Source organism: Bifidobacterium moraviense, assembly GCF_012932365.1.
In the GTDB taxonomy this organism is placed as follows: domain Bacteria; phylum Actinomycetota; class Actinomycetes; order Actinomycetales; family Bifidobacteriaceae; genus Bifidobacterium; species Bifidobacterium moraviense.
In genome coordinates, this window is the sequence record NZ_JAAIIH010000006.1 from 57,672 (window position 1) to 115,342 (window position 57,671).

The following is a 57,671-nucleotide window of genomic DNA, read 5'->3' on the forward strand; positions in this document are numbered from 1 at the left end:
CCGTCATGTCCGACTTCGAGGAGCTCTCCATGCCCGCCGGCACGCGCGCCGGCCGAGTCCGAGGCCGCGGAGGCAGCGGCTCCGGCGACGGCGCCGCCGCGCTCGCCGCCCGGCCCGGCGGCAGGCGCCACGTGGGTCTCATCGTCACGCTGTGCGTGTTCGCGGCCCTGCTGGTGGCGATGGTCGGCGGCTTCTTCGGCGCCCGCGCCTACTTCACCGACCGCGTCGCCCCCGGCGTCACCTTCGCCGGCCAGAGCCTGACCGGCAGCACCGCGGACCAGGTCCGCGCCGTGGTGGAGTCCAAGGTGGCCGATTCCAAGGTGGCCGTCACCACCACGTCCGGCGCCTCCGTGACCGCGTCGCTCAAGGACCTCGGCGTCACCGCCGACGTGGACGCCACGGTGAACGAGCTGCTCGCGGCCAAGCCCGCGGACGGGTTCGCCGGCACGATCGCCCGCATCAACCCGTGGAGCGCGCAGGACGTGACGCTCACGCTCTCCACCGACAAGTCCACGCTCGCCACCTACCTCACCGGCGAGCTCGTGCACTCCGACCAGCAGGCCGTCGCCTCCTCCGTGGCCTACGACGAGGCGAGCAAGCAGTACGTGGCCACCACCGGCAAGGAGGGCCAGACCCCGGATCCCAAGCCGGTGGAGCAGGCCATCGCCTCCCTCGCCGCCGCGCCCGGCACCACGGTGAACGCCAGCGTGGACTACGAGTCCGTGGCCATGCCCATCACCGGCGAGACCGCGCAGCAGGCCGCCGCGGAGGGCAACAAGCGCCTTGCCTCCAAGCTCGTGGTGAACAACGGCGCCAAGCAGAGCTTCACGGTCCCGGCCGAGGAGATCGCCAAGTGGATCTCCTTCGACGCCGACCCCGAGGCCGGCACCATCGCCGTGAAGTACGACGATCAGGCCGTCAGGACGTACCTCGCCTCCCAGCTGCCGGACGCCCTCAAGCAGGACATGGTCAAGGCCTCCGTGGTGACCGACAAGAACGGCAAGGTGCTCATGAACACCGTGCAGGGCGTGGACGGCGTGAACGTGACCGACACCGCCGACGCCGCCGCGCAGGTGATCGACGCGCTGCACAACGGCGCCGACGTCACCGCCACCGCCAAGACCGAGGTCACCAAGTACGAGACCGAGACGCGCGTGGTGGACTACACCAGCCCCAACGGCGACCCGCACATGGTGGTCAACCTCAGCGAGCAGAAGGCCTACGGCTACCGCGGCTCCACGCTCGTGGCCACGTTCAACATCTCCTCCGGCAAGCCGTCCACCCCGTCCGACAACGGCACGTTCTTCGTGTACGTCAAGTACGAGTCCAAGACCATGCGCGGCGCCGACTACGTGAGCCCCAACGTCCCGTACGCCACGTTCTACAACGGCGGCGAGGCGTTCCACGCGGCCAAGTGGAACCCGGACGGCATCGCGTCCGGCCAGCCGCGCTCGCACGGCTGCATCAACATGAACCTGGCCGACGCCAAGTGGGTGTACGACAACATGCCCGTGGGCGCGATGGTCGAGGTGGTCGGCAGCACGCCGGCGTCCGTGAACCCGGCCGATCCGAACGCCTACGGCACCCCCGTGCGCAGCTGAGCGCGGCGGGTCGCGGGAGGCGCGGCCGGATGGCGGCGTCTTCACGCAATCATCACGCCGTGTTATGGTGTCGGTATGAGCGATGAAGACAACAAGCCGCTGAACCTCGACATCCCCGACCACCTGTCGTACTCCGAGGACCACGTGTGGGTGGACCAGTCGGCCGAGCCGTCGGTCGTGGGCGTGACCGACTACGCCGTGAGCCAGCTGGGCGATCTGGTGTTCATCGATCTGCCCGAGCCCGGCACGCAGGTGCAGGCCGGCGACGAGATGCTCGAGCTGGAATCCGCCAAGGCCGTGGAGCCGGTGATCGCGCCGGTGGCCGGCACCATCCGCTACGTCAACCAGGGCGCCGCCGACGATCCGAGCGTGGTCAACAACGACCCGTACGGCGAAGGCTGGCTGGTGAAGATCGAACTGGACGACGACGAGCCCGAACTGCTCGACGCCGAGGGCTACGCCAAGCTCATCCGATAGGCGGTCCGGCAGACGAATAGGCACGACATGAGCGATCCGAAGCACATGCGCGGCGAACGTCACGAACGCCACGAGCAGCGTCCCATCCGCGCGCGGCGCACCACCACCATCGTGGACGCCGCGTCGTGGCGCGAGCGCATCGAGAACCAGCCCATCATGGTGCGCGCCGGGCGGCGGCTCATCACCCGCGGGTTCGGCCTGTGGACCATGCTCTCCTCCCTGTTCACCACCCAGCTGGGGTGGTACCCGCGCGTGGAACCCTACGTGGGCTACGGCACCGAGGACTACTCGCGCCTGATCTGCCGCACCGTGCGCGCCCCGGAGAAGGGCGAGGCCGGCACCCTGATGCGCGGCATCCGCGGCATGCTCACCGTGCCCGCGCCGCACACGCAGGTGCGCATCCGCGTGGACGAGCGCCCGCTGGAGACCGTGCAGCTGGGCGCCTCCGAGGTGTACGACCGCGTGGACCCCGCGCGCTCGCAGCCCAGCCGCTTCGCCGTGTCCGACGACGCCGGCTACCTCGATCTGGTGGCGGACCACCATCTGGCCCCCGGCAAGCATCAGGTGGCGTACAGCGTGGAACGCCGGCACGACGTGACCGCCCCGCTGTTCACCATCCCGTCCACCGCGCAGGTGGGCATCATCTCCGACGTGGACGATACGATCATGGTCACGCAGGCCCCCACGCTGTGGAAGGCCGCGTACAACCTGCTGTTCCTCAACCCGCGCAAGCGCGCCGTGGTGCCGGGCATGAACGTGCTGTTCGCCAAGATCGCGGACATCTTCCCGGACGCGCCGTTCTTCTACCTGTCCACCTCGCCGTGGAACGTGGAGACCTCCATCCGGCACTTCATCCGGTACCAGGGCTACCCGGAGGGTCCGCTGCTGCTGCGCGACCTGGACCCCCGCCCCAAGACGTTCATCCCCTCCGGCGTGCAGCACAAGCTCGAGTTCGCCGAACAGCTCATGGCGGACTTCCCGCACATGCGCTTCATTCTCATCGGCGACGACGGCCAGAAGGACCCCACCACGTACGCCACCATCGCCAAGCGCTACCCGGGGCGCGTGATCTGCATCGGCATCCGCCAGCTCACGCCCAAGGAATCGCCGATGGTTCCGCAGTTCGCCGGCGTCACCGCCACGCAGCCGATCCCCGTCACCGACGTGCCCGTGTTCACCGGCACCACCGGATCGAACCTCATGAAGACGATGCTGCCGTATCTGCGGCACAACGCATAGGGCGAACGCATAGGGCGCCGGTGTAGCATGAGGGCACTATGACCGATATGCCTTCGTACCCCAGCGCCGCGGTGGAGCCGCACGAGCGCGTCTTCCACGGCGACACGTTCGTCGACCCCTACGAGTGGATGCGCAACAAGGACGATCCGCGCACGCAGGCGTACGTGCGCGAGCAGAACGCCTTCACCGACGCGCGCATGGCGCCGCTCGCCGGACTGCGCACGCGGCTGTTCGAGGAGCTCAAGTCGCGCGTGGAGCAGACCGACATGTCCGTGCCCACGCGCATCAACGACTACTGGTACTTCGCGCGCACGCAGGAGGGCAAGCAGTACGCCGCGCAGTGCCGCATCCCCATCGCCGGACCGGACGACTGGACGCCGCCCGAGGTGGACCCCAAGGCCGAGCCCGGCTCGCTGCCCGGCGAGCAGGTGATCTTCGACGCCAACCGCGAGGCCGAAGGCCACGACTTCTTCCGCCTCGGCGGGCTCGACCTGAGCCGTGACGGGCGCTGGATGCTCTACGGCGTGGACTTCACCGGAGACGAGCGCTACGACCTCAGGATCCGGGACCTGAGCACCGGCGAGGACCTGCCGGAGACCATCGAGCAGGTGTCCGCGGGCGGCTGCCTCACCCCGGACGGCCGGTGGGCGTTCTACGTGAAGGTGGACGACGCGTGGCGCCCGTACGCGATCTGGCGCCACCGCGTGGGCACGCCCGCGTCCGAGGACGTGGAGGCGTGGCGCGAGGACGACGAGCGGTTCTGGGCCGGCGTGGGGCTGAGCTTCGACGAGCGCAACATCGTGATCGGCACCGGGTCCAAGACCACCACCGAGGTGCTCACCCTGCCCGTGGACGACCCCACCGGCACGTTCACGCCGTTCATCCCGCGCCGCGAGGGCGTGGAGTACGACGTGAGCTTCGCGCGGTTCGAGGGCGCGGGCGACGCCGGCGAGGACGTGCCGGTGGCCGTGGTGTACCACAACGTGAGCAACCCGAACTTCCAGATCAACGTGATCGACATGCGCCGGCACGAGCCGCCGTACGACTTGGACGAGGGCACCGTGGTGGCGTCCGGCTCGCCGTACGGCTGCGAGACCGGCGGGCAGTACGCCGGCATGCCGGTGGGACGCCCGTGGCATCATCCGGGCAATCCGACGGTTCTCGACGGGGCGCGCGGCCTCGGCATCGAGGGCATCGCCATCCACCGGCACTTCGTGCTGCTCTCCTACCGCGCGGACGGCCTGCCGCATCTGGCGGTGATGACCAAGGACCGCGCCGTGGAGGACTGGAAGGCCGACCGTCCCTGGCGCTTCGAGGAGGTGCGACCGCATCCCGCGCCGGAATCCACCGCCAAGCCGTGGGCCGAGCGCCTGTATTCGATCGGCGCGAGCGGCAACCCGTCGTACGAGGCGCCGCGCCTGCGCTACTCGTTCGGCAGCTACACGCTGCCCGGCGAGCTGCACGAGCTCGATCCGGCCACCGGCGCCGACGTGCTGCTCAAGCGCGCGCAGGTCCTGGGCGACTTCAGCGCCGACGACTACGTGGAGCACCGGCTGTGGATCACCGCGCGCGACGGCGAGAAGATCCCCGTCTCGCTGGTGTGGAAGCCGTCCGTCTGCCATCCGCAGATCGAGGGGCGGCCGGCGCCGACGTTCATCACCGGCTACGGCGCGTACGAGATCAGCTCCGACCCGCACTTCGCGGTCTCGCGCCTGAGCCTCATGGACCGCGGCGTGCTGTACGCGGTGGTGCACGTGCGCGGCGGCGGCGAGATGGGCCGCGCGTGGTACGAGCAGGGGCGCAGGCTCAAGAAGCGCCACAGCTTCGAGGACTTCGTGGACGCCACGCGCGTGCTGCAGGACCAGGGGTGGGCCGATCGCACCCGCACCGTGGCCAACGGCGGCTCCGCGGGCGGTCTGCTCATGGGCGCGGTGGCCAACATGGCGCCGGACCTGTACGCGGGCATCGAGGCGGACGTGCCGTTCGTGGACGCGCTGACGTCGATCCTCGACCCGGACCTGCCGCTGACCGTGACCGAATGGGACGAGTGGGGCGACCCGTTGCACGAAGCGCAGGTGTACGACTACATGAAGTCGTACACGCCGTACGAGAACGTGCCCACGGCCGCCGAGCGCCGCGAACGGTTCGGCACCGACCACTTCCCGAAGATCTTCGTCACCACGTCGATGAACGACACGCGCGTGCTGTACGTGGAGCCGCTCAAGTGGATCGCGCGCCTGCAGGAGCCCGAGGTGGGCGCGGACGCGATCGTGAAGATCGAGGTGGAAGCCGGGCACGGCGGCATCACCGGGCGCTACAAGCAGTGGGAGGAGGTCTCCTACGAGAACGCGTGGTGCCTGGCCGCGATGGGCATCCGCGAGTAGCGTCGCCCGGCGGCGCGCTGCCGCGTTGTGCTGCCGCGTGGTGCTGTGCATATCTGCCTATCCTTGGCTCGAATATCGCAAGGATCTGCAGATATGCATGCTGAGCGGCCGATTCGGGGCTGGTACGACGCAGATCTGCCGATTCCTTGAATTTCGATGCCAAGGATTGGCAGATATGCGGTGCGGGGCCGCGCAGGCCGATGGGTCTCCGGCCGGCAGCCCGCCACGGATGCGCGTGTCCACAGGCTGAGCGCGTCCCGTTCGACCAATGGATGCGCGAGTAGTCTCGCGTGCTATGAGCAAGACATACACCATCGCGGTCATCCCCGGCGACGGCATCGGCAAGGAAGTCACTCCCTGGGCCCAGGCCGCGCTCGAGAAGGCCGCCGAAGGCGAAGCGGCCTTCACGTACGAACACTTCGATCTCGGCGCCGAGCGCTACCTGCGCGACGGCGCGATCCTTCCCGAGGAGGAAGAGGAGCGCATCAAGGCCACCGACGCCATCCTGCTGGGCGCCGTGGGCGACCCGCGCATCAAGGCCGGCATCCTGGAGCGCGGCCTGCTGCTGAAGCTCCGCTTCGATCTGGACCAGTACGTCAACCTGCGCCCGTCCAAGCTGTACAAGGGCGTCACGTCGCCGCTGGCCAACCCGGGCGACATCGACTTCGTCGTCGTGCGCGAAGGCACCGAAGGCCTGTACTGCGGCGCCGGCGGCGCGGTCCGTCGCGATACGCCCGCCGAGGTCGCCACCGAGGTGTCGATCAACACTGCGTACGGCGTGGAGCGCGTGGTGCGTTACGCGTTCCAGCTGGCCATGAAGCGCCGCAAGCACATCACGCTCGTGCACAAGAAGAACGTGCTCGTCAACGCCGGCGACATGTGGCAGCGCATCGTCGACCGCGTCGGCAAGGAGTATCCCGAGGTTACGCACGACTACTCGCACATCGACGCCGCGACCATCTACCTCGTGTCCGATCCGTCGCGCTTCGATGTGATCCTCACCGACAACCTCTTCGGCGACATTCTCACCGACGAGGCCGGCGCCGTGGTGGGCGGCGTGGGCTACTCCGCGTCCGGCTGCATCAACGCGTCCAACGAGTACCCGTCCATGTTCGAGCCGATCCACGGTTCCGCGCCGGACATCGCCGGCAAGGGCATCGCCAATCCGACCGCCGCGATCCTGTCCGCCGCGATGCTGCTGCGCCACCTCGGCTTCGACGAGGCCGCTGCGAAGATCGACGCCGCCGTGGAGGCGGACATCGAGGAGCTCGGCTCCACGCAGCGCTCCACCGAACAGGTCGGCAAGGACATCCTCGCGCGCATCTGACCGGCGCCGACCCGGCGACGTGATACGACAACGGACATCTGCCTCGTGCAGGTGTCCGTTTCTGTACGGGTTCGTACGATTTGCGCCGCTGAGGGGTGGTGAGCGTCCGTTTGTGTATCGTCTCGTACGGTTTGCGCCGCTGGGGAACGATTGGCGTCCGTTGTTGTATCGGCCCGTACGATTTCCGCCGCGGAGGTCTTCCGGCGTCCGGTTGCGTATGCGCGTATACGCAGATGCAGGTTGAGACGGGCGGCCGGTCGGGTGCGGCGGCAGAAGGCGGCCGACGCCGACAGTACATACACGCCGTCGTTCGCATAGGCAGCCCATATATAAGGTGCGGCCGCAGACGCGCGGCGGTGCGTCAGATGGACATCGGACGATGTCAACCAGACGGATGGACCGTCGCGGATGCGGAAGCTACGGGATGACGGCGGTCCAGGCGGGGGAGGAGAAGCGGTCCGCGGCGAGTTCGCGGGCCCGACGCAGCACCGATTCGGGGATCGCGTCGGCGGCCGTGCGCACGACGGGGAACGACGAGCCGACCTCGTGCGACGATGCGTCGGCGGCGTTGCCGTGACCATCGCCGCCGCCGACGAGCGTGGCGATCATGCGGGCGATGACGTCCTCGCGCGCCAGACCGGTCTGCGAACGCAGCGGATCGACGCGCTTGGCGGCGGACCGGACGGCCTTGTCGCTCATCTTCTCGCGCGAGACGTTGAGGATGCGCAGCATCTTGGCGGCATCCATGTCGTACGACATCATCGTGTGGTGCAGCACGGCGCCGGGGCCGTGCGAACCGTGCGGCGCGGGGAATCGTCGCTGCGCCGCGCCGCCGATCTTGCCGTGCGCCGAGGCGATGTCGTTGATGGGCTGGTAGCGCGCTTCGACGCCCATCGAACGCAGCGCGTCGAGCACCCAGCCGTCGCATGCGCGATACGAGTCCTCCACGTCGACGCCCTCCACGAAGTCCAGCGGCGCGACGAGCGAGTACGTGATGACCGCGTCAGGCTCGGCGAACATGGCGCCGCCGCCCGTGATGCGCCGCACCACCGTGACGCCCTCCGCCTCGGCGCGGTCGACGTGCACCTCGCTGCCGAGCGACTGGAAGCGCCCGATCACCACCGCCGCGCGGTCCCATCGCCAGAACCGGAGCAGCGGCGGCATCGCGCCGGCCGCCACCGCCTCGGCGCAGGCCTGGTCGAGCGCCAGCTGCATCGCCGGTTCGCGCGGATCGTCCAGCACCACCGCAAGTCCTGCGATGCGCCGTACGTCGGGCAGGGAACGACGGGCGTCCGGGGCGTCGTCGCGTGTGGTCGGCGTCGGACGTCGCGCCGGCGTCGGTCGCGGCGCATCCGCGATGCCCAGCGCGCGCGCCGCGGCCGTGGCGATCGTCCGCTCGTCCGCGCCGGCCAGCGTGGTGGCGGGATGCGCATCCATCGCCTTGCGCAGGCGCGCGGCCATCGCGGCGATCCATGCGTCGGCGCGACCGGAAGGAGCGGTACGGTCGATGCCGGCGCGATCGTCGCCGTGCGGCGTCGTTTCACGGGAAACATCGGCATTCGCGTCGCCGGCCGAAACCTGCCCGATTGTCCGCTGCAGCGCGTCGAGCAGCGTCCGCGCCCCGTCCGCGTCGCCCTCGACGAAGAAGTCGCCATCGATGCGCGCGACGTCGCCCGGCCGTACGCTCACCGCCACCAGCTTGCCGCCGGGCATCTTGCACTCACCGCGTCGCCATGCCGTCGTGTTCATCGGCGCCTCCCTGATTCCGTGATTCGTTCCGTGACTCGTTCGGTGGTTCATTCCGCGGTTCGCTCTGCGGCCCGTCTCGCGATCCGTTCGACGGGCGGTTCCGCGGTTCGCCTCCCACTGTATTGGGCGGTGCGGTCGGGCGGTGTGGTCGTGCGGTGCGGTCGGGCGGTGTGGTCGTGCGGTGCGGTCGGGCGGTGTGGTCGTGCGGTGCGGTCGGGCGGCGGCAATGCGTCCGGTCGCACCCGGTCGCATCCGGGCCGCCGTCGCCGCGCGGGGCTACAATGACATGCCATATGCCGGCCGGGAGGCCGAACGGTCGAAGACGCCAACTGGGAGGTTCGAGGACGTGGGGATGAGCGCCGACAAGCCCAACGGGATCGTTGACGAGGACAATGCGCTGCTGCACACCGCGCTGTTCAAGCAGGTCTCGCCCGAGGAGGCGGATCAGCTGCTGCCCCATCTCAAGCGCTGGACGCTCAACAAGGGCGGCTTCATCTTCCGCGAGGGCGACGTGGACCATCGCATGTACATCCTGGAGGACGGGCGCGTCAAGCTGACCCGTCAGGCCGACGACCGCCGCGTGCAGCTGCTCTCCATCCACGGCCGAGGCGAGATCCTGGGCGAGATCCCGGTGTTCGATCCGACCGGCGGCCCGCGCACGGCGTCCGCGGTGGCGATGACCAACGGCACCACCGTGGTCTCGCTGGAGCACGACGACCTGTTCGCGTGGCTGGATGAGCATCCGCGCGTGGCCGTGGACATGCTGCAGGTGCTGGCCGGACGCATGCGCGCCAACAACGAGCGTATCTGCGATCTGGTGTTCATGGACGTGCCGGCGCGACTGGCCAAGACGCTCATCGACCTGGCGCACCGCTTCGGCGAGCCGATCGAGGCGGGCCTCATGGTGCCGCACGACCTGACGCAGGAGGAACTCGCGCAACTGGTGGGCGCCTCGCGCGAGACCGTGAACAAGGCGCTCATGGACTTCGACAACCGCGGGTGGATCGCGCGCAAGGGCCGCGCGATCATCATCTTCCAACCGGGCATGCTCATCCGCCGCTCTCGCCGATAGCCGCCGCTGGCCTCCGTCGGCCTCCGGCAACCTCCGTCGGCCGGCCGCGACCGCCGCGGCTGCCGGCCGATCGCAGCCGCATTCAGGCGATTTTCCGCGGATTTCCAGCAAGTGAAGTTCTCGTGCATATGGGTGCGCGCCCTGCGCGAAGACCGGGCCCGCGGTAGACCCGCCCCCCTAGAATGGGCACCATGCCTGAAAAGAAATCGATGACCGCGAAGCGGCTCTTCACCCTGTTGCTGGCCTACGCCATGTTCTGCGTGGCCGGCGGCGTGGTGGCGAGCGGATTCCTGCTGCCCGGCGTGTTCGCCGCCAACTCCCTGATCCGCACGCTCAGCCCCAACCTCAAGGCCGAGGGCATCGACTTCTCCATCGCCGATCTGCCGCAGGCCTCCAACCTGTACGCGGCGGACGGCTCCAAGATCGCCACGTTCTACACGCAGAACCGCACCGTGGTGCCGCTGGACCAGATCTCCGAGGTCATGCAGAAGGCCGTGGTGGCGCGCGAGGACCGTCGTTTCTGGGACCACTCCGGCGTGGACGTGCAGGGCGTGCTGCGCGCGTTCGTACAGACCTACGTCAAAGGCGACGAGCAGCAGGGCGGCTCCACGCTCACCCAGCAGTACGTGAAGAACGTGCTCGCCGCGCAGGCGGAGGAGGACAACGACCCGATCGCCGCATACCACGCCAAGGAGGACACCATCGCCCGCAAGCTGCGCGAGATGCTCATCTCCGTGCAGCTGGAGCGCGAGTACTCCAAGGGCGAGATCCTGCAGGGCTACCTCAACATCGCGCAGTTCGGCAACCGCAGCATCTACGGCGTGGAGGCCGCCGCGCACCGCTACTTCGACAAGTCCGCCAAGGACCTCAACGTCGTGGAGTCGGCCACCATCGCCGCCATCACCAAGAACCCCGCGAACTACGACCCGTCCATCGAGGCGAACCAGGAGGAGTCGCAGAACCAGCGCAACATCGTGCTCAAGCTCATGCTGCAGCAGGGGTTCATCAGCCAGCAGGAGTACGACGACGCCGTCAACACCCCGCTCAAGGACACGCTGCACATCACGTCCGTGGCGCAGGGCTGCATGGCCGCCGGCGACGCCGCGTTCTTCTGCTCGTACGTGGTCAAGCAGATCGAGAACTCGCCCGAGTTCGGCGCCACCAAGGAGGAACGCCAGAAGCTGCTCAACTCCGGTGGTCTGGAGATCCACACCACGATGGACGTGAACGCCAACAACGCGGCGATGAATGCGGCCAAGACCGCCATCCCCGTGGACGACCCGAGCCACTTCGAGGTGATGATCGCGGCCATCCGCCCGGGCACCGGCGAGGTGCTGGGCTTCGGCATCAACCGCATCTACGACGCGACGAGCGCCGCCGAGGGCGACGAGACGCGCACGGCCGTGAACTACGCGGTGGACGAGCGCGACGGCGGCGGCTCCGGCTTCCCGATCGGCTCCACGTGGAAGCCGATCAACCTGGTGGCGTGGATGCGCGAGGGCCACGCGATCACCGAGGAGCTGCCCGCGGTGTACGCCCTGAACGAGGAGCACGACGTGCCCGACTACTACGCCAAGGGCATCACGTGGAACGTGCAGAACTCCGGCGGCGTGCGCGTGAGCTCCGAGTCGCCGCTCAACGGCCTCATCAACTCGCACAACACCACGCAGGCCGCCATGCTCAAGGAGATCGGCCTCACCCCGATCCTCAACGCGGCGTCCGACATGGGCTACCACAGCGCCGCGCTCGCGGACGAGGACAAGAGCCTGTTCGACCAGAAGACGCTCTACAACCCGCCGGTGGTGATCGGCTCCGGCGTGTCCGCGTCGGCGCTGACGATGGCGAACGTGTACGCCACGATCGCCGCCAACGGCGTGCAGTGCACCCCGATCGCCATCACCAAGGTGGTGGACAGCACCGGCAAGGACATCCCCGTGCCGAGCGCCAACTGCCATCAGGCCATCGACCCGGAGATCGCGCAGACCGCCGCGTACGCGATGAACCAGGGCGTGGTACAGCCCAAGGGCCAGGCGCACGACGCCCAGCTGGACAACAACCGCAAGACGTTCGCGAAGACCGGCACCAACGAGAACACGTACATGCTCACCGGCGGCTTCACGCCGGAGGTGGCCGCGTACACGATGGTGGGCAACGCGGAGGGCTACACCTACCAGGAGGACAAGAAGACCGGCATCTGGCACGCCACCAACGCGTTCTCCAACCGCACGATCAACGGCGTCTACCACGACACCTGGTACGGCGCGGACATCGCCACCCCGGCGTGGAAGAACTTCATGAACACGTATCTGGCGGCGGCGAACATCCCGATCAACAACGACTACGGCAACCCGTCGAGCAAGTACGTCACGGCCACGACGTCGAGCACGTCCAGGTCCAAGAGCTCCGCGGCGGACGAGTCGCAGTCCGATGCCGCGGGACAGAACGCGAGCCCGTCGCCCACGGCCACCGCCACGGCCAGCGCCGAGCCGCAGGCCACGCAGTCCGAGGCGCCGGCCGAGACGCAGCAGCCGCAGGCCACGGAGCAGTCCACCGAGTCCGCCCAGTAGCCGGGCCGGGTCCGGGGACGCCGCGGCGTTTCCCTCACAGGTCGCTCACAGGCCGCGCGGAGATTCCGCGCGGCCTTCGTCATACAATGGCTCACATGGCGGCCGCGACGCATGGTCGCAATGCATGGTCGCAAACGCAAAGGGGGACGAAACAATGACGCAAGAGGACAACGCCGCGAACGATCTGCCGGGATTCGACATGCGCGGATTCACCGTGGCGGACAAGACGTCGGCATACGACAGCGACGAGGACGAGACGCCCACGGGCGGGGATCCGGCTCCGGACGCCGCCGCGGACGATGTCACGGACGATGCCGCGCTCGCCGACGCCGATGACGACGACACGGACGCCGACGACACGGACGAAGCCGCGGACGACGACGCGCTCGACGACGATGACGCGGAGTCCCTCGCGGATCCGTCCGCGGATCCGCCCGCGAACGTCTCCGCCAAGCGCCGCAAGGGCAAGAAGGCGCTGTTCAAGTCGGCCAAGAACGCCGTGAAGGCGCAGTCGCAGGCGCTGTTCAGCCCCATCAAGCTGCGCGGGCTCACCGTGCGCAACCGCGTCTGGCTGCCGCCGATGGACACGTATTCGGCGTTCGCCCGCGACGGCAAGCCCACGCCGTTCCACTACCAGCACTACGTTTCGCGCGCCGTGGGCGGATTCGGACTGGTGTGCTTCGAAGCCACCGCCGTGGCGCCCGAAGGCCGCATCTCGCCGTGCGATCTGGGTCTGTGGGACGACGACCAGATCGCCGCATACCAGTGGATCGTCCGCGGCATCAAGGAGGCCGGCGCGGCCGCGGCCATCCAGCTCAACCACGCCGGGCGCAAGGGATCCACCGGCTGCTTCGCGGTGGGCGTGAACGGCGAGACCGTGCCGGAGTCCGAAGGCGGCTGGCGCACCGTGGCGCCGAGCCCCATCGCGTTCGGGCGCCAGGCCGAGCCGCGCGAGCTGAGCGTGGACGAGATCCACGGCATCGTGGCGCAGTTCCGCGCCGCCGCCATCCGCGCGGTGGCCGCCGGGTTCGACGTGGTGGAGATCCACGCCGCGCACGGGTACCTGCTCAGCGAGTTCCTCGACCCGCTCACCAACACGCGCGTCGACGAATACGGCGGCAGCCTGGAGAACCGCATGCGTCTGCTCGTGGAGGTGACCGACGCGATCCGCGGCGCCATCCCGAGCGCCATGCCGCTGTTCGTGCGCATCTCCGCCACCGACTGGGCGGCCGGCGGCTGGGACCTCAACCAGACCATCGAGACCGCGCGCGTGCTGCGCGACCACGGCGTGGATCTGGTGGACGTGTCCACCGGCGGCATCCTGCCGGGCGTGGCCGTGCCGGTCAAGCCGAACTATCAGGTGCCGTTCTCCGCGAACGTGCGTTCCAAGGCGCTCGTGCCCACCACCGCGGTGGGGCTCATCACCAAGCCGAAGCAGGCCGACCGCATCGTGCGCAAGGGCGAGGCGGACGCGGTGCAGATCGGCCGCGCCGCGCTGCGCGACCCGTACTGGCCGCTGCGCGCCGCCGCGAAGCTCGGCGTCGGGACGGCGAAGGCGCCGTATCAGCCGCAGTACGTGCGCGGCGCGTTCTGACGCACGCCGAAGACGGCAACGGCGCGGCTCCCGCATCATGCAGGGGCCGCGCCGTTCGTCGTTCGCGGGTCCGTGGGGTCCGATCGCGCCGGATCGTCTGACCCGTCGCCGCCGCGCGGACGTCAGTCCACGTCGACGCCCACGGCCTCGGCCACGGAATCGAATCCGTCGCGGCGCAGCAGGCGCGCCAGACCGCGCTTGAGCACGGTGATCTGCTGCGGGCCGCGGTACATAAGCGAGCTGATGAACATCACCAGGCTCGCGCCCGAGCGGATCTTCGCGTACGCCTGCTCCGGGGTGAACACGCCGCCGACGCCCGCGATGGCGAAGCGGTCGCCGAACTCGCGGTACGTGTTGGCCACCATCGCGTTGCTCGCGCGGTACGTAGGGCCGCCGGAGAGACCGCCCTCCCACTCGCGCGGGATCTCCAGGCCGGTGCGGTCCTTCTGCAGGTTCGCGATCGACACGCCCTGCACGTTGTGCTCGGCCAGCACCTGCAGCAGCTCGCGGAACTCGGGCCACGGCTTGTTGAGCGGCATCTTGACCAGCGTGGGCTGCGGGCGCTCCACCGTGTCCAGCGCGGTGAACAGGCGGTCCAGCGCCTCGGGGGTCTGCGTGAACGGCTCGCCGGCGTGCGTGTTGGGGCACGAGACGTTGACCTCGATCATCGCGGTGCGTCCCGCCGCGCGCTCCATGGAGATGCGATAGTCCTCGATGCCCTCGTCCAGATCGCCGCACTGCGCGTCGTTGGTGCGCGCGATCGACACGGACACCTGCATCGCCTTGGCGCGGCGCCACGCCTCCTCGGCGCGGGGGATCACCGTCTCCGAACCGTCGTTCGCCAGACCCACGTGCACCATCATCGAATCGTATTCGGGCAGACGATGGAACCACGGCTTGGGGTTGCCGGCGCAGGGGCGCGACGTGGTGGAGCCGACCGTCTCGAAGCCGAATCCGGCGTGGTCGAGCAGCACGGGCATGTCGCAGTTCTTGTCGAGACCGGCGGACAGGCCGAACGGGTTGGCGAAGCGCACGCCCATCGTCTCGGTCTCCAGGATCGGGTCGGTGTAGTCGAGCATCTCGCGCAGCAGCCACATCAGCGGCGGGATGTTCTTGGTGACGCGGCAGAACTCGATCATCTGGTCGTGCGCCACGTCGGGCGTGTGGTTGAACACGAAATGCGGCTTGACGACGTGCTTGTAGCCGAAGGTGAAGAGGTCGCACGTGGCCTTGTTGACGGCGTCGTGCCAGAAGGATTCGGAAACGTAGCTCATGCCTCCATTGTGGCACCGCGTGCTGCGGCGTGCCAGCGTGCGCCGATCCGTCCGTCCGCCCGTTCCTCCCGTGCGTCCGGCAGCGTCCGGCCGCATCCGTGCATATCTGCCGATCCTTGGCATCGATATCGCAGGAATCGGCAGATCTGCGTGCATTCGGGCCGTTTGGCGTCTCCTACGACGTATATCTGCCGATCCTTGCGTTCGGCGTGCCAAGGATCGGCAGATGTGCGGGGTGCGCGCGGGCGGATCGTCGCTACGGCGCGCGCGTACCGGTTGGCGCGAACGCACGGTAGAGTATGGTGCAGCGAAAGGGGGAGCGGATGCCTGAGTCGACCCGCACGGTGATCGTCATGCCCACCTACAACGAGGTGGCGAATCTCAAGACCACGCTGTCCGGGGTGTTCGCGCATACGCCGGAGGTGGACGTGCTCATCGTGGACGACGGTTCGCCGGACGGCACCGGGCGTCTCGCGGACTTCATGGCGCAGGGGGACCGCCGCATCCACGTGATGCACCGCGAGGAGAAGAACGGTCTGGGACCGGCGTATCTGGCGGGGTTCCGCTGGGCGCTGGACCGCGGCTACGACCTGATCTGCGAGATGGACATGGACGGCTCGCACCGTCCGGAGGACTTCCGCCGCATGCTCGACGTGGCCGTGATGAACCCGGACGTGGATCTGGTGATCGGTTCGCGGCGCGTGCCGGGCGGGCGCACGGTGAACTGGCCGTGGACGCGCGACATGATCTCGCGCGGCGGATCGTGGTACGCGCGCACGATGCTGGGGCTGCCGGTGCATGACATGACCGCGGGCTTCCGCATCTACCGCGCGCCGATGCTCGAGAAGCTGGGGCTGGAGGGCGTGCAGGCCAACGGCTACGTGTTCCAGGTGGACATGACGCGGCGCGTGGCGGCCGCCGGCGGTGTGATCCGCGAGGTGCCGATCGCGTTCGTGGAGCGCATCCGCGGGCAGTCGAAGATGAGCTCCGCGATCGTGGCGGAGGCCATGTGGCGCGTCACGCAGTGGGGCTTCGATCGTCTGCTGCGCCGCTGACCGTCGTTCGTCGCCCGTCGTTCGTCGCCCGTCGTTCGTTGCCCGGCACCCGTCGCAACGTTGCCGCAGAGGGCCGTGCATATGTGTCGTCGATCGCAATGTTGTGACGGGTGACCATCGAAGGTGCCGGTTGTGCCTCGCAAGGTGGTCGTTTGTGGCAACGTTGCGGTGAAGGACCATCGGATGGTGGCGGATGTGGTCGTTCGATGGTCGTTGATCGCAAAGTTGCGATGGGAGGCCATGTTGATGACGGTCGGAGGCGTTCTCGATGGTCGGTCGTGGCAAAGTTGCGGTGGGCGGCTGCGGGACGCGCGGTCGGCATGTTCCGTATGTCCGGGACGACGACACGAAACGCTCATAACGGTTTTGTTCAATGAGCGTATGTGTGCGATAATGTTCGAATGATATCGTCACAACGCCAACATCTGATCCTGAGCCGGCTGCGCACGCGCGGCGCGGTGCGCATCACCGCACTGTCCAAGGAACTCGGCGTTTCGGCGATGACCATCCGCAGGGACATCGCCGACCTTGCGGACAAGGGTCTGCTGAAACGCGTGCACGGAGGCGCGGTCACCACGTCGACGCTGCTGGCCGAGCCGCTGTTCTCCGTGAAGTCCCAGATGGACATCGGGCTCAAGGACGCCATCGCGCAGGAGGCCGTCAAGTACGTGGCCCCCGGCGACGTGATCGCCATCGGCGGCGGCACCACGGCGTACGTGTTCGCCCAGCATCTGCTCGAGTCGCAGCAGGCGGCCGGCATCACGATCCTCACCAACTCGATCCCCGTGGCCGAACTCGTGCAGGCCCTCGAATCCAAGGACGTGGAGGTGATCGTCACCGGCGGCGTCATCACGCGCTCCAACTCGCTCGTGGGCCCCATCGCGGACAAGGTCATCGGCTCCCTGCGCGTCAACACCGTGTTCCTCGGCACCCACTCCGTGTCCATCCCGCGCGGCTTCCTCATGCCCAACTCGCTGGAGGCCGCCACGGACATGGCGCTCATGGACATCGCCGACCGCACGATCATCCTCACCGACCACACCAAGTGGGCGTGCACGTCGCTGTCGCTGTTCGCACGCTTCGAGCAGGTGGACACCGTCATCACCGACGACGGGCTCGACCCCGTCGTGGCCAAGCAGACCAAGGATTTGGTGAAAACGCTCGTTCTGGCCAAGCAGATCGAGCAACCGTCACAAGAAAGTGAGCACAACCAATGAGTGATTTCGCACACTACGCCCCGGGGGAGTACGCGTCCGAGCACATCCGCATCACGCCGACCACGCTGGCCGACGGTCGCGAGTTCTTCTACCTCGACGACGACCCGGAGTACGTGTCCGGCGCCAAGACGCGCGAGCTCAAGGATCCGCGCAACCTGGCCTACCGCTTCGCCAACCAGCTCAACGCCGCCGGCGAGGAGGTGCCGTACGCGGCCCCGGAGATGCGCCGCGACCCGCTGACCGGCGACTGGATCCCCATGGCCACCGCGCGCATGAACCGCCCGATCACCGCCGGCCCCGGCGCCACCGCCAAGGGCAACCCGCTGGCCGCCCGCAAGCCCGGCGACCCGTACCAGGACGGCGAGGTGCCGGACACCGACTACAACGTGGTGGTGTTCGAGAACCGCTTCCCCTCGATGGTGCGCGTGCCCGGCCGCTCCGAGGACGTGACCTACGTGGACGGCAACCCGCTGTGGGAGAAGAAGATGGCCGCCGGCCGCTGCGAAGTCATCTGCTTCGACCCGAACGAGCACGGCCTGCCCGCCGACCTGCCCGTCTCCCGCCTGCGCACCGTCGTCGAGGCGTGGGCGTTCCGCACCGCCGAGATCTCCGCCATGGAGGGCATCGAGCAGATCTTCCCGTTCGAGAACCACGGCGCCGAGATCGGCGTCTCGCTGGCCCACCCGCACGGTCAGGTCTACTGCTACCCGTTCATCGCGCCGAAGCTCGAAGCCGAGCTCAAGCACACCGAGGCCTACCACGAGAAGACCGGCGGCAACCTGCTCAAGGACCTCATGAACGCCGAGCTGGAGGCCAAGGAGCGCGTGATCATGCGCAACCACAGCTGGGTGGCCTACGTGCCGGCCGCCGCCCGCTGGCCCCTCGAGGTGCACGTGGCCCCGGTGCGCGACGTGCTCACGCTCGACCAGCTCAACGACCAGGAGCGCTGGGACCTCGCCCAGATGTACTCCACGCTGCTCAAGCGCGGCAACGCGTTCTTCGACAAGGGCGACGGCAAGGGCATGGACCTGCCGTACATCGCCGCCTGGCACCAGGCCCCGATCCACGACCCGCGCCGCGCGAACTACCGCCTGAACCTCCAGTTCTTCAGCTTCCGCCGCGCCGCCAACAAGATCAAGTACCTCGCCGGCTCCGAGTCCGGCATGGCCGCCTGGATCTCCGACACCACGCCCGAGCTCATCGCCAAGCGCTTCCACGAGCTCGGCGACGTGGACATCGCCGACTGAACCGCGATCCCGCGATCGGACTCGATCAGACCGAAAGGAACCAACACCAATGACCGCTGTTGAATTCATCGAACCCATCAGCCACGAGGACGGCGTCGCCCGCGCCACCGAGCTGTTCGCCAAGACGTACGGCACCGAACCCGCCGGCGTGTGGGCCGCCCCCGGCCGCGTGAACCTCATCGGCGAGCACACCGACTACAACGCCGGCCTGTGCCTGCCCATCGCGCTGCCGCACCGCACGTTCATCGCCCTCAAGCCGCGCGAAGACACCGCCGTGCGTCTCGTCTCCGACGTGGCGCCGGACAAGGTGGCCTCCGCGGACCTCGAAGGCCTGCAGGCCGGCGGCGTGGACGGCTGGGCCGCCTACCCGACCGGCGTGGCGTGGGCGCTGCGCGAGGCCGGATACAGCCAGGTGCAGGGCTTCGACGCCGCGTTCGTCTCCTGCGTGCCGCTCGGCTCGGGCCTGAGCTCCTCCGCCGCCATGACCTGCTCCACCGCGCTGGCGCTGGACGACGTGTACGGCCTGGGCTACGGCTCCACCGACGCCGGCCGCGTCACGCTCATCGACGCCGCCATCAAGTCGGAGAACGACATGGCCGGCGCCTCCACCGGCGGCCTTGACCAGAACGCCTCCATGCGCTGCACCGCCGGCCACGCGATCCTGCTCGACTGCCGTCCGGGCCTCACCCCGCTCGAATCCGTCTCCCAGCAGGCGTTCGACCTCGACAAGTACGGTCTGGAGCTGCTCGTGGTGGACACGCAGGCCCCGCACCAGCTCAACGACGGCCAGTACGCCGAGCGCCGCGCCACCTGCGAGAAGGCCGCCAAGCGCCTCGGCGTGGACAACCTGCGCGTCATCGCCGACCAGGTGAACGCCGCCGACGATCCGGCCGCCGCGCTCACCGCCGTGCTCGACCAGCTCAAGGACGATCCGATGATGGTGCGCCGCGTGCGCCACGTCATCACCGAGATCGGCCGCGTCACCGAGTTCGTGGACGCGTTCGCCAAGGGCGACGTGGACAAGGCCGGCGACCTGTTCAACGCCTCGCACAACTCGCTGCGCGACGACTATCAGGTGACCGTGCCCGAGCTGGACACCGCCGTGAACGTGGCGCGCGCGCACGGCGCGTACGGCGCCCGCATGACCGGCGGCGGCTTCGGCGGCTCGATCATCGCGCTCGTGGACAAGGGCCGTGGCCAGGAGATCGCGCAGCTCATCGCCGACGAGTTCGAGGCCCAGGGCTTCAACGCGCCGCGCGCCCTGCCCGCCGTGGCCGCCGACTCCGCGTCCCGCGAGGCGTGACCCTTCCGGTCAGCCGGCGGCGGGTCGGCCTTCCCGGTCGTCCTGAGTGGAGGCAACGGGTTTCCTCCCGTCATCCTGAGCGGATGTGACGGGTTTCCTCCCGTCATCCTGAGCGGAGGCGGAGCCGGAGTCGAAGGATCCTTGACGTTCGGTTGTATGTCAAAGATCCTTCGACTCCGCTGCGCTCCGCTCAGGATGACCGGGGAAGGAACGCCCTGCTCAGGATGACCGGGGAAGGGGCGTGCTGCTCAGGAGGGCCGGGGAAGGGGCGTGCTGCTCAGGAGGGCCGGGAGAAGGAGCGTGCTGCTCAGGAGGACGGGGGACTCCGCGTCGTGCGAGGCATGACGCCGCCTTCGCGGGCAAACGCGCGACACGCCCGGCCTGACTTACGAAGACCCGCGAAACGTGTTACCTTGCGGAGCTGATCAAAACCGCATGGCCCCGCGCCGAAATACCATCGAGTATTCGGTGCGGGGCCATGCGGTTTTCTGCGTCAAGAGAGAGGTAACCTTGCATCAGTCATCTTCGCGCCAGTCGTCCGCGAACCAGTCGTCAGCACCCATGCCGTCCGCGCATCAGTCCTTCGCCCATCCGCACCGGATCATGTCCGGCCTGTACGCCGGCGTCTTCCTGGGCATGCTGTCCGAGACGTCCATGAACATCGCGATCCCGGACCTCATGGACGACTTCGGCGTCTCCGCCGGCACCGCCCAGTGGATGGTCGTCGGCTACATGCTGGCCATCGGCATCGTCCTGCCGTGCGTCGGCTTCCTGCTCAAGTGGGTGAGGACCAGGACGCTCGCCCTGGTCGCGCTCGCGTGTTTCCTGATCGGCGCCGTCGTGTGCGTCGCGGCCCCGAACTTCCCGATCCTGCTCGCCGGACGCATGGTGCAGGGCGTGAGCACCGGCATCATGCTGCCCACCATGTACGCGGCGATCATGCGCGTCTTCCCGCCGCAGAAGATCGGCGCCGCCAACGGCGTGGCGGGACTCACCATCATGTTCGCGCCGGTCATCGGCCCCACCCTGGCGGGCGTGCTCATCGGCGCGTTCTCGTGGCGCGCGATCTTCGCCCTGCTCGCCGTGGTGGCCGTGGCGGCGATCGCGCTCACCGCCGCGTTCTTCGTCACGCCGATCGACCTCACCCGCCCGGCCGTGGACGTTCCGTCCGTCATCGCCTCGGCGCTCGGCTTCGGCTGTCTGGTGGCCGGCGTGAGCCTGATCAGCGACATGGGCTTCTCCGCCGTGGTGGTGGCGCTGCTTGTGGCGGGCGTGCTCGTGCTCGCGTTCTACGCGCACCGTCAGCTCACCATCGCCGACCCGCTGCTGGACCTCAAGGCGCTGGGCATCCGCGCGTTCGCCGTGCCGGCCGTCATGGTGAGCTGCTCGTTCGCCTGCACGCTCGCGTTCATGTATCTGGTGCCGCAGGAGCTGCAGCGCGGCCTCGGCCTGAGTTCCGCGGTGGCGGGCATGCTCATGCTGCCCGCGGGCGTGGTCAACGCGCTGTGCACGCTGCTGGCCGGCCGCATGTACGACCGGTACGGCGCGAAGCGTCTGGTGTGGATCGGCGTGGCGATGGCCGCGATCGGCGGCGTGCTGTTCCTCGCGATCGGCGTCGGCTCTCCGGTGGCGCTGTTCCTCGCCGCGCACGTGATCATCATGGTGGGCATCCCGTTCATCCAGCAGTCCACGCAGTCCGCCGCGCTGCACGCCCTGCCGCGTGAGATGGCGGCCGACGGCAGCACGATCCTCAACACCATGCAGCAGGTCGTGGGTGCGATCGGCACCGCCATCGCCACCTGTCTGCTGGGGCTCGCGGACACGTCCACGCAGGCGGGCTTCGTGACCGGCTCGCGCTACGGCTACGTGTTCGGTCTGGTGCTGGTGGCGCTGGTGCTCGCCGGTTCGTTCATGCTGCGCGAGGATCGTCGCGCGGCTGCGGATGGCGTGGGCTTCGCCGACGCCGAGCGTTCCGCCGATGTCGAGGCCGAGCTCGTGGCCGATGGCGTGGCCGTCGTTGTGGCCGCGGACTGAGCGCGTGAAGGATTGAGCGGATACGGTCCGTGTGGGTGACCGGGCGTGGTCCGTGTGACGTCGTCGGGCCGGATCCGCTCGGTCCGGTTGGATGCAGGACTGGATTCGCTCGGTGTGATGCGGGCTCGGGACTGGATCCGCTCAATCCGTGACGGCTCCGGGAAGGATTGAGCGAATCCAGTCCGCAGGAGGGCTTGTTGGGCGTCTCCGGGACTGGATCTGCTCAATGTGATGTTCCGTCGGACTGGATCCGCTCAATCTGCGGCGTCGTTGGGGAGATTGAGCAGATTCAGTCCGATGCGATGTCGGCATGGGCGGGTCGATGGCAGTGCGATCGACCGCGGCTGACGTGCAACGTTGCGGCGGACAGTGCGATCGTCACACCTAGTGCAAAGCGCCGGCGGATGCGCGTCGCACGGCCGGATCGGGATCGCAGGCGCGCATGTTCGCCGATTCTCGCAATATCCATGCCAATTGTGGGTGAATCCGCACGTCGCGCGGGCACGTCGCGCGGACATACACGGCGCGGGCACGCGGCGCGGACGTACGGCAACGGAACGTCGCGCGGACATACACGGCGCGGGCACGCGGCGCGGACGTACGGCAACGGAACGTCGCGCGGGCGTCGTCGGCTCCGCACTCCACACGTCGCACTCCGTACGCGAAACGCAGTTGGCCCCGTACGGAACGGATCCGTACGGGGCCAACGCTCGATGTCGATCATGCGTCACATGCCGCGCATCACGCGGTACGTACCATGCGACGCACGATACGCGTCACGCGATCACTTGGCGTAGTCGGCGTTCTTGCCTTCCTTGATGAGGAACAGCGCCACGAGCGCGATCACGGCCATGATGGCCATGTACCAGCCCACGGAGGCCACGGTGCCGGTGGCCTGCACCAGCGCGGTGGCGATGGTCGGGGCGAACGCGCCGCCGAAGATCGCGGCCAGGTTGTAGGCGAGGCCGGCGCCGGAGTAGCGCACGTGGGTCGGGAACAGCTCGGGCAGGTAGGCGCCGCAGGGGCCGAACAGGCCGCCCATGAGCGCGAAGCCCACGCACAGGAACAGCATCACGGTGACGGGGTTGTGCTGCAGCGACTGCATGGCGAAGAGGCTGAACACCAGCGTGGCGAGCGTGGTGGAGATCAGCACGGTCTTGCGGCCCAGCTTGTCGGAGTAGACGCAGGTCACGAGGATGAAGATCGCGAAGAACACCACGGAGACCATCTGCATGGCCAGGTACTCGTTCTGCGTGAACGCCGGCTTCATCACCTTGACGCCGTAGCTCAGCGACCAGGTGCCCAGCACGTAGAACAGGGTGTAGGTGATGCCCATGGCGGCGGTGCCCAGAAGGACTTCCTTCCAGTACGGCACGAGGTCGCGCAGCGGGTGCTTGGAGACGCGGTCCTCGGCCTCGGCCTGACGGAAGATCGGGGTCTCGCTCATGTGCAGACGCACATAGAGGCCGATGATCACGAGCACGGCGGAGCACAGGAACGGGATGCGCCAGCCCCAGGCCTGCATCTGATCGGGGCCGAGCGTGGTGTCGAGCAGCAGGTTCAGGCCGTAGGCGCAGAAGAAGCCGATCGGGGCGCCGAGGTTCGGGAAGGAGCCGTACAGGGCGCGCTTGTGCGCCGGAGCGTTCTCCGTGGCCACGAGGGCGGCGCCGGACCATTCGCCGGCGAGGCCCACGCCCTGGCAGGCGCGGCAGATGCACAGGATGATGATGGACAGCATGCCGAGCTGCTCATAGCCGGGCAGGCAGCCGACCAGGAACGTGGAGATGCCCATGGTCATGAGGGCCACGACCAGCGTGGTCTTGCGGCCGACCTTGTCGCCGAAGTGGCCGAACAGCATGGAGCCGAACGGGCGGGCGAGGAAGGAGACGGCGAAGGTCAGGAACGCCAGCATGGTGCCGATCGCCGGGTTGGCCTTGGTGGCCGCCGGGAAGAAGATCGCGCCGAAGTAGCTGGCGGATGCGATGGAATAGCAGTAGTTGTCGTAGAACTCGATTGCGGTGCCGACCATCGACGCGGCGATGATCTCCGGCACGGAATCCTTCTTGACGGCCTTGGTCGCCGTGGAGGCGGTTGCCGTTGCGGACATGAGAAATCCCCTCTAATTCATTCTCAACTTCATCTGCGGGGCACGTCCGCGGCACGATGCGGTTGCGCGCGCCGATGGCCATGCCCCTGCCGCACGTCTCGCCTCCGCCCGGTCGTGCCAAACGGAAGCGCGCCGGTGCGGTTCATGTCGTTCCGGCGGTTGGCCGGAAAACTGGGTCACACCATACGGGGGACGCATCGGCCGTGCATAGGGCGGGATCACTATTTGGACGCTTCGGGGCGCGGTGTCGCGTTTGCCCCTTGCGACGCGGGCCGGGCGTCCCACGTCACGCGGCGCGTGGGACGGCGCGGGCGCGGCGCGGCGTCGGACAATATACTGGAACGGTCTGCTGTTTTTCTTCGATCGGGGGAACCCCATGAACAAGGCCATCATCACCGTCGTCGGCCAGGACACCGTCGGCATCATCGCCCGCGTCTGCACGTATCTGTCCGACCACAGGGTCAACGTGCTCGACATCTCGCAGACCATCATCGACGGGTTCTTCAACATGATGATGATCGTCGACTACGCCAAGGCCGACGAGGAGTTCGGCACCATCGTGGACGACCTCGACGCCCTCGGCGAGGACATCGGCGTGCGCATCCGCTGCCAGCGCGAGGAGATCTTCACCAAGATGCACCGCGTCTGACGCGCATCCGTGAAGCATCCAGACGGAAGGACAGGGGAACAGTCATGCTGAATATCATGGAGGTCCACGAGACCAACCAGATGATCGAGCAGGAGAAGCTCGACGTGCGCACCATCACCATGGGCATCTCGCTGCTCGACTGCGCGGCGGGCACCGTGGACGAGACGTGCGCCAACGTGTACGACAAGATCACGCGCTACGCCAAGGACCTCGTGCCCACGGGCGAGGCCATCGAACGCGACTACGGCATCCCGATCGTCAACAAGCGCATCACCGTCACGCCCATCTCGCTGGTGGGCGCCAGCTCGTGCAGGTCCACCAAGGACTTCGTGAAGATCGCGCACGCGATGGACCGCGCCGCCAAGGAATGCGGCGTCGACCTCATCGGCGGCTACTCGGCGCTCGTCTCCAAGTCCATGACGCCCGCCGAGGAGCTGCTCATCCGCTCCCTGCCGCAGGCGCTGTCCGAGACGGACATCGTCTGCTCGTCCGTGAACGTGGGCTCCACGAAGACCGGCATCGACATGAACGCGGTGGAGCTGCTCGGTCACGTCATCAAGGACATCGCCGCCGCCACCGCGGACAACGACTCCTACGGCTGCGTGAAGTTCGTGGCGTTCTGCAACGTCCCGGACGACAACCCGTTCATGGCGGGCGGCTTCCACGGCGTCACGGAGGGCGATGCCGTGATCAACGTGGGCGTCTCCGGCCCCGGCGTGGTGTCCCGCGCGCTGGATGCCGCCAAGGGCAAGGACTTCGAGTTCCTGTGCGAGACCATCAAGCGCACGGCGTTCAAGATCACGCGCGTGGGTCAGCTGGTCGCGCAGGAGGCGTCGCGTCGTCTGGGCATTCCGTTCGGCATCATCGACCTCTCGCTCGCGCCGACGCCGGCCGTGGGCGACTCCGTGGGCGAGGTGCTGGAGAAGATCGGCCTCGAACAGGTGGGCGCGCCCGGCACCACGGCGGCCCTGGCCATGCTCAACGACCAGGTCAAGAAGGGCGGCATCATGGCGTCGTCCTACGTGGGCGGCCTGTCCGGCGCGTTCATTCCCGTCTCCGAAGACAAGAACATGATCGACGCCGCTGGCTCCGGATGCCTGACGATCGAGAAGCTCGAGGCCATGACCTGCGTGTGCTCGGTCGGCCTCGACATGATCGCCATCCCCGGCGACACCACGGCCGCGACGATCTCCGGCCTCATCGCGGACGAGGCGGCCATCGGCATGGTGAACCAGAAGACCACCGCCGTGCGCGTGATCCCCGTGGTGGGCAAGGGCGTGGGCGAGCAGGCCAACTTCGGCGGGCTCATGGGCTACGCGCCGATCATGCCGGTGAACAAGGCGTCGTGCGCGGCGTTCGTGACGCGCGGCGGGCGCATTCCGGCGCCGATCCACTCGTTCAAGAACTGAGCCGAGCGTACGGGCCGGGGCTGCCGGGACGCCGGGCCTGGTACCGGTCGCATGTACGCCGGTCGCATGTACGGAAACACCGCGGAGCACGCCGTTCCGCGGTGTTTTCGTATGTGTTTGTACGGTTGCTGTCTCGGAGCGGACGCCTCGTGACAGTTGTCGTACGAGCTCATACGGAAACACCGTGGAGCACGTCGTTCGGCGGTGTTTTCGTATGTGTTCGTACGGAAACACCGTGATCGACCGGGGCCGCGCCTGGGTTCCCCTATCCGGCTCCGTCGTACTGGGGTCCTTTGCCCCGCGCGCGGCGTAACGGATGCGGCGTACACTCGAAGGGGAGAAGCATAGAGAGTGCGCGGCCCGCCGCGTTCACGTCAAAGGGGACAAATCATGAAGGGTTCTCCGGATAGTCGTCATCGCGTCCATGATCTCGATCTTCGCGCATACGGCGCGGACGATGTCGGCGGCGATCGTCGCGCCCATCGGCCCGATCGTCGACGCACCGCGCCGCGCACCGTGATCCGTCACGTGGCGCGCCGCATCGCCGCCGCGTTCGTCGCGCTGATGATGGCCGCGGTCGCCCTGATCGTCGCGCCCACCGCCGCATGGGCCGCGGGCGCCCCGCCGGTGCCGCAGCAGCGCGGCAACGTGAACCTCAAGAACTACGAGGACGTCGCCGTCAACGGCATCTCCGACGACGGCTCGGTGGCGGTGATCTACGCCAGCAACGTCGCGTCCGGCTCATCCACGTACTTCATGGTGACGCTCAACGACGTCTCGATCACCGAGCTCGCCGGCGCCGGCGTGATCTCCACGGACGGCAAGCAGGTGTATTTCGTGGACACCGATAGCGGCAAGCTCAAGGCGGCGGACGTCGCGTCCAAGCAGATCACCACGCTCAACGGCAGCGTGGGCGGCAGCGAGTACGTGGTCGGCGCCACCGCGGACCGCGTGCTGATCAGCGACTACTCCGGCAGCGGAGTGACGCTGAACACCTACGACGTCAAGCAGCAGCGCGTGACGGCAACCACGAAGATCAGCAGTTCGAGCGCGATGCTCGGCGTCGCGCCGGATTACAGCCACGTATTCGCGGTCGAGCCGTCGTCGAGCGGCTCCTCCGCCACGCTGCAGGCCTACGACCTGACCACCGGTCAGTCCTCGCCAGCGCAGCAGATCACCGGCCCGTCCGGCATCGACTATTCGAACCTCAGCGTGCTGTCCACCCTCGTCGACGGCAAGGCGCTGCTGGTGAGCTCGTATTCGTCGTCCGCCTCCGCGGCGCTGTACTACCGACTTGACGTGACCAACGGCAGACTGACGTATCTCTCCGATCACCCCTACACGCTGACGACGAACCGCAGCTACACGGAGGCGCGATACGTGCTCGGCTTCGACGGTCCGGCGGGCGATCCGGCCAACGGCGTCAACCTGTCCAAGGTGAGCGACGCGTCGTCGATGAGCGTGTACGACATCGCCGCGGGTCGCGCGGCATGGACCACCAGCATTCCCGCCGGCATCGACGCCAAATTCGAGTCCGGCAACTACCTTGGCTTGACCAACGACGGCAAGCACATGCTCGTGGCATCCCAGACCGGAACGTCCGGCGGTTCCCTGATCTCCATGGACACCAAGACCGGCGCGACGTCCGAGGTGCGCATCCCCGATGAGATCTCCGGCGGCTACGGCGGCGCGGCGATGCTGAGCGGCGACGGGGCCACCGTGGTGGTGGCGACGACCAAGGGCGACGATTCCCAGCTGCTGATCTTCTCCACCGGCGTGGGCGGCAGCCCGTGGACCAAGGTGGAGACGTGGCTCATGGTGGCCGCGGGGTCTCTGGCGGTGATCGTGCTGATCGTGGTGGCGATCATCCTGCTGCGGAAGCACGGCGCGAGGAAGGCGGTCGCGGGTGCGCCGATCGCGCCTCGGACGTCGGCCGGATACGCGCAGCCTCAGTCCGCGCAGCCTGCGCCGTCCGCACAGTCGTATGCGGCGGCTTCCGCGCCTGCTCAGGCTGTGTCCGTCCCCGCGCAGTCCGCGCCGCGTCACGCCGCTTCCGCGGCTCCGACTCCGGCATCCCCGTCTGCGCCGACGGTTCCCGCCACGCCTGCCGTGCCGACCGTCGCGCCGGCATCCGTCGCACCTGCGCCTACGTCGGCCGTTGCGCCTGCGCCCGACCAGTCCGCTTCTGACCAGTCCGCGCCGGCGGTGCGCTTCTGCACCGAGTGCGGCACGCGCGTGACCCGTCCGACCGCGAAGTTCTGCCCCGGCTGCGGTCATCCGCTGGGCAGCTGATCGCTCGCGGACCCGCCGGCCGATATGCGACGCGGGACGCCCGTCCCATGTCACGCGTGGTGCGCAATCGTTGCAATTGCAACGGTCTTGTGCGGTGTGTGACATGGGGTGGGCGTCCCGCGTCGCGTTATGGGATCGATGAGGTCACGGGCGCGCTCGGGCCGCGGTCATGCGGCCGCAGCTACGTGCGCTTCAGATCACTTGCCGCCGGCGAAGCCCAGCTGGCGCCACGCTTCGTAGATGGCGATGGACGCGCAGTTGGTGAGGTTGAGGGAGCGCAGCGAAGGACGCATGGGCAGGCGCACCTGCTCGGCCACGTGCGGCCCGGCCATGATGTCCATCGGATCGGGGATGTCGCCCGGTTCGGGGCCGAACAGCAGGATGTCGGTGGGACGATACTCCACTTCGGTGTACAGCTTCGTGGCGTGCGCGGTGAACGCGATGATGCGCGAGTTCGGCATCGACTCCACGAGGTTCTCGAAGTTCGGGTGCAGCACCACGTGCGCCATGTCGTGATAGTCCAGGCCGGCGCGGCGCAGCTTGGTGTCGCGCAGGTTGAAGCCCAGCGGCTCCACGAGATGCAGGATCGTGCCCGTCACCGCGCACAGGCGGATCGCCGAACCCGTATTGCCGGGAATACGCGGCGAGTAGTAGCACAGGTGCGGCGTCACGGTCTCCGTGGCCGCGGCCTTCTCCGCCGAGAGCATCGCGTCCACCACGGAGATCGGGTTGCCGTGCGCGTCGGTCACCAGTTCGTCCGGTCCGTAGTTCGACTTGCGGTAGCCATACTCGAACATCTTCTCGACCTTGGCTTCCGCGGATTCCTGTTCGCTCGTCTGCGATTCCTGCTCGTTCGTCATAAATGCTAAGAATATGGACGATGAACGACACCAGGGAACGCTCGACGGGCAACGGCCCGGGGAATCGCGTCGACGCCGTGCGCGCCGATCGGACGCACGTCGCGTCTCATGATCCGTCGGTCTCCGACGCGGTGCATGCCGGCGTCGTCGAGCATGAAGACGTCGAACGCGGCGCCGTCGAATCCCATGCCGCGGCCGTGGCCGAATCCCTGGGCGCATGGTGGCGCGCCAACGCGCGCGACCTGCCATGGCGCTTCGGACGCGCCACCTCGTGGGGCGTGCTCGTCTCCGAGGTCATGAGCCAGCAGACGCAGATGAGCCGCGTGGTGCCGTACTGGACCGCGTGGATGGACCGCTGGCCGGATGCGCGTGCGCTCGCCGCGGCGCCGAAGGCCGACGTGATCACCGCGTGGGGGCGACTCGGCTATCCGCGTCGTGCGCTGCGCCTGCAGGAGTGCGCGCGCGTGGTGGCGGAGTCGTGCGGCGACGTGCTGCCGCGCACCTACGAGGAGCTCACGGCGCTGCCCGGCATCGGCGACTATACGGCGTCCGCGGTGATGAGCTTCGCGTACGGCGAGCGGATCGCGGTGATCGACACCAACATCCGGCGCGTGCTGAGCCGCGTGCTGACCGGCGTGGAGTCGCGCGGCGGCGCGGCGTCCCCGGCGGAGCGCGCGTTGGCGGCTCGCGCGTTGCCGCGCGACGCGGCCTCCTCGGTGCTGTGGAACCAGTCGGTCATGGAGCTGGGCGCGCTGGTGTGCACGGCCAAGGCGCCGGCGTGCGACGCGTGCCCGGTCGCCGACTGTTGCGCGTTTCTGGCCGCGGGACGCCCCGGACTGGGGGAGCGCCGCACCCGCCCGCGGCAGCGGTTCGCAGGCACCGACCGCCAGGTGCGCGGCATTGTGCTCGACGCGCTGCGGCATCTGCCGCCGGAGGCGACCACGCTCGACCGTGCCGCGGCGCGTGCGCTGTGGAAGGATCGCGCGCAGCTCGACGCGTGCATCGCCAGTCTGGACGACGACGGTCTCATCGAGATGCTGCCGGACGGGTCGCTGCGTCTGCCGCGGTGAGCGGGGCATGGAAGGTGCGGCCGGCGTGCCGGTGATGCGAGCTGGCGTATCCGGACGCGGGTCGGCGTGCCGGTGATGCGCACGCGGCGGCGGCCGCATGCGGCGGTGACGCGGACGGTCCGGCCGTCGGCGGCGCGCGTGCCGCATGTGCGTGGCGTCGTGGGATGCGCCGCGTGACATGCCGCGTGAGGTGACGCGCGGCGTGCGTGGTGTGGCGCGTGATGTGCACAACCGGTGGGAGTGCCGCCATGCGCGGCGCGGCAGGACGGCGTGGCCGTAGACTGGAGTGGTTATGGCCACGGGTAAGAAGAAACGCAGGATGTCCCCCGCGAAGCGACGCATGTACAGGCGCCGCCGCATCGTCGCGGGCATTGCGCTCGTGGTGGTCCTGTGCCTGTGCGGCGCGCTGATCTGGGGCGTCGGCAAGGGCGTGACGTCGTTCTACACGTGGCTGCATCGCGCGGACATCAACGCCGTGAGCCGTTCCGCCGTGCCCACCGCGCGCAAGACGTCCGGCGTGCCGAACTGCTCGTCGTCCGACGTGACGCTCTCGCTCTCGTCCTCCGCCGCAACGCTGCCCGTGGGCGGGTCGATCGACTTCACCGCCACCGTCACCTACACCGGCTCGAACCAGTGCCTCATCAACGTGTCCAGCGCCAACCGCGTGCTCACCGTCACCAGCAGCGACCAGACGGTCTACCACTCCGACGTGTGCCCCGCCAACGCCCGCATGCTGCTGCTCGGGCGCGCCGCGGAACTCAAGGAGAACAGCCAGAAGATCACGTGGGGCGCCAACTCCAACGCCTCCGACACCGAATGCCGGCAGGATTCCGAGCTGCCCAAGGTGGCGCGCGGCACCTACGTGGCCCGTCTGAGCCTCAAGAACGCGCCGGACGTGCGGTCCGAACCCGTCACCATCGAGGTGCAGTAGCGGGGCGGACGCGTCGCATGCATGCGACGCGCTGGAGCCGGCGTGTCCTTGACGCGACACGCCGACGCTGCTAGAATATTGACTTCGCGTGAAGTGTGTCATATGGCGGGCATGCGTCATGGGGGAAGCGCCCGCCGAAGCATATGGTGGCTCGCGGGCGTGTTCCGGGGAAAAGCACCACAATCGATTAGCGAGCGAAGGACCAAACTTTTGGCTACCACCACTTACGCACGCGCCGACGAGCATGACATCAAGCTCCACAAGGCGCCGAACCGCGTGAACTTCGGCTCCATCAAGGAGCCCATCGACGTCCCCTACCTGCTGGGCGTCCAGACCGACAGCTTCGATTGGCTCATCGGCAACGAGCGCTGGAAGGCGCGCGTGGAGGAGGACCTCAAGAACGGCACCAACACCGTGCCGCACACCTCCGGCCTCGACGAGGTCTTCGAGGAGATCTCTCCGATCGAGAACTTCGCCCAGACCATGTCCCTGACCTTCTCCGACCCGTACTTCGAGGAGCCGCGCCACACGGTCCAGGAGTGCAAGGAGAAGGACTACACCTATTCCGCGCCGCTGTACGTGAACGCCGAGTTCGAGAACGGCGACACCGGCGAGATCAAGTCCCAGACCGTGTTCATGGGCGACTTCCCGCTGCAGACCCCGCACGGCACGTTCATCATCGGCGGCACCGAGCGAGTCATCGTCTCCCAGCTCGTGCGCTCCCCGGGCGTGTACTTCGACCGTCAGCAGGACCGCACGTCCGACAAGGAAGTCTTCGGCGCGAAGATCATCCCGTCCCGCGGCGCCTGGCTCGAGTTCGAGATCGACAAGCGCGACGTGCTCGGCGTGCGCGTGGACCGCAAGCGCAAGCAGTCCGCGATCGTCTTCCTCATGGCCATCGGCATGACCAAGCCGCAGATCGCCGAGGCGTTCGAGGGCTACCCGCTGGTGCTCGACGCCCTGGAGAAGGAGACCATCGCCACGCAGGACGAGGCCCTGACGGACCTGTACCGCAAGATCCGCCCGTCCGACACCGCCACCCCGGAGGCCGGCCGCAACCTGCTCGACTCCTTCTACTTCAACACCAAGCGCTACGACCTGGCGCGCGTCGGCCGCTACAAGATCAACCGCAAGCTCGGTCTCGAGGCGGACTACAACGAGCGCTCCCTGCAGCGCGAGGACATCATCGCCACCATCAAGTACCTCGTCACCCTGCACGCCGGCGACAAGACGTTCCCGGGCAGGCGCAACGGCGAGGACGTCGAGCTGCGCGTGGACGTGGACGACATCGACCACTTCGGCAACCGCCGCATCCGTCAGGTCGGCGAGCTGATCCAGAACCAGCTGCGCACCGGCCTGAGCCGCATGGAGCGCGTGGTGCGCGAGCGCATGACCACGCAGGACGCCGAGGCCATCACCCCGCAGTCCCTGATCAACATCCGCCCGGTGAACGCCACCATCAAGGAGTTCTTCGGCACCTCGCAGCTCTCCCAGTTCATGGACCAGAACAACCCGCTGGCCGGCGTGACCAACAAGCGCCGTCTGTCCGCTCTGGGCCCCGGCGGTCTGTCCCGCGACCGCGCCTCCATGGAGGTGCGCGACGTGCACCCGTCCCACTTCGGCCGCATGTGCCCGATCGAGTCCCCCGAAGGCCCGAACATCGGTCTGATCGGCTCGCTCGCGACGTTCGGCCGCGTCAACCCGTTCGGCTTCATCGAGACCCCGTACCGCAAGGTCGTGGACGGCCACGTGACCGACGACGTCGAGTACATGACCGCCGACCGCGATCTGGACCACGTGATCGCCCAGGCGAACCAGAAGCTCGACAAGGACGGCAACTTCGTGGAGACCACCGCCCTTGCCCGAGTGGGCGAGGACGAGGCGGTCGATGTGTCCGTCGACTCCGTCGACTACATGGACGTCTCCCCGCGCCAGATGGTCTCCATCGGCGCGTCCCTGATCCCGTTCCTGGAGCACGACGAGGGCCACCGAGCGCTGATGGGCACCAACATGCAGCGTCAGGCCGTGCCGCTGATCGAGTCCGAGCGCCCGCTCGTGGGCACCGGCTCCGAGTGGCGCGTGGCGTACGACTCCGGCGACGTCGTGATCGCGGAGAAGGACGGCGTCGTGACCTACGTGTCCGGCGACATGATCCGCGTCATGAACGACGACGGCACCACGTCCAGCTACAAGCTGTACAAGTTCCAGCGCTCCAACCAGACCACCTGCTACAACCAGCGTCCGCTGGTCAAGGACGGCGAGCGCGTGGAGAAGGGCTCCGTCCTGGCGGACGGCCCGGCCATCGACAACGGCGACATCGCCCTGGGCAAGAACCTGCTCATCGCGTTCATGCCGTGGAACGGCTACAACTACGAGGACGCCGTGATCATCTCGCAGCGTCTCGTGCAGGACGACACCCTGTCCTCCATCCACATCGAGGAGTACGAGATCGACGCCCGCGAGACCAAGCTGGGCGCCGAGGAGATCACCCGCGACCTGCCGAACGTCGGCGAGGACGCCGTGGCCAACCTCGACGAGCGCGGCATCATCCGCATCGGCGCCGAGGTGGAGGCCGGCGACATCCTGGTCGGCAAGGTCACCCCGAAGGGCGAGACCGAGCTGACCCCGGAGGAGCGCCTGCTGCGCGCCATCTTCGGCGAGAAGTCCCGCGAGGTGCGCGACACCTCCCTGCGCGTGCCGCACGGCGAGACCGGCACCGTCATCTCCGTCAAGGAGATCACCCGCGAAGACGCCGAGGAGGACGGCGACGAGCTGCCCAACGGCGTCAACCAGGTCATCCGCGTGTACATCGCGCAGCACCGCAAGATCACCGTGGGCGACAAGCTCTCCGGCCGTCACGGCAACAAGGGCTGCATCTCTCGCATCCTGCCCGAGGAGGACATGCCGTTCCTGGCGGACGGCACCCCCGTCGACATCATGCTCAACCCGCTGGGCGTGCCTTCGCGAATGAACCTCGGCCAGGTGCTCGAACTGCACCTCGGCTGGATCGCGCACGCCGGCTGGGACATCAGCCTCGACCCGGATCTGGAAGCCGAGTGGAAGAAGTACGTGCCGGCCGGCGCCGAGAAGGGCGAGCCGGGCACCCCGGTGGCCACCCCGGTGTTCGACGGCGTGCGCCCCGAGGTGATCCAGGGTCTGCTCAAGAGCACCCTGCCGGATCGCGACGGCAACAAGCTCGTGGGCGAGGACGGCAAGACCGTGCTGTTCGACGGCCGCACCGGCGAGCCGTTCGGCAAGCCGATCTCCGTGGGCTACATGTACATGCTGAAGCTCCACCACCTCGTGGACGACAAGATCCACGCCCGCTCCACCGGCCCGTACTCGATGATCACCCAGCAGCCGCTGGGCGGCAAGGCGCAGTTCGGCGGCCAGCGCTTCGGCGAGATGGAGGTGTGGGCCCTCGAGGCCTACGGCGCCGCGTACACGCTGCACGAGATGATGACCACCAAGTCCGACGACGTGGACGGCCGCGTGCGCGTCTACGGCGCGATCGTCAAGGGCGACAACCTGCCGCCCGCAGGCATCCCCGAGTCGTTCAAGGTGCTCCTCAAGGAAATGCAGTCCCTGTCCCTGAACGTCGAGGTGCTCAACGCGGAAGGCGAGGCCATCGACATGAAGGACGAGGACGACGATCCCGCCTCCTCCGCCAGCGATCTCGGCTTCAACATCGGCGCCCGCCCGGACGCCGCCGCGAAGGCCGATCAGGCGGCCCCCGAACCCGAATACCGCTGAACCTCCACGGTACGACCCCGCGGAACCGCATGATGCGTGCGGTTCCGCGGCATCCGCGCAACATAGCAAGATTTTCGAAAGACAGGACAAACAGTGCTGGACGTCAACGCATTTGACAAACTGAGGATCGGCCTGGCCACCGCCGACGACATCCGCGGCTGGAGCCACGGCGAGGTCAAGAAGCCCGAGACCATCAACTACCGCACCCTGAAGCCGGAGAAGGACGGTCTGTTCGGCGAGCAGATCTTCGGCCCCACCCGCGACTGGGAGTGCGCCTGCGGCAAGTACAAGCGCGTGCGCTTCAAGGGCATCGTGTGCGAGCGCTGCGGCGTCGAGGTGACCCGCAGCCGCGTGCGCCGCGAGCGCATGGGCCACATCGAGCTGGCCGCCCCCGTCACCCACATCTGGTTCTTCAAGGGCGTGCCGAGCCGCCTCGGCTACCTGCTGGACATCGCGCCGAAGGACCTGGAGAAGGTCATCTACTTCGCCGCCTACATGGTCACCAAGGTGGACGAGGAGCAGCGCCACCAGGACCTGCCGGACCTGCAGGAGGAGTTCGACCACGAGATCGAGCACATGGCCAAGCGCCGTGACAACGAGATCGAGGATCGCGCCAAGAAGGTCGAGGAGGATCTGGCGACCCTCGAGGCCGAAGGCGAGGCGAAGGGCCCGGCCCGCGCCAAGCTGCGCAACTCCGCCGAGCGCGACATGGCGGCCATCCGCCAGCGCTACGACGACCAGATCCAGCGCCTCAACGCCGTGTGGGACCGTTTCAAGTCCCTCAAGCCCGGCGACATGGAGGGCGACGTGGACCTGTGGCGCGAGATGGAGGACCGCTACGGCGACTACTTCGAGGGCTGCATGGGCGCCGAGGCGATCAAGAAGCGCCTGCAGGACTTCGACCTCGAGGCCGCGTCCAAGCAGCTGCGCGAGGAGATCGAGACCGGCTCCGGCCAGCGCAAGGCCCGCGCGCTCAAGCGTCTGAAGGTCGTCAACGCGTTCCTGTCCACCGGCAACAAGCCGGAGGCCATGGTGCTCGACGTGATCCCGGTCATCCCGCCGGACCTGCGCCCGATGGTGCAGCTCGACGGCGGCCGCTTCGCGACCTCCGACCTCAACGACCTGTACCGCCGCGTGATCAACCGCAACAACCGACTCAAGCGACTCATCGAGCTCGGCGCCCCGGAGATCATGCTCAACAACGAGAAGCGCATGCTGCAGGAGGCCGTCGACTCCCTGTTCGACAACGGCCGCCGCGGCCGCCCGGTCACCGGCGCGTCCAACCGCCCGCTCAAGTCCCTGTCCGACATGCTCAAGGGCAAGCAGGGCCGCTTCCGCCAGAACCTGCTCGGCAAGCGCGTCGACTACTCCGGCCGTTCCGTGATCGTGGTGGGCCCGTCCCTGCGCATGCACCAGTGCGGCGTCCCGAAGCCGATGGCGCTCGAGCTGTTCAAGCCGTTCGTCATCAAGCGTCTCGTGGACCTCAACTACGCGCAGAACATGAAGAGCGCCAAGCGTCTCGTGGACCGCGGCGACTCCGAGGTGTGGGGTGTGCTCGAGGAGGTCATCGCCGAGCATCCCGTGCTGCTGAACCGTGCGCCTACGCTGCACCGTCTGGGCATCCAGGCCTTCGAGCCGATCCTGGTGGAGGGCAAGGCCATCCACCTGCCGCCGCTGGCCTGCGCCGCCTTCAACGCCGACTTCGACGGCGACCAGATGGCCATCCATCTGCCGCTGTCCGCCGAGGCCCAGGCCGAGGCCCGCTCGCTGATGATGGCGTCCGACAACATCCTGAAGCCCGCCGACGGCCACACCGTGACCATGCCGTCCCAGGACATGATCCTGGGCCTGTACTGGCTGTCCACCGTGATCGACGGCGCCAAGGGCCAGGGCCGCGTGTTCTCCTCGCTGGAGGAGGCCGAGATGGCGCTCGACCGCCATGAGATCGACATGCAGGCCAAGGTGCTCATCCGCCTGCCCAAGGACTTCGTCCTGCCGGAGGGCTGGGAGCCGGGCGACCTGAACGTCGTCGACCCGGAGCCGGGCAGCCCCGAGGTCGTGCACGAGGAGCGCTTCCACGACGGCACCGTGCTGTTCGCCACCTCCTACGGCCGCATGCTGTTCAACGAGACCCTGCCGGTCGACTACCCGTTCGTCAACGAGCAGGTGGGCAAGAAGCGCCTGTCCAAGATCGTCGACGACATCGCGACCCGCTACTCCACCGCCCAGGTGGCCGCCTCGCTGGACGCCCTGAAGGACATGGGCTTCACCCGCGCGCCGTGGTCCGGCGTGTCCTTCGCGTTCTCCGACGTCATCGAGCCGGCCGAGCGCAACGAGCTCGTCGCCAAGTACGAGGACGAGGCCGCCACGGTCAACGAGAACTACGAGATGGGTCTCATGACCGAGGAGGAGCGCCGCCAGGAGCTCATCGACCTGTGGACCAAGTGCACCGCCGAGGTGTCCGAGGCCGTGGAGCGCGACTTCGACGCCAAGAACAACCTCGCCATCATCGTGCAGTCCGGCGCACGAGGAAACATGATGCAGATCAACCAGATCGCAGGCATGCGAGGCCTCGTGGCCAACCCGAAGGGCGAGATCATCCCCCGACCGGTGAAGTCCAACTACCGCGACGGCCTGTCCGTACTGGAGTACTTCATCTCGCAGCACGGCGCCCGCAAGGGTCTGGCCGATACCGCACTGCGTACCGCCGAGTCGGGCTACCTGACCCGTCGTCTGGTGGACGTGTCCCAGGACGTCATCGTGCGCGAGGAGGACTGCGGCACCAAGCGCGGCCTGACCATCAAGGTGGCCGAGCGCGACGAGAACGGCAATCTGGTGCTCGTCAAGGCCGCCGACGGCGGCCCGTACTCCCGTCTGCTCGCGGCCGACGTGATCGACCCGGCCGACGGCACCACCGTGCTCTACAAGCGCGACGACGCCCTGTCCATGGACGTGCTGCGCGACCTCGTGGCCCACGGCGTCGAGGACGTGAAGTGCCGTTCCGTGCTGACCTGCGAGTCCAAGCGCGGCGTGTGCGCCAAGTGCTACGGCTGGTCGCTGGCCACCAACAAGCTGGTGGACGTCGGCGAGGCCGTGGGCATCGTGGCCGCCCAGTCCATCGGCGAGCCCGGCACCCAGCTGACGCTGCGTTCCTTCCACTCCGGCGGCGTCGCCTCGGCCTCCGATATCACCCAGGGTCTTCCCCGTGTGACGGAGCTCTTCGAGGCCCGTACGCCTAAGGGCGAGGCCCCGATCGCCGAGTTCCCCGGCACCGTGAAGGTGGAGGACACCGACCGCGGCCGTCAGGTGGTGCTCACCCCGGACGACCAGAGCGTCGAGCCGATCACCTACCCGGTGACCCGCCGCGCGCCGCTCATGGTCAAGGACGGCGACCACGTGGAGGCCGGACGCCAGCTCATCGAGGGTTCCGTGGATCCCAAGAAGATCCTGCGCATCCTCGGCCCGCGCGCCGCCCAGGTGAACATCGTGGAGGAGGTGCACACCGTGTACCGCTCCCAGGGCGTGGACATCCACGACAAGCACATCGAGGTCATCGTGCACCAGATGCTGCGCCGCATCACCGTGATCGACTCCGGCGACACCGACCTGCTGCCGGGCGAGCTCGTGGACCAGGCGCGCTTCAAGGAGGCGAACAAGGAGGCCGTGCTCAAGGGCGGCAAGCCCGCCGCCGGCCGTCCGGAGCTCATGGGCATCACCAAGGCGTCGCTGGCCACCGACTCGTGGCTGTCCGCCGCCTCGTTCCAGGAGACCACCCGCGTGCTTACCGAGGCCGCCCTGAGCCAGAAGGTCGACGACCTCAAGGGCCTCAAGGAGAACGTCATCATCGGTAAGCTCATCCCGGCCGGCACGGGCCTCGCCCGCTACCGCAACGCCGTGGTGGAGCCCGACAAGGCCATCCGCGACACCATCTACCCGAACTTCGGTCTGGGTGGTGACGACGTGGCCGGCGACGTGGACCTCTCCGACGCCGATCTGGGCGATGTGGACTTCTCCAACATCGACTTCGGCGACCTGAAGCTCGGCGACGACTTCAACCCGGACGACTTCCTCAACGACCAGGGCGGCCAGGCCCATCTGGGCGACATCGACCTGGGCGATGCGTTCGGCGCTGACGACGCCTCCGACGCGTTCGGATCCGCCGATGCGGCTTCCAGCGCCGACGACGACGCGGCCGGTACCGACGCCTCCGACGCCGGTGCAGCCGACGATCAGGGCGACGACCAGAACGACGGCGACCAGTCCGACCAGCAGTGAGCGGACCCGGGTTCCCGCGCGCGGCAAGCGCGCATGAGCCCATGACGCGACTGCGCTGACGAGATGGCGGTTCTTCCCCGAGAACGGGGGAGGGCCGCCATTCGCGTATGCGGGGCGGCGCGGCACAAAGGGCGGCACCGCCCCGGCGAGCGACAGTCTGGCCCGCCACCGTGCGGGCGTGCTCAGCGCGGCGAGCATGGCGCCGCGCACATGATCCACGCGTTTCCAGTACGAGCGCGCCTGTTCCTCCCCGGCTTCGGCTTCGGGCCCGGTTCCGTCCCGATCTCCGGATCCGGGCATGGATGCGGCTCCGGACCGGGCCGAGAACGCGGCGCGGTCGGCCTGGCGCCCCAGATCCCGCAGTGTTTCGGTGCCGATGCCGAACCGTTCGGCGATGGCGTCCGCCTGACGCCGCGTGGTGCCGTGCACGGTTACGCCGCACTGACGGGCCAGCGACAGCACCGACCGCCATCCGTTGGCGATGACGGTCCTCGGACCGCCTCGTCGCCGCGCGCGTGCCAGCAGCCACGCCTTCCACGCCAGAATGGCGGTCGCGGCCAGCAGCGGCATCCAGAGTGGACTGCCGTACAGCGCGACGGCCCCGGCCGCGGTCGCGACGGCCCGCCACGTGCCGTCGCCGGCGTTCTCGGACGATGGGGCGTCGGCGTCGTCGCCTCCGGCCGCGCCCGCGCTGACCTCCGCATCTCTGTGCCGCGGCGGATCGGTGAGCGGCATCGAGGGCTGACGGACCACCGGCCGCGGCGTCGTGGGCGCGGCCGGCATGGACTGCGGCGTATGCGTCTCCTTGGGCGTGGGACGGAACGCCACCCATCCGTACCCCTGCAGGTTGATCTCCGTCCAGGCGTCGATGTCGTTGCCGGTGAACGTGACGAGCGTGGAACCGTCCGGCTGCGTCTCGGTCCGCTCCGGCGTGGGTAGACCGTCGTCGTCCTTCGGCACGAAGCCGACGGCCACGCGTGCCGGCAGGCCGAGCTCGCGCGCGGCGAGCGCCATGGCCGAGGCATACTGTTCGCCGTCCCCCACCATCATGCCGTCGCCCAGCAGCCGCTCGATCCGGTAGACGCCGTGTCCGGTCGCGGACGGATGGTCCCCGGGCAGCCCGTGCGAGAAGCGGCCCTGTTCGCGGAAATGGTCGGCGAGCGCCAGCGCGGCCTCGCCGTCGGTGGCGGCGCCTCCCGCCACCGCCACGGCCATCGAGGCGACGGCTGCGGGCATGCGCGTCACCTCCGGCTGGCGGACCGGAGCGGCCTGCGTACGCGCGATGTCCTCGCGGCCGGGCTCTGCGGGCATCGACCCGTGTTCGACGTAGGACAGCCCCGCTCGCAGACCGGTCTGTAGGATGACCGTGTCCGCGCGGGCGCTGGCGTACAGCGAACCGGCGTCGGAGTCGCTGCCGAACCGCAGCGAATCGGCTCGGCCCGCAAGCGGCAGCCAGAAACCGGACAGGCCGTCGTGCACGGTGAACGTGGCGGTGAAGGTCCCGGCCCGGTCTCCCGCGTCGGGATCGGGCGGGGACGCATCGTCGTCGGCCCACAGCGCGGGGCCGACGCGCCGGAAACCGTCGGCGGCGTCGTCCGCCCCGATGCCGGCGCAGTTCCACACCACACCGTCGAAGACGTCCAGCGTGGCCAGATGGATCGCCGCGCCCGCCGGCAGACCCCGGACCGTGACCAGCGGATCGTCGCGATGATTGCCGAGCATGGCACGCATCGCGCTGAGCGGACTCGACACGGATTGGTCGAACGGCGGAGGATCATACCGGTCGCGCAACGTCACCCTCTGCCGTCCGCCATCCGCCGCGAAACCCGTGGCGACGGCGGCGACGGCCACGGCGATGACGCAGAGCGTCGCCAGCGTGCGCAGGCGCCTGGCCGACGGGGCGCCGCCTCGTTCCTCGCGCGAGACGCCATGGCGCCACGCGCGCCAGCACAGGACGAGCAACGTCAGGGCGATGCCCGTCGGCGCGGGCAGGAACCCCGAGGTGTCTCCGAGCGTCGCCGACGCGGCGAATCCGGCCGCCAATGCGACGGGAACGGACGCGGAAACCGGTCCGCGGTTCCGCATCGCACCGGAGCAGACGGCGTACGCGGTCAGCAACGCCACGGTCCAGACCACCATCGTCGCGCCGCCGGCCGCGCCTACGGGCGGTTCCATGGCGACGAACGCCCTGAACGATCCCAGCGCGGCACGCAACGGAACGCCGTCCCGCACGGGGGCTTCCGGGAACGCCGCCAGAGGGCCGGCAAGACAGACGCAGACCGTCAGCAGCGCGGCGCAGACCCATGCCCGCCGACGCGAGGGGACGGCATCGGGCCGCGACGCATGCGCCAGCGCGGCGATGCCCGCTCCGAGCGTCGCCGCCGGGACCGCACCCGCGGCCCATGCGCCGACGGAGCCGTAGACGGGCAGCAGCGGCGCGGCGGCCAGCAGCGTGACCGTGACGGAGAGCATCGCGTTGACGAGTACGACGACCGCGCGGCGGAATGCGACGTGCGGCGTGCGGCGGAGCATGTGGCGCTTGGTTCGATGACTCGTCATGACGCCTCCTCCGATGCCGTGGAACGCCCGCCGGCGGCCGGCACGTACGCGTGCGACGCTCCCGGATCGCCGTGCGCGCGGAGCAGCGCGGGCAACTGGGACAGGGCACCGACGATGGTCACGCGAACACCGCCGTGCCGCCGCAGATCGCCGTCGGCGCCGAGACTGACCTGCAGCACCTCGACGTCACCCGTGCGCCGTGCCGCGCATGCCATGCCGCCGTTGCCGGATGCGACGGCCGCGCGGATGTCGTCGTCCGAGGCACGCGAACCGACTACGATCAGCCGTCGCGATGCGTGTGCCGTCATCGCCGACGCGGACGTCGCCGTTGCCGTGGGCGACGTCATTGCCGCGGGTTGCGCGCTCGCCACGGGTTGCATGACCGTCATGGGCTGCGCGGTCGATTCCCATGCCACGTCGGGCACGCCGTGCCGGGACGATCGGGTCTCCGGCCGGATGCCGCTGCATTCGTCCAGAAACGTCTGCACGTGCCGGGCGCCGGATCTCGGCATGACGGGCCGTGCGCCGCCGACTCGTGCGACGAGCACGCGGTCGTGCGTCAGACACTGCACGCCCAGAGAGGCGTAGACAGACACGGCGAGCTCGAATTCCTCCGCGGACACATACCTGCGGAGGTCGGTGGATAGCTCCAGCAGCATGTCGGCGCGCTGCGAGGCCCGGTACCGGCGGACCATGATCCGCCCGGTCCTGGCGCTCGCCGGCCAGTGCACCCTTCTCGGGTCGTCGCCGGGGCGGGCTTCGTCCAGGCCATGGAACTCGATGTCGTCGGGCACCACCGGACCGCACGGCACGCCGTCCAGATCCCGCGGCGGGCCGGAATCCGGTTCGGGAAGCCGCACGATCTCCGGATGCACGTAGACGGCGATGGCCCGGGAGAGCCGTCGCTCACGGTCGACCAGCCCCAACGGATCGCCCCGATGCACGGTGGCCGGTCCCAGCCGCAGCACCTCGCGTCGGGCGGCGACGACCTCGCCTCGGACGGACCGCGCCGCCCGCGCGGCAAGCGGCGGAACGGGGATATGGTGCATCCCGTCGCCGAGAGGCATCGCGACGGTCGTCCCGGAGGTTCGGGATCCGCCGAGGTTGCGGATCACCAGAGTGAACCGGACCGGCTCGCCTGCGCGCACCCGGTGGGATTCCGCCGAGACGTCGACGTCGAGGCGATCGCCGCCCGCCGCCAGCGCGCAGGAGCAGACCAGCAGCGTGATGAGCGTCGTGCCGCAGGCGAGCAGCTCCACCCAGCCGGTCGGCGGGAACGCCGCCAGACATGCGACGCCCCACGCTGCCGCGGCGCGTCCCGTCGCGGTCAGACCGGAGGCCGTGGCGGCGTTCGCGACGGCCCGCGCGACAGTTGCGGCGGTGGTCGCGATGGCGGGCACGCTAGCGGGCACGCTAGCGGACACGGTGGCAGGCATGCTGGGGCGGCGGATGAGGTCGTCATATCCGGTCATGCCGTGTCTCCCCTCGCGAGGAACCGGCGCCGCGTGACTCCGGCACCGGCACGGTCACGAGCGCATCCGCCACCACCGTGTCCTGCGGGACGCCGGCGAACACGGCGCGGTCGGTGAGTCGGAACCGGTGGGCGAGCACCGGCACTGCCATGTCCGCCACGTCGTCGGGCACCAGATAGTCCCGGCCGTCGGCCGCCGCGGCCACCCGGGCGCAACGCATCAACGCCAGCGCGCCGCGGATCGACGGGCCGGAGGCCACGCGTTCGTCCCCGCGCAGCACCTCCGTCAGCCGCACGGCATATTCGCCGATGCGGGAGTCCGCATGCAGCCGTCCGGCGAACAGCGCCATGTCGTTCAGATCCCGGCCGCTCAGCACGGGCGTCAGCATGCCCGCGCGGTCTCGGACGCCGCCGTCGCGCATGATCGCCAGACTCGCCTCGTGCCCCGGATGCCCGAGGGCGGTGCGGATGAGGAAACGGTCCAGCTGAGCCTCTGGCAGCCGGTAGGTGCCCAGCTGGTCCGAAGGGTTCTGCGTGGCGATGACGGCGAACGGGCACGGCACGGCATGCCGCACGCCGTCCACCGTGACCGCGTCCTCCTCCATCACCTCCAGCAGCGCCGACTGGGTCTTGGGGGAGGCGCGGTTGATCTCGTCGGCGAGCACGATCGAGGCGAACACCGGTCCGCGGCGGAACGAGAAGGTTCCGCCGGCCCGATCGTAGACGGTGGTGCCGGTCACGTCGCCGGGCAGCAGGTCCGCCGTGAACTGGATGCGGCTGAACGATACGGCCAACGACCGGGCGATCGCGCGCGCGAGCTGCGTCTTGCCCGTGCCCGGCTCATCCTCCAGCAGCACATGCCCGCCCGCGATGACCGCGATCAGACACCGGCGGATCGCCTCGTCCTTGCCCACGATCGCCGACGCCACGGTGCGGGCAAGGAGCCGGAACCGTTCGCGGAAGACGGCGGCGGTCATGACGCCGCCCGGTTCCGACGCCGACGGTTCCGACGCGGGGTTCCGCGCCGATGTGTTCCGCACGGGCATGGCACATACGGTCGCGTCCGTCACGTGCGTCGCGTCGTCCGCATCCGTCGCATGCGCGCTCGTGGCTACCGCACCGCCCAGAAGCGTCGCGTCGTCGAATGTATCCCCGAAGGCATCGTCGGTCATGTCCCCGAAGGGCAGATCGACACCGTGCGGTTCCCCGATGCACAGGTCTCCGGCGCGAGATTCCATCGTGCGGTCCATCGTGCGGTCCATTGTGCGGTCGAGGTTCCGCGTGGCATCCGAGTAATGCGTCGCGTCGTCGCGCATTACCATGGTGTCACGCAGTACTGTGCCATCGCGTATAACCGTGGCGTCGCGCATGATCGTTGCGTCGTCGATGGACGGTCGGCCCGCACGCGCGGTGCCGGCGGCGCGCGCATGACCTGCATGACGGGCCGGGACGGTCGGACCGTGCGCGCGGTGCTCCAGCCAGAGGTCGGCGCTCATGGCGTGCCTCCTTTCCCGCCCGCGAGGGAACCGGACGCAGCGAATGGCGATGCGGCAGACGACGATGCGGCGAACGATGACGCGACGAACGGCGACGCGTTCGGGACGAACGTGAACGGCGGGCGCATCGCCGGCATGTACAGCGTCGCCGCGTCGTGGGCGCGGCCCGGACCTTCGGAGGCGGAACGCGGATCGGCGGCCGCGCGCAGTCCGGTCACGATCTCGTCTCCGGTCGCGGCGTCGAGCGCGGGATCCACGCCGATCACCGTCAGCCGCCAGACGTACCGCGGGGCCGCGGGAACCGCGTTGGCGCCCAGCGCGATGGCGGTCGTGCCCGGCCTCCACGGCACGATGACGCCGTTGACGCTCAACACGTACTGCCGGACGGGCTGTCCGAAGGTCTCCGTCGTGCCATGCTCCACTCTGATGACGTCCGGGTCGCTGGGATCCCAGCGCAGCCGCATGTCCGCGTCGATGACCGCCGCGGTCCGGTACACGTACTGCCCGGACGCCTCCGCCGCGGCACCCCACGCCCCGTCGAGTCCCTGTCTCACCGTCGCCCTGCCGCACCGCTGCCAGGGTGCGAGCGTGAACGTCGCGGAGCCGTCCGTCGCGTCGACGACGCGCGCCCCCAGGCTGTCCACCTGCACTTCGACGGAGTCGGCTCGGCCTCTGCGCGTCCAGCGCACGGTGCAGCGGTCGTCCGCGCCGCTGACGCGCACGTCGGAGGGCACGCCGATCTCGTGAGCGAGCTCGGGCTCGAGCGAGGCGGATGCCGTGACGGCCCCGACCGCGGCGGACGGGATCACCGTCGCGGTGACGGTCAGCCGTCTGCCCAGATCTCCGGCGCCTACGGTGAAGTCGGCGGTCGCGTGTCGCCCGCCGTCCGGAGCCGCGCTCTGCGGACAGTCCAGCCGTTGCTCGACGGCGCCCGCGAGCATGATCGCCGCACAGCCGGCGTTGCGCATGTCTCCCGGCGTCACCGTGACGCGGACCGTTCGTCCGCCGGACTGCCGCGTCAGCGCCACGACGGGCGGATCCGGCGCGGACCATGGGGCGACGGGGCCGCTCGGCGCGCTCTCCTCGCCGTCGCCCGCCGCGTTGTGCGCGCGGACCGTGACCGTGAACCGCACGCCGTCCGCGATCGAGGCGCGCGGCACCGCGAAGTCCACCGACGTGCCGGGCGTCTGCACGGTGGCCGTCAGCCCGTTGGAGCCGCGCAGCGTCGCCGTGTACCGGTCCGGCGGCGTGCCTTCATAGACCGGCGGGTCCCAGGCGGCGTGCACCGATTCCCTGCCGGCCGTCGCGGACACCGCGCCCACGGCTGAGGGAGGCCGGTCCGGGCGCACCTCGACGGCGTTCGACGGATCGGACCACCCCACCGCGTTGAGGGCCAGCACGGTGAAGACGTACGTGCGGCCGTTGGCCAGACCGTCGATCCTGCAGACGGTGGACAGCCCGCATGACCGGCTGCCGCCCTCGTAGTCGACGCGGTATTCCGTGACGGGACTGCCGTTGTGGGCGCCCGGCGTGAACCGCAGCGTGACCGTGCCGTCGGTCGGCGTCTCGGTGACCGGGGACAGCAGCGGGGCGTCGGGCCGGTCGCTGACCGTGACCGTGAACGCGCCCGTCACATGGCGTGCGGGGTCTCGCGTGCCGTCCGCGACGGTGACGGTCACGACGGCCGTCATGACCCGCGCCGAGGACGGGACCGTCAACGTCAGCGTGGAGCCGTCATTCGCCCATTCCAGATGCGGCGCGGCGTCGTCGGAGACGTTGGCGGACGAGGCGCCGACGATGGCGAGCGGCGCGTCCGGGAAGGGGTTGTAGGCATGCAGGCCGATGTCGATCGCGACCGTCTCGCCGGCCCTCGCCTGTACGTCGGCCGGCGTGATGCGCGCCAACGGCCGCGTGGAGGCCACCACCCGCACCATGATCCCGGAGGTCAGCGTGCCCGCGCCGTAGTCGATGATGAACGGCACGGAGACCAGCGTGCCGGGGGTCGCGTCCCGCCGCGCGCTCACGGTCAGACGCCCGCTTCGGTCGACGCCGGCGGTCACCGGTCCGTCCAGTCCCTCGGAACCGTAGACGTAGCCGTCTGCTCCGTCCGTGCCGTCTGCTCCGTTCGCGTCCGCCCCGGACGTCCGCGTCAGCTCGGCCAGCGAGATCACCTGCGCGGGCTCGCCCGCCGCCACGTCGACGACGCCGGAGGAGAAGCTCGGAGGGGCGGTCTCTTCGCCGATCACGGTGATCGGCAGCGTGAGCACCGCGGAGTTGACGATGCGCGGCGCTCGCGGCGATCCGGACGGGTCCGGGGACGTCGCGCCGGAGTCCGCGTCGGCCGCGTCTGTGCCGATCCCGCCAGCGCCGATCCCGCCGGTGCCGATCCTATCCGTGGGGATTTCGGCTGCGGTGACCTCGTCGGTGGCGGTGAACGTGATCGACGCGGGTCCCGCGTATCGGGCGGGCGCGGAGAACCGCAGCGTGTACGCGTCCACGTATGCGGCGCTGCCGTCCGATTTGGTGGCGCTCACCGATTCCGGCGAGGCGATGGCTGCGGTCTTGCCTGCGCCCACACGCACGTGGTCGGCCACGGGTATGACGATCGTCTCGCCGGACCGTACCTCGAGGCGTGGCGCCCGGGGGCGCAGCGTCGGCGGAAAGACGCCGTACGCGGGCACGTGGATGAACGCCGTCGCGGACAGCCCCGAGGCGACGTCGGTCACCGTGTAGGGCACGGCGAGCGGCCGGTCCGCCAGCGTGACGGTGACGGCGGTGGACGTCGCCCCGCCGCCTTCCATGCGGGCGAACGCCGCGGCCGACTCGTGCACGGCCACGACGAGCCGCCCCGCGTCTCCCGAGGATCCGGAGATCCACGGCGCGACATCCGCCGTCACGCTGCGCTTGTCGATGGTGGCCTCCGGGGCGATGCGTCCGTCCCTGGCCGTCGGAGGCTCGGGCGGGGCGTCGTCGCTGACGGTGACGGTCAGGACCGCGGAGTCGCTCATGCCGACGCCGTCGCGCACCGTGTACGCCACGTACGCGGTCCCCTCCGCGAGGGCGGTGAAGCGGATCGTGCCGCCGTCCGTCATTACGTCGGAGACGCCCCGCGCCTCGGGTGCGCCGTCCACGGTCAGCTCGGCGCCGTACGGGGCGATGTCGTTCGCCGTCACGTCCACGGAGGCGGCGGCTCCGGGACGCATCGTGACGGCGTCGTCGAGCGCGTGGACGCCGGTTGCCGCGGCGTCCGTTGCCGTCACGCCGACGCGGACGGTGCCCTGCGCGCGCTGGCCGGTCCAATCCTCCACGGCGTAGGTGAAGACGTCGGTGCCGGACGAATCCCGGTATGCCTCGTACAGCAGGCCGGTGGCGTCGGACCGGACGACGCGCCCGAGCTTGGGCGGCGTGGTGCCGAGCCCGGAGAGGACCACGTCGTCGCCGTCCGCGTCTATCCCCGTCAGCGGGATCTCCACGCGCACCGTGCCTCCGGCGACGATCCGGGCCTCCACGTCGCGCGGTTCCGGAGCGGGCTTCGCGTCGCCGTCCGCGGCGTGGACGACGAAGGATATCGTGCCCGACGCCGTGCCGCCGGATCCGTCCTCCACCGTGTACGTGACCGGGAACGTTCCGGCCTCGTCCGAGGCCTGATATCGCACGGCGCTTCCGGAGACGAACGTCAGCCCTCGGAACGCCGCGGGATCGTCCGGTTCGCCGCCGATCAGGCGCGGGACGGATCCGTGCGGCGCGAGGACGTGGTCGAGCACGTCCACGGAGACGACGCCGCCGGTGCGCACCGATGCGGTCGCGTCCCGCGCGACGAGCACGTCGGACCGCGGCGCCGACGGCGGATGCACCACGATCCCGCCCGTCGCCGTGCCGACGCCGTTGGCGACCGTATAGGTCACCATCAGCGGGCCGGACGGCATTGTGCGCGCGGTGACGACGACGTCGCGATGATCGCGCACGGCCACCTCGACGCCGTCGACCGTCGACTGCGCCGACGTGACCGCGAGCACGCCGCCGGACGGGTCCACGTCGTTGGCCAGCGGCTCCGCGGTCGCAGTCAACGCCAGGTCGAACAGCGCCACGTCATTCACGGCGACGGGCCGCCGCTCGCCGCCCGCATCCGCCGCCACGTCGACGCGCGCGACGCCCGCGGACTCGACCCCGCCCTGCGCGACCGTATAGGGCACGTAGTGCGTGCCCGGCGTCGCCGTGCGGAAATCGAAGGCGAGCGCCGAACCGTCCATGGCGGCCTCCGTGCCCTCGGGGGCGCGCACGTCGACCAGTCGCGGCTCGGATGCGCCGGAGCCGTGCACCGCGGAGCCGAGACGGACGGCGATGGTCTCGCCGGGTTCGGCGCTCGCGGACAGCGGGTCGATGCGCGCGGGCAGCGTGCCGGCGGGGTGCACCGAGACGTGCAGCTCGCCGGTGGCGTTCGCGCTGCCGTCGGACGCGGTCACGTCGATGATCATGCGGCCCGGCGCCATCGATCCGGCGTGGACGACGAGCCTGCCGTCGGCCCGCACGGAGACCGCGGCCTGCGTGGTGTTGCGGACCGCGGCGTCCGTCAGCGTGAGCGGGTCGCCTTCGGGGTCGTGCGCGCCGTCCAGGGCGTTGACGGTGAGCGTGCCGCTCTGCTCCACGTCGTATGCCGGCGGCGTCCCGTCCCATACGGGCGCGGCGTTGGTCGCGGCGTCGTGCAGCCGCAGGGCGACGGTCGCCGAGGAACGCCGCCCGCGTCCGTCGTCCACGTCGTAGGTGAAGGAGACCGTGCCGGGCCCTGCGCCGGAGGCGTCCAGCTGCAGGAACCGTCCGTCTCCCACGACGTCGACGTCCACCGCGGGGTCGGACGTGGCGCCGACGCGGACGATGCGCAGCACCGAGCAGTCGGTCTGCTCGTCGTTGCGCAGCACGTCGAGCACGCGCATGGCGCCCGCGCGGGCGTCCGGCTCGTCGTCCACGGCCATGATGCTCCCGGATTCCTGCGCGCAGGACTCCCCGAACTCGGGACGCGTGTCCGTCGCGCGTTCCGCGGTGTCGTCGTCCTCGGCGCGCTCCGCCCGCGCGTCGTCCCATGCGAGGTCGAATGCGTCGCCGCCGGCGTCGGGCTGCCATGCGGCTCCGGTGACGACGTCGTTGAGCACCACGATCCGGTGGTTGACGCGAAACGTCGGCACGGCGGTGGCGGTCATCCCGTTGAGCGTGGAGAGGGGGAGTCGGTCGGCGGCGTCATTCCCCGCGACGTCTTCGGCATTCCCGGCGTCGCACAGACGCGCGAAGTTGTTCGCCTCCTGCGCCCATGCGGCGTAGACGCATCCGCCCACGGAGACCGGCACGGCCGGAGCGCCGGTTCCGGAGGTCGCGTGCGTCCGGATCCGCGCGCCGGCGAGGTCCACCACGGCCAGCGTGCCTTCTCCGGCGAGCGCCACCCAGCCGGACTGCCCGTCGTCCGCGGGAGGCAGTTGCGGCGACGGCGACGCGCCGGCGTCGACCCGCACGCTTCCCGAAGGCCAGACCGCCGTCCCCTCGGCCACGATCACCGGCACGCCGTCCACCACGGTGAGGAATCCGGCGTCCAGACGTTCGCCGCCGCTGAGCGAGCCGATCTCCCGCGCCGGTTCCGTCGGCCCGGCTCCGGACGGGAGCGAGAGCACCATGCCGTCCGCCGGCCGGTAGCCGTATGCCGTTCCGCGATGGTCCACCGCGATCAGCCCGCCTGCGCCGAGCGACATGCGCGCCGCGCCGCGCCTCGCCGCCATGGCGGACAGTGCGGAGGGATCCGAGGCGTCGGCCGTCCACACCTCGCCGGTGGCGTCGTCGAGCATGGCGGCCACGTTCCCGCCGAGCGCGACCGTCGCCGCGTCGGGGATGGGCGGCGCGTCGGTCATGTGCAGGGTCGCGGCGTCGATGCCGCCGAGGCGCGTTCCCGCCGTCATCAGCGTCACGTCGTCGTGCTGCAGCACGTCGAATCCGTGGGACGGCGCATCCACGCCGGCTTCGATCTGCGCCGCGCGGACGTTGAGCCGGGCGGCTTTGCGATCGACCTGCGAGGTGATCCAGACCGTGCCGTTGTCGAGCCGCACCTGACGGCGCACGACCGTCTCGGCGACGATCGCGCCGACGATCAGCCCCAGGACGAGCGTCAGGACGACGAGCATGGGAGACGGGCCGGCCGCGCGTCGGGGGATCCGACGGCGCCGGTCATCCGCGGCGCGTGCCGCGTGGCGTGGAGGTGTGCTGAATTTCATGCCCGCACGCTAACCGGGCGGGCCGCTCGGAGGGAAGCCGAACGGGGACATGTGGTCGAATGTGCCCTCGACACGCCGTGATCTCGGGCGTGTCGCGCTCGCATTCGACCACGGGACGGTGAGTTATCCACCGATTGTGGATAACTTTCGGGTCATGCGGAGGCCCTGATCGGTGGGGGATCGCTCGGCCCGGGGCCGCGGTCCGGAGCCTCACGGACTCGCGGTCGGGTAGCTCGGGCTTTCGTACAGCGAGGGACCCAGCGGCATATGCGGGGAGACTGGTGCGCCGGGGTCGGGTGGTGCCACGGCGATCATGCCGATCGTGGCGACCAGCGCGGCCGCGGCCGCCAGGGCGGCGAACGCGCCCTTCAGCGCGCCTCTCGTCGTGCCTTTCGGGGAGCCCGTCCGCGGACCCGTCTGCGCGCCCGTCGGCGCGCCCGTCGGCGAGTCTGCACCGGCCGCGGGCCGTGCGGGAAGCGCGGACAGTGCGGGGTGCCGCATGTGTGCCGACGCGTACGGCGTCCGATGCGGCGCTGATTGCGGCGTCGGTTGCGGCACCGGTCCCCGCGTCGGCTGCCGCGATGCACGGTCGTCGGCCGCATAGACGGACCGCATCTCCCGGAGCCGCTCTCCGAACGCCAGGGCCGTCGGGAAACGCCGGTCGGGATCGGGATCCATCGCGCGCCGCAACACGGTCCGCACGTCGCCGGGAATGGCCTCGGGGAGCATGCCTCCGTCCGGCGGACGCCCGGTCATCAGCGCGGCCAGCGTGGCGGCAAGCGCATAGCAGTCCGCGGCCTCGCTGCCGCCGGAACGCCCCTCCGTCACCTCCGGCGCGGCCCAGAGCGGCGACCATCCGGTGACGGCGCCGGAATCGTAGACTGTGGCCGCGATGCCGAAGTCCGCGAGTACGGGGCCGTGCTCGGTGATGAGCATGTTCGAGGGCTTGACGTCGCGGTGGACGATGCCCCGCGCATGCAGGGCGTGCAACGCGGAAGCCATGCGGACGCCCACGTCCAGGGCCTCGCCGGCGGCCAGCGTGACGCCGCGGCGCAGCAGGTCGGCGTAGCTGCCTCCCGCGGCGAATTCGAGGATCAGATACGGCGCTCCCGTTCCGAGGACGCCGGAGCCGAGGATCCGCAGCACGTGAGGGCTGTCCCGGACCGCCTCCATGAAGCGCGCCTCGCGGCGGAACCGTGCCATGGCGGCGGCGTCGGACATGCGCCCGGTCTTCACCGCGACCGGCCGCGCGGACCCGTCCCGCCTGCAGAGCGTCACGGTCGACGTGGGCGTGCGGGAGAGCGTGCGCATGGCGTCGCATCCGCGGGGCATGGGCGGATGGGCTGCGGTCTGACGGCCGGCCGCGCGGGCGTGCGGGAGGACGGCGTCGCGGCGTTGCGTGCGGTGCCGCGCGGGGTGTCGCGCGGGGGTCGAGGGGCGTGCTGGGTGCGTTGCGGATCCGGTCATCGTCGGCCCTTTCCGTCGTGGAGGGTGTATCGCCTTCATAGGCTCAGCCCCGGACCGGGCGCGACATGCCGAGCGAGGGCAAGCGGGAGAAGCGCTCGCAACCATTCGTACAAGTGTTCGAATATGCTGGAGTCGGGAGCCTTCGAACGGGGAGGGCTGCCGGGACGATTCGACCGAAGTTGGAGCAACGATGAACGACGAGGCACAGGTGCTGTTGGCGGTTGGTCCGCCGAGCTGCGGCAAGACCGAGTTCGCCGTGCGCGCGCTGCTGGACGGCATGCGGCGGTACGGCTCCGACCGCGCCTGCATGGCGGCGTCCGGACGCAAGGCCGCCGATCGTCTGGCGGACCGGGTGATCCGCGAGATGGGCGTATCCGCGCAGGCCAGGCCGGTCACCACGCTCGCCGCCGTGGCGTTCCGGATCATCGCGCTCGGCCGCGCCCGGCGGGGGGCGTCGTCGCCGCGCCTGCTCAACGGCGCCGAGCAGGATGCGCTGCTGCGCGGGGTGCTGGACGACCATGCCGGGCACGTGCGTGCGGGCGAGTCGGGAAACTGCCCGGTCTGCGGTCTGCTGCAGGAGTACTTCGCCGATGTCTCCTGGCCGGCGCTGGTGGACGGGCGCATGGGCGCCGCGTTCGTGGGGCAGCTGAGGGACATGCTGGCGCGCATGGACGAGCTCGGCGTCTCCCGCGAGGGGGAGGACGGGGTCCTTGCGGCCGTGGACACCCCCGACGTTCGCTCGATGAGGCTGCGTCTGCAGTGGCGCCTCGCCTTCGCGCTGCGCGCCCGGTACGATGCCGCCGTGGAATCCGCGTACCCCGGCGAATGCCGGCTGGACTCCTCGCGTCTGCTGGTGGAGGGGACGAAGTCGGTGGGAGGGCTGGACCGCGCCGATCTTCCGTCCCTGGTGGTCGTGGACGACTTCCAGGACGTCACGCTGGCCGGGCTGGGGTTTCTGGAGGCGCTGCGGGACGCCGGATGCCGGCTGGTGCTGGTGGGCTGCCCGGACGAGTCGGTGCAGTCGTTCCGCGGTTCCTATCCCGAGTATGCGCTCGCGCGCGTGAGACGGTGGCCGGGATGCGAGGAGATGGCGCTGACGGACTACGGCAAGGACGGCGAACCGCACGCCGAGGCATCGTGTGACGCGTCGCGGGACGGGGAACTGCGGTCCGACGCGCCGCGGTATCTCGATCTGGTCACGTCCCGCGTCAGTCTGTCGATCCTTTCCACGGAGGACGATCCGACGCCGGTCCCGCTGCGTGCCGGGAAGATGCACGCGTATCGCGGCTCATGGCCGATCGAGGCCGTGGAAGGGGGCCGATATGCCGACGACGGCAGCGTGGTCGCCTCGCTGTACCGTTCCTCGGGCGAGGAGACGGACGACGTCGTCTGGAGGATCAAGCGCGCGCATCTGGACGCGGCCGCCGGCGGCGAGGACGGGAAGCCCGGCGAGGCCGGGTGCGCGTGGAACGACATGGCGGTCATCGCGCACGACAACGCCACCGTGCGGGCCATCGGCGAACGGCTGCGCCGGGAGGGCGTGCCGGTCCTCTACTCGTCCGTGACGCGCCCGCTGAAGGACGAGCCGTTCGTGCAGGCGCTGTTCGCGCTCATCGAGCTCGCCGGGCTCAGACGGCGCGGGCTGGCGTCCTGCTCCATGGCGCCGGAGGCGCTGGCGGGGTTCGTGCGGTCGCGCGTCGTCGACATCATGAACAGTCCGCTCGTCATGGTGGGCGACGACGACCGCGGCAACGGGTATCCGGCGCGGCTGTCCGTGGCGGAGTCGGCCATGGGCGCGCTGCAGTCGCTGGCCGAGGCGTTGCAGGCGGAAGCTATGGAAGGCGCGCAGGACGCGCGGGACGAGGTCTCCGCCGCCGTGGACGGACCGTCGGGGCCCGATCCGGCGGCCGGCGGGGACGATGGCACGGCCGCCGGAGGCGGCGACGCGGTCACGACGCTGAACGGGCTGATCCGGGCCTGGGATCGTCTGCGCGGAGAGTACGAGACGGCGCGGCGCGGCGCGCACGGCCCCGGCGTGGCCGTGGACGACTCGCTGGTCGCCGGATCCTCGGCCGACGCGCCCATGCCGTTCGGGCGCGACGCCCTGTACCTGCTGCTGATGTTCGATCCTGCGGCCGGCGAGGAGACGCTGCAGGCCATCCATGCGATCTGCGGGTCTCATGCCGGCCGCTCGGACGGACACGCCGAGGCATTCTCCCGGGTATGGCGGCTGGTCGCCGACACGGCCGACGCGCTGTCCCGGCTGCCCGGTCAGGGACCGCAGTACGCTCTGTCCGCCGCGTGGACCGCCGCCGGCGTGGACCGCCGCTGGCAGCGTCTCGCATTGCGCGGCACGGAAGCGGGAAGGGCGGCGAACGACCGCCTCGACGTGGCGATGCGGCTGTTCCAGTTCGCGCAGGATTCCACCGCCGCCCGGGACATCGAGGGGTTCATCGAGCAGGTGCGCTCCATGGAGGTGGAGGCCGACTCGCTGGCCCACGTCGGCCCCGTGGAGCAGGCGGTCACGCTCACCACGCCGGCCGGCGCTGCGGGACGCCACTTCCGACTGGTCTGGATCCCGTCCGTCCAGCAGGACGTGTGGCCCAACCTCACGCCGCGCAACACGATGTTCGGGGCCGAGGACCTCGCGGACATCGTGCTTCGGGGCGGACTGGCCCGACGCGAGCCGGTCTCCGCGGGCGCGGCGTCCGACCCGCGCCTGGCGTCCGTGCTGTACGCCGAGCGCAGGAGCCTGCTGGTGGCGCTGACCCGGGCCGAGACGCGGGTGTTCGTCAGCGCGGTGCACAGCGAGGACGTGGCGCCGTCGGAGTTCCTGTATGCGTTCATGCCGGAACGGTATCCGCGCGTGGCCGAAGGAACGCCGCAATACACCGAGGTGGGCGAGGGCGGCAGATACGCCGGGCTGGACGCCGATCCGCGCGGACTGGTGGCCGCCGCGCGCGTCGCCTTGGCCAGAGGCGTCATGGACGGCGCCGGGGAGAACGGGGACCCGCAAGACGTCCAAGCCGCCCAAGCCACCCGGGATGCCGCGGAGGCGTTGGCGCTGCTGGCGTCCAGCGGCGTCGAATCCGCGGACCCCTCGCACTGGATGTTCATGGATGCGCGGGATCGCGGAGAACGGACGACACGTCCGGGCGACCCGGAACAGGCGCCGGACGGCGGCAGGACCGTGACGCTCTCCCCGTCCGCGGTGGACGGCCTGTGGGCCTGCCCGGTCTGCTGGCTGCTCGAGAACCGTTTCGCCGGACCACGCCCCGGCAGCGTGGCGGCCGGATTCGGCACGCTCATCCACGCGGTGGCCGAGCAGGCGAGCCGCGAGGGGCTGGATCGTCCCGGCCGTACCGCGGAGGAGGTGCTGGAGCGCATGACGGCCATCTACCGCAATCTGCGCGCGGACCCCGATGCCATCGACCGCCCCGCGGACCGGTATGCGGCGCGGCGCAACGACGAGGCGGCCGCGGGCATCCTGGCCAACATCGCCGCGTACTTCGTCGACTCGAATGCGCCCGGCTACCCGGCGGGCAACGTGGGCAAGATCGACGTGGGCACGCTGCAGGACGTGCAGGTCGAGCGTCACTTCGGCGCCGCATTCGGCCTGGACGACGTGCTCGAGGCCTACAACGCCATCGACGGCGTCGACCCGATCGACGCCTCCACGCTGATGCTGGTCATGGGGGCGCTGGTGGGCGGATGGCCCGAGGCGATGGCCCCGGGGCTGCGCGTGCGGCTGTCCGGGCGCATCGACCGCCTCGAGACCCGGCTCGGCGCGGACGGGCGCGTCCGGACCCGTCTCGTGGACTACAAGACCGGCGGCAAGCCGGCGCTCGGCCAGCTGTTCTCCGACCTGCAGCTGGTGTGCTACCAGCTGGGGCTGGCGTTCCCCGAAGACGGGCCGCGCGGCGCGAAGGCCCTGCGGGCCATGCCGGACATCGCGCAGTCGATGCTGTTCCACGTGCGCGAGGATCCGTGGCCGGCGAAGAGCTGGGGGGCGGAGGGCGCCTACCAGCCGCCGCTGTTCGCGGACGGATCGCTCAACGCGCGCGCCTTCGCTCCGCGCTACCACTATCCGAACATGACGACGTTCTTCGACGCCGCCGACGTGCTGCCGCCCACGCCGCCGGACGGCGTGGGCGAGAAGGCTTGGGAGCAGTTCGTCACGCTGCGCGGCACCCACGCCGTGTGGGCCCTGACGATGATCTCCCGGGTCTTCTACGCGGCGGCGGCGAGCGTCTCCACCGTGCTGACGGCGCATCCGCAGGCCCTCCACGTGAAGCGCTGCCGATGCATCGGACAATGCCCGGCATGTTCGGGCCAGATCGACACCGTATTCGAAGTGAGGCAGCCATGAGCACATTCGCGAACACGACTTCGTCCGCGACGGCCGCGTCCGCGGCGTCCGCGGACGGTCCCGGTGCCGCGGCCGCATCCGCCGCCGCGCCGCAGTTCGTCCCCTCCCCGGAGCAGGCCGCGGTGCTCGGAGCCCCGACGGACGCGGACGTGCTCGTGGTGGCCGGCGCGGGATCCGGCAAGACCTTCACTATGACGCGCCGCATCATCGCGCTCACCGAGCATCACGTGCCCCCGGAGCGCATCCTCGGCCTCACCTTCACCAGAAAGGCCGCCGCGGAGCTGCTCTCCCGCGTCTGCGCGGCCATGCCGGACGGCATCTTCAAGCCCGAGGTGAGCACGTACGACGCCTTCTTCCAGTCGATCGTGCGCCAGTACGGCCTGCTCGTGGGATTCGACCGCAACACGCAGCCGCTGAGCGAGGCCGGGGCGCTGCAGCTCGCCGCCGACGTGGTCGGCCGGCACATGGACCTCGTCTCGGGGCGGGACATGGGCTCGTTCTCCTCGCTCGTGGGCGCCGTGCACGGCCTGAGCAACGCCATCTCCGGCTCCATGATCGGACGGGAATGCACC

30 protein-coding genes and 1 pseudogene (2 of these 31 cut by a window edge) are annotated in these 57,671 nt (G+C 69.6%); 22 read left to right on the forward strand and 9 right to left on the reverse strand.

Annotated features, from left to right (window positions below; genetic code table 11):
* From G1C96_RS05450 to G1C96_RS05470, 5 genes are all read left to right on the forward strand, one after another.
* On the forward strand, positions 1-1,601 hold the 3' portion of the coding sequence (locus tag G1C96_RS05450) for a L,D-transpeptidase (RefSeq protein ID WP_169275641.1). 352 nt of this gene lie to the left of the window's left edge; the window shows 1,601 of its 1,953 coding nt (coding positions 353-1,953); its start codon lies beyond the left edge, outside the window; it ends in the stop codon at positions 1,599-1,601.
* A 75-nt stretch (positions 1,602-1,676) separates the two neighbouring features.
* A complete protein-coding gene (gene gcvH / locus G1C96_RS05455) occupies positions 1,677-2,078 on the forward strand; it encodes a glycine cleavage system protein GcvH (protein WP_169275642.1) in 402 nt (133 codons plus the stop codon).
* A gap of 27 nt (positions 2,079-2,105) precedes the next feature.
* Positions 2,106-3,317, forward strand: a complete 1,212-nt coding sequence (locus G1C96_RS05460) for an App1 family protein (RefSeq protein WP_169275643.1) — start codon at positions 2,106-2,108, stop codon at positions 3,315-3,317.
* A 38-nt stretch (positions 3,318-3,355) separates the two neighbouring features.
* Complete coding sequence (locus tag G1C96_RS05465) at positions 3,356-5,701, forward strand: S9 family peptidase (RefSeq protein ID WP_169275644.1); 2,346 nt, start codon at positions 3,356-3,358, stop codon at positions 5,699-5,701.
* Positions 5,702-5,996: 295 nt separating this feature from the next.
* Complete coding sequence (locus tag G1C96_RS05470; protein ID WP_169275645.1) at positions 5,997-7,028, forward strand: 3-isopropylmalate dehydrogenase; 1,032 nt, start codon at positions 5,997-5,999, stop codon at positions 7,026-7,028.
* A 417-nt stretch (positions 7,029-7,445) separates the two neighbouring features.
* Here the strand turns inward: G1C96_RS05470 and G1C96_RS05475 are convergent, their stop codons facing one another.
* Positions 7,446-8,777: a lipoate--protein ligase family protein gene (locus G1C96_RS05475; RefSeq protein ID WP_240945119.1), complete on the reverse strand. Its 1,332-nt coding sequence runs from the start codon at positions 8,775-8,777 to the stop codon at positions 7,446-7,448.
* Between the two features lie 352 nt (positions 8,778-9,129).
* Here G1C96_RS05475 and G1C96_RS05480 point away from each other — a divergent pair, with 352 nt between their 5' ends.
* From G1C96_RS05480 to G1C96_RS05490, 3 genes are all read left to right on the forward strand, one after another.
* On the forward strand, positions 9,130-9,849 hold the full coding sequence (locus G1C96_RS05480; protein ID WP_169275646.1) for a Crp/Fnr family transcriptional regulator: 720 nt from the start codon (positions 9,130-9,132) through the stop codon (positions 9,847-9,849).
* A 191-nt stretch (positions 9,850-10,040) separates the two neighbouring features.
* Positions 10,041-12,416, forward strand: coding sequence for a transglycosylase domain-containing protein (locus tag G1C96_RS05485; RefSeq protein WP_205832060.1), 2,376 nt, complete (start codon positions 10,041-10,043; stop codon positions 12,414-12,416).
* Between the two features lie 475 nt (positions 12,417-12,891).
* A complete protein-coding gene (locus tag G1C96_RS05490; protein ID WP_240945124.1) occupies positions 12,892-14,010 on the forward strand; it encodes an NADH:flavin oxidoreductase/NADH oxidase in 1,119 nt (372 codons plus the stop codon).
* A gap of 122 nt (positions 14,011-14,132) precedes the next feature.
* Here the strand turns inward: G1C96_RS05490 and G1C96_RS05495 are convergent, their stop codons facing one another.
* A complete protein-coding gene (locus G1C96_RS05495) occupies positions 14,133-15,284 on the reverse strand; it encodes a quinone-dependent dihydroorotate dehydrogenase (RefSeq protein WP_169275648.1) in 1,152 nt (383 codons plus the stop codon).
* A 323-nt stretch (positions 15,285-15,607) separates the two neighbouring features.
* On the opposite strand from G1C96_RS05495, the gene G1C96_RS05500 reads away from it, so the two are divergent.
* The 5 genes from G1C96_RS05500 to G1C96_RS05520 all read left to right on the forward strand — a co-directional run bounded on the left by G1C96_RS05500 (position 15,608) and on the right by G1C96_RS05520 (position 22,140).
* The gene (locus G1C96_RS05500) at positions 15,608-16,339 is read left to right on the forward strand and encodes a polyprenol monophosphomannose synthase (protein WP_240945120.1); all 732 of its coding nucleotides are present in this window, start codon (positions 15,608-15,610) and stop codon (positions 16,337-16,339) included.
* 401 nt (positions 16,340-16,740) lie between these two features.
* Positions 16,741-17,556 (forward strand): DeoR/GlpR family DNA-binding transcription regulator, encoded by an 816-nt coding sequence (locus G1C96_RS05505; RefSeq protein WP_169275649.1) that lies wholly within the window; start codon positions 16,741-16,743, stop codon positions 17,554-17,556.
* A complete protein-coding gene (galT, locus tag G1C96_RS05510; protein WP_169275650.1) occupies positions 17,553-18,803 on the forward strand; it encodes a galactose-1-phosphate uridylyltransferase in 1,251 nt (416 codons plus the stop codon). Before G1C96_RS05505 ends, galT begins: the two co-directional genes overlap by 4 nt.
* A gap of 49 nt (positions 18,804-18,852) precedes the next feature.
* Entirely contained in the window at positions 18,853-20,106 is a 1,254-nt protein-coding gene (galK, locus tag G1C96_RS05515) for a galactokinase (protein ID WP_169275651.1), read from the forward strand.
* A 561-nt stretch (positions 20,107-20,667) separates the two neighbouring features.
* On the forward strand, positions 20,668-22,140 hold the full coding sequence (locus G1C96_RS05520) for a DHA2 family efflux MFS transporter permease subunit (RefSeq protein ID WP_335341927.1): 1,473 nt from the start codon (positions 20,668-20,670) through the stop codon (positions 22,138-22,140).
* A gap of 784 nt (positions 22,141-22,924) precedes the next feature.
* On the opposite strand, the gene G1C96_RS05525 is transcribed toward G1C96_RS05520, so the two are convergent.
* A complete protein-coding gene (locus tag G1C96_RS05525) occupies positions 22,925-24,247 on the reverse strand; it encodes an MFS transporter (RefSeq protein WP_169275652.1) in 1,323 nt (440 codons plus the stop codon).
* A 376-nt stretch (positions 24,248-24,623) separates the two neighbouring features.
* Here G1C96_RS05525 and G1C96_RS05530 point away from each other — a divergent pair, with 376 nt between their 5' ends.
* The 3 genes from G1C96_RS05530 (at position 24,624) to G1C96_RS10405 (ending at position 28,597) form a co-directional block, all read left to right on the forward strand.
* Positions 24,624-24,896 carry an ACT domain-containing protein gene (locus G1C96_RS05530; RefSeq protein WP_169275653.1) on the forward strand — a complete coding sequence of 91 codons (273 nt, stop codon included), beginning with the start codon at positions 24,624-24,626 and terminating at the stop codon, positions 24,894-24,896.
* Between the two features lie 44 nt (positions 24,897-24,940).
* Positions 24,941-26,305 carry a PFL family protein gene (locus G1C96_RS05535; protein ID WP_169275654.1) on the forward strand — a complete coding sequence of 455 codons (1,365 nt, stop codon included), beginning with the start codon at positions 24,941-24,943 and terminating at the stop codon, positions 26,303-26,305.
* 516 nt (positions 26,306-26,821) lie between these two features.
* Positions 26,822-28,597, forward strand: a complete 1,776-nt coding sequence (locus tag G1C96_RS10405) for a zinc-ribbon domain-containing protein (protein WP_169275655.1) — start codon at positions 26,822-26,824, stop codon at positions 28,595-28,597.
* 197 nt (positions 28,598-28,794) lie between these two features.
* On the opposite strand, the gene G1C96_RS05545 is transcribed toward G1C96_RS10405, so the two are convergent.
* Positions 28,795-29,457 (reverse strand): tRNA (cytidine(34)-2'-O)-methyltransferase, encoded by a 663-nt coding sequence (locus tag G1C96_RS05545; protein WP_169275656.1) that lies wholly within the window; start codon positions 29,455-29,457, stop codon positions 28,795-28,797.
* 2 nt (positions 29,458-29,459) lie between these two features.
* Between G1C96_RS05545 and G1C96_RS05550 the strand changes: the two genes are divergently transcribed.
* From G1C96_RS05550 to G1C96_RS05565, 4 genes are all read left to right on the forward strand, one after another.
* The gene (locus G1C96_RS05550) at positions 29,460-30,527 is read left to right on the forward strand and encodes an HhH-GPD family protein (RefSeq protein WP_417852173.1); all 1,068 of its coding nucleotides are present in this window, start codon (positions 29,460-29,462) and stop codon (positions 30,525-30,527) included.
* Positions 30,528-30,846: 319 nt separating this feature from the next.
* On the forward strand, positions 30,847-31,458 hold the full coding sequence (locus G1C96_RS05555) for a hypothetical protein (protein ID WP_169275658.1): 612 nt from the start codon (positions 30,847-30,849) through the stop codon (positions 31,456-31,458).
* Positions 31,459-31,668: 210 nt separating this feature from the next.
* The gene (gene rpoB, locus G1C96_RS05560; RefSeq protein ID WP_169275659.1) at positions 31,669-35,211 is read left to right on the forward strand and encodes a DNA-directed RNA polymerase subunit beta; all 3,543 of its coding nucleotides are present in this window, start codon (positions 31,669-31,671) and stop codon (positions 35,209-35,211) included.
* Between the two features lie 93 nt (positions 35,212-35,304).
* Positions 35,305-39,486 carry a DNA-directed RNA polymerase subunit beta' gene (locus tag G1C96_RS05565; protein WP_169275660.1) on the forward strand — a complete coding sequence of 1,394 codons (4,182 nt, stop codon included), beginning with the start codon at positions 35,305-35,307 and terminating at the stop codon, positions 39,484-39,486.
* An 825-nt stretch (positions 39,487-40,311) separates the two neighbouring features.
* On the opposite strand, the pseudogene G1C96_RS10445 reads toward G1C96_RS05565, so the two are convergent.
* From G1C96_RS10445 to G1C96_RS05595, 5 genes and pseudogenes are all read right to left on the reverse strand, one after another.
* Positions 40,312-42,045 (reverse strand): annotated as a pseudogene (locus G1C96_RS10445) (transglutaminase-like domain-containing protein); the annotation flags it as partial.
* Positions 42,042-43,304 carry a DUF58 domain-containing protein gene (locus G1C96_RS05580; RefSeq protein WP_169275662.1) on the reverse strand — a complete coding sequence of 421 codons (1,263 nt, stop codon included), beginning with the start codon at positions 43,302-43,304 and terminating at the stop codon, positions 42,042-42,044. The pseudogene G1C96_RS10445 and the gene G1C96_RS05580, both read right to left, overlap by 4 nt.
* Positions 43,305-43,503: 199 nt before the next feature.
* On the reverse strand, positions 43,504-44,493 hold the full coding sequence (locus G1C96_RS05585; RefSeq protein WP_240945122.1) for an AAA family ATPase: 990 nt from the start codon (positions 44,491-44,493) through the stop codon (positions 43,504-43,506).
* A gap of 515 nt (positions 44,494-45,008) precedes the next feature.
* Positions 45,009-51,173: a fibronectin type III domain-containing protein gene (locus G1C96_RS05590; RefSeq protein ID WP_169275663.1), complete on the reverse strand. Its 6,165-nt coding sequence runs from the start codon at positions 51,171-51,173 to the stop codon at positions 45,009-45,011.
* A 300-nt stretch (positions 51,174-51,473) separates the two neighbouring features.
* Positions 51,474-52,574 carry a serine/threonine-protein kinase gene (locus G1C96_RS05595; protein WP_169275664.1) on the reverse strand — a complete coding sequence of 367 codons (1,101 nt, stop codon included), beginning with the start codon at positions 52,572-52,574 and terminating at the stop codon, positions 51,474-51,476.
* Positions 52,575-52,920: 346 nt separating this feature from the next.
* Here G1C96_RS05595 and G1C96_RS05600 point away from each other — a divergent pair, with 346 nt between their 5' ends.
* Together G1C96_RS05600 and G1C96_RS05605 are read left to right on the forward strand one after the other, a co-directional pair.
* Positions 52,921-57,099: a PD-(D/E)XK nuclease family protein gene (locus tag G1C96_RS05600; protein ID WP_169275665.1), complete on the forward strand. Its 4,179-nt coding sequence runs from the start codon at positions 52,921-52,923 to the stop codon at positions 57,097-57,099.
* Positions 57,096-57,671: the 5' portion of an ATP-dependent helicase gene (locus G1C96_RS05605; RefSeq protein ID WP_169275666.1), read on the forward strand. The gene runs 3,630 nt beyond the window's last position; only the first 576 of its 4,206 coding nucleotides appear in the window; its start codon is at positions 57,096-57,098; the stop codon falls past the right edge of the window. The genes G1C96_RS05600 and G1C96_RS05605 overlap by 4 nt, the downstream gene beginning before the upstream one ends.

What these genes read in the sequence shown, in the direction of transcription:
- gcvH (WP_169275642.1), top strand. Translation starts at nt 1,677, where the DNA reads ATGAGCGATGAAGACAACAAGCCGCTGAACCTCGACATCCCCGACCAC.
- G1C96_RS05460 (WP_169275643.1), top strand. Translation starts at nt 2,106, where the DNA reads ATGAGCGATCCGAAGCACATGCGCGGCGAACGTCACGAACGCCACGAG.
- G1C96_RS05465 (WP_169275644.1), top strand. Translation starts at nt 3,356, where the DNA reads ATGACCGATATGCCTTCGTACCCCAGCGCCGCGGTGGAGCCGCACGAG.
- G1C96_RS05470 (WP_169275645.1), top strand. Translation starts at nt 5,997, where the DNA reads ATGAGCAAGACATACACCATCGCGGTCATCCCCGGCGACGGCATCGGC.
- G1C96_RS05475 (WP_240945119.1), bottom strand. Translation starts at nt 8,777, where the DNA reads ATGAACACGACGGCATGGCGACGCGGTGAGTGCAAGATGCCCGGCGGC.
- G1C96_RS05480 (WP_169275646.1), top strand. Translation starts at nt 9,130, where the DNA reads ATGAGCGCCGACAAGCCCAACGGGATCGTTGACGAGGACAATGCGCTG.
- G1C96_RS05485 (WP_205832060.1), top strand. Translation starts at nt 10,041, where the DNA reads ATGCCTGAAAAGAAATCGATGACCGCGAAGCGGCTCTTCACCCTGTTG.
- G1C96_RS05495 (WP_169275648.1), bottom strand. Translation starts at nt 15,284, where the DNA reads ATGAGCTACGTTTCCGAATCCTTCTGGCACGACGCCGTCAACAAGGCC.
- G1C96_RS05500 (WP_240945120.1), top strand. Translation starts at nt 15,608, where the DNA reads ATGCCTGAGTCGACCCGCACGGTGATCGTCATGCCCACCTACAACGAG.
- G1C96_RS05505 (WP_169275649.1), top strand. Translation starts at nt 16,741, where the DNA reads ATGATATCGTCACAACGCCAACATCTGATCCTGAGCCGGCTGCGCACG.
- galT (WP_169275650.1), top strand. Translation starts at nt 17,553, where the DNA reads ATGAGTGATTTCGCACACTACGCCCCGGGGGAGTACGCGTCCGAGCAC.
- galK (WP_169275651.1), top strand. Translation starts at nt 18,853, where the DNA reads ATGACCGCTGTTGAATTCATCGAACCCATCAGCCACGAGGACGGCGTC.
- G1C96_RS05520 (WP_335341927.1), top strand. Translation starts at nt 20,668, where the DNA reads ATGCCGTCCGCGCATCAGTCCTTCGCCCATCCGCACCGGATCATGTCC.
- G1C96_RS05525 (WP_169275652.1), bottom strand. Translation starts at nt 24,247, where the DNA reads ATGTCCGCAACGGCAACCGCCTCCACGGCGACCAAGGCCGTCAAGAAG.
- G1C96_RS05530 (WP_169275653.1), top strand. Translation starts at nt 24,624, where the DNA reads ATGAACAAGGCCATCATCACCGTCGTCGGCCAGGACACCGTCGGCATC.
- G1C96_RS05535 (WP_169275654.1), top strand. Translation starts at nt 24,941, where the DNA reads ATGCTGAATATCATGGAGGTCCACGAGACCAACCAGATGATCGAGCAG.
- G1C96_RS05545 (WP_169275656.1), bottom strand. Translation starts at nt 29,457, where the DNA reads ATGACGAACGAGCAGGAATCGCAGACGAGCGAACAGGAATCCGCGGAA.
- G1C96_RS05550 (WP_417852173.1), top strand. Translation starts at nt 29,460, where the DNA reads ATGCTAAGAATATGGACGATGAACGACACCAGGGAACGCTCGACGGGC.
- G1C96_RS05555 (WP_169275658.1), top strand. Translation starts at nt 30,847, where the DNA reads ATGTCCCCCGCGAAGCGACGCATGTACAGGCGCCGCCGCATCGTCGCG.
- G1C96_RS05585 (WP_240945122.1), bottom strand. Translation starts at nt 44,493, where the DNA reads ATGACCGCCGCCGTCTTCCGCGAACGGTTCCGGCTCCTTGCCCGCACC.
- G1C96_RS05590 (WP_169275663.1), bottom strand. Translation starts at nt 51,173, where the DNA reads ATGCTCGTCGTCCTGACGCTCGTCCTGGGGCTGATCGTCGGCGCGATC.
- G1C96_RS05595 (WP_169275664.1), bottom strand. Translation starts at nt 52,574, where the DNA reads ATGCGCACGCTCTCCCGCACGCCCACGTCGACCGTGACGCTCTGCAGG.
- G1C96_RS05600 (WP_169275665.1), top strand. Translation starts at nt 52,921, where the DNA reads ATGAACGACGAGGCACAGGTGCTGTTGGCGGTTGGTCCGCCGAGCTGC.